Here is a 57671-nt window from a genome sequence, read left to right as displayed (position 1 = left end):
ATGCGTGGATTGCCAGCACACCAATTTATGATGTTGCCGAACTGTTTAGAAAAGAGTTTGGATCCAGTTTAAAAACTCCTAGTTGGTTGATGAATTCTATTTTAAAACTGGTCGGAAACTTAAATGAGTCTGCTGATTTAAATCTTCAAAAATATGCATGGCAATTTGGAACTACTGATTTTAAAAAGGCTATTGATGAAGTTTTTAAACGGGCAAGAGGTGTAAACTATCAAAAAATTCAGTGTCCCTGTTTATTTATCATGGGAGAGGGAGAAGGTGCAGAATTGCAACGTCAAGCAAAGGTGGTTTACGAAGCCGTTAAGTCCAAAAATTCCCATACTAAACTTCAAGTATTTGAAGCAGAAAGTGGAGCGGATGCCCACTGTCAAGTCAACAATTTAAGACTTGTCAATAATGTAGTCTTTGACTGGCTGGATACTTTGTTTGAGTAAAATATAATATAATCCCACAGAGGTTATTCCGCAAATCTTGTCGAAGCTGTGGATGAAAAAAGCTCCGTAGTAGTTGATTATCAATACGATGTTAACACCACAAGTGATGCTTCATTCGTCAAGGAATATATTCAAAAATCCGAGGCTTTGAAAGATACCGAAATTCTTACAGCAGACAGTGCATATGCAAGTGAAGAGGCTTCCGGACTTGCTGCAGAAAAAAATATAACTTTGTTAACTACCGGACTTCTAGGACGTAAGCCAAAGGAGATTTTCGGGAAGTTCACTCTTGATAAAACAGGCTCTGCCATAAGCAGTTGTCCTGCCGGTAACAGTCCAAAGAGAAGTTCCTACATAAAGCAGTCATATTCAATAAGGTTTTCCTTTAACAGAAACCAATGTGAAGTATGCTCGTACCGTGAACAGTGCAATCCTAAATTGAATCTCAGAACATCAGTTATGCTCATTCCTTTAAAATCTAGGAGACGTGTTCTTGAATCAGCGTATGGATTGGATGAAGAGGCAAGGACATTCATAACCCGGATTAGGAATGGGATTGAGACTGTTCCGTCAATTATCAGAAATAAATATAGGGCAGATAAAATGCCGGTCAGAGGCAAGCTAAAGACAAAACTGTTCTTTGGCTTTAAGGTTGTTGCCCTGAATTTCAGTAAACTGATACGCTTCACTAAAAAAAAGCTTAAATGCATAACCTTTGAAACGGTATAGGGAATAAAATACCCTTGAATTTCTGATTTTTAATTAAAAGCACAGCTTTATTCAGTTGTCAAAGACCAAACGTAACTTTTAGCATAGCTGGGAGTTATTTTAAAACCAACTTTTGACACCCACATCATATAATGGTACAAGTGTCAAAAGCATTAAAATTCGAGAGGGGCTTGCTTGCAAAAGAATTTTACATCTTTTGACGCGCAAACAATATGAATAAGCAGCCATTTTTCGAAGAAAAATGAGTGGATTATGAATATTGTTGCAAGGACCCCTGAGGCATAAGCCGTAGCAATCCTGTATCACTTTGTATTGTCTTTGTTTGCAAAAGGCGATACTATGTATGTAAAAACAGGAGGAGAATGCTATGTCTAAAACAGCAAATATCAATGTCCGTATTGATCCGGAAACAAAGGCAAGTGCCGAGCAGTTATTTTCAAGTTTCGGAATTACCGTGACTGATGCTATAAATATTTTTCTTCATAAATCCTTAATGGTGGGAGGGCTTCCTTTTGAAATGAAGCAGCCCCGTTTTAACACGGAAACAGAAAATGCCATCAATGAAGCAAGGCTTATTATGTCCGGAGAAATTCCGGCCAAGTGTTATACTTCGGCAAAAGAATTATTTGATGAACCCTCTGCTCATTTATGCAATAAATAAATCTCAGTTGATCCTTACAGCCTCCCGAACAGGAAAGCATTCTGATTTGTTTTGAAAATGGGAAGTCTCCATACAGATAATTTGTTTATATTTGTAATGTTGACTTTAATGGCCATATCTGGCAGTATTGACAGTATTCTCAGAATTAAAAGCAAAAATAAGCCCGGATTATTTACCTCAAAAGTTACAATATCCGGTGAACATTCAAACAATTAAATTTTGTCTGTGCTATGGAAGATTTTCATTAAAATACCTCCTGTTGCAATAATATCATAAGACAAAATTTTAATCAATATTATTAGTAAAATATTACTTTAACCCATCTTTTGACAAAAAGTATACCTTATCACATACCTCATCAATAAACTTCCTGTCATGAGAAATGCTGATAATTGCTCCGGGGAACTCTCTTAGAATTTTCCTGATAACAGGGCCGGAGAGAGGAGAGAAATTCCTTGTCGGTTCATCTAAGATAAGTACATTTGCACCTGATAAACTCATTTTTAAGAGGAAAATCTTTGCCTTCTGTCCACCGGAAAGTTCGGAAATTGAATGTTCCATTTCATCGGTGGTATAGTTTAGGGAACCTAAATAAGTACGGATTTTGGTACTTTCTTCCTTATCTCCGCTTGGACATAGATATTCTACAGGTGTTATATTTAATTGCAATAATTCTTCATAATTCTGTGGCATATACTCAGCCTTAATGTCTGTTCTGGCAAGCAGGTTTTCAGCAATTTTATGAAGCAGAGTTGTTTTGCCCGCTCCGTTTTTACCTGTGATACAGACTTTTTCAGAACCGCGAATTTTTAGAAAAATATTTTCAGAGAGAATCCTCTTTCCGTCAGGAGTGAAAAGCTTAGACAATTCATAGTCAATCACTGTTTTACCTGCCGGAATAGCAGAATTTTTACTTCCTAGCTTAAAAAAGATGGCATCTTCCTGCCCGGGTTTATTTGTCATATTTTCATCTTCACGTTCAAAACGATGTGCCATAGACTTTACACTATGCATTTTCTTCTTTAGAAGCCTTCCGCCGGCCGGATCACTCCTAGATATAGTTTCTTGTGCATGGTCTACACTCTGATAAATGCGCTTTAATTTTTCATCACGGATTTTTTTGGCACGTTTATCATTTTTATACTGTCTCTCCTGATTTTCAAAGTTTGTCAGACGTTCTTCTTTATATCTGAGATAAGGAAGCCTTGCTATCGTATACTTGCTTACTGTTTTTCTCTGAATCTGTTCAAGATGGATTATCATATTGGCTGTGTTTTCAATCAGTACCTCATCATGAGAGATAAATAAAACAATATGTTTCCAGTCTTTTATTATATGCTCGAGGAGTTCCAAAGTTTCTATATCGAGGTCATTGGAAGGTTCGTCAAGCAGAAGTACAGTCGGCTCTGAAAATAAAAGTTTCATTAGTCCTGCCTTTACTTTTTCACCCCCGGAAAGAGTTCCCATTAGCTGTTCGCTATAAAAAAAGTCTGTAGGAAGATTAAAATCTTTTGCCATTTTGCTGAGAGCCTTGGGAGCCTGTGAGAGAAAACTATCTTCTTGCATAAAAAACTCATATATGCTTAATTTGAGATACTCTGCCGGAAGTTCCTGTGGGAGATAAGCAACACGCTCTTTAGCTTTTATTATTTCCCCTTTGGTTTCACAGTAATCATCAACAAGTTTATCGTCATAAATCCATTTTAAAAGTGTTGATTTTCCGTTTCCTTCCTCGCCTATAATGACAGCCTTATCTCCGTCATTTAGGGTACAGGAAAAATCATTCAGTATAATACGCAAATCTTTTTTATGTGTAATGGTTGAATTTTTTATCTGTAACATATATCCTCCTAATATAAAGTGTGTTCTTGCACATACTTCGCGCGCGAGCGGTGCCGTGAGGCAAACTTCCCTGCCACGAGCTGTGCATCCCTCGGGGAAATTTTTGTTTAATAGGAAATTTCAAAGAAAAATCCTATTAAGCAAAAAAGCCTGCTTCAGATTTCCTGAAACAGACTATGTTACAATCTTTACACTACCGGATAAATATACACCATATAAATTTGTGCTTGGCTAAAAATTCATAAAGATACATTGCCAAATACAAAAAATACACAGGTAATCAGGTAATCAAGATTTATAAGTAATCTAATTCAGGAAAATTGACAGACCTGTCTCTAAAAACTTTTGGTCTGCTATCACTCTGTTAAATTACTTATTATTAATCATTCTGTCACCTGTCACTGTGTGCCTTTCATTTTTATCTTCTTTATAATACCAAAAAAAGAAATTTTGTCAAGGGAAATGCTAAGAAATTCTAAATTTTTAAGTAGAATAGTTTTGAAAACACAAATTATTTGATATAATGATACAAGTGTCAAAAGTATAAAAATTCGATGCAAGCTTGCTTGCAAGAGAATTTATTATCTTTTGACACGCAAAAAATATGAGTAAGTAGCCGTTTTTTGCAAAAAAATGAGCGGATTACGAATATTTTTACAAGGATTGCGGGAGGTGAAGCCGAAGCAATCCTGTATAATTGGGTGTCAAATACTTTTGACACCCACATCATATAATATAATGCAGATAAACATACTATTTTTAAAGGGGATAAAAAATGTTACTTGATAATAAACTGGGTATAAGTGATTCTTTTAAACTTGCTGATGAAGAAGAAAAAATCAGTAAGAAAAAAGCGTTGGAAATGTTTCAGACAGGATTTTTAAATAGTTTACAGGCAGGTTCACTAGAAGCACTTATTCAAATTCATAAATATTTATTTGAAGATATATACGAATTTGCAGGTCAGCTAAGAACAGTTAATATAGCAAAGGGAAACTTTAGATTTGCTCCTGCAATCTATCTTAATGAAGCTCTTAAGAGTATAGAAAAAATGCCACAATCAACCTTTGATGAAATCATAGAAAAGTATGTTGAAATGAATATTGCCCACCCTTTCAGAGAAGGAAACGGAAGAAGTACGAGAATATGGCTGGACTTAATCTTAAAATCAACACTTAATAAGGTGGTAGACTGGAGCAAGGTAGACAAAGATGATTATTTATTGGCGATGGAGAGGAGTCCGATAAAAGACATGGAGATAAAACACCTTCTTTACGTGGCCTTGACCGACAAAACAGATGACAGAGAAGTATATATGAAGGGTATTGATTACAGCTATTATTATGAAGGATATGCTACCTATAAAACAGAAGAACTGTAAAATAAAATGACTATCTCGTTAAAACTATGAGATAGCCACTTTTTATGTATCAGCTGTAATATCAATCTAATTTTACTTGTAAAGGCATTATTCTGAAGCCTTGGTGTTCTCTAGGTCTAAAACAAAGGTATGCTCTTTTTCACCATAATGCTCGTTATCCACCCAAAGAGCGGTCTTGTCAGTAAGGTTGTAGACTACACTATGAATGGTGAGAGAGTTGCTGTCCTCATTTTTCATTCCCCTGCGTCCCACTATGGCAAGAGTTTTCATTCCTTCTTCTTCATCAGCTATCACACCGTTTTTAGGAGCAAGAGCACTACTAAGCATCTGAAAACGATCAACACCATGTGCTTCCTTCTCAGGCACATCTTTATAATAACCATCTGAAAGTATGTAGTTGGTAATTATCTGGTAATTACTATCCTTTGCAGGATCATTATAAATTACATTAAGCTTTCTTTTAGAAGCATCGTTATCAGTAGAGTCTGTGCCGTTTACCCATTCCAAAACAGCACTTTTACCGGTCGCATCTGCAATCATATAATGATAAGAAGTCTTGGCTGAGTCATGCAAATCATACTTTTTAATCATTTCAACAGCTTCTTCAACATTATCGGCATAATCAAGCACCATTCTCAGCATAGTCGTACTTGTGAGGTCAGGCTTATCAGTATTTATATCGGTAGGTACAGTTTTTTCTCCCTGATAGGACATAAATATACCACAGCTTACTCCCGCATCATTTACTCCGTCAAGAGGAGCATAAGGGGCAGCAAGACAAAGTATCTTATCTTTTACTCCGGTTATTCCCGTATCAATATTAACACTTACAAATTGAAGGTCAACAGTGGAAACAGAAGCATGTCTGCCGTTTCCCGGTTTGGTATGAACTATCATTGTATTTGTCTTTTTAAAATCATAGTTACGTCCGAAAATGCGTTTTCCGTCATTGGCTGAAGCTGTAAATGCAGAGCAGGCAATCTCGGAGTTCTTAATATTCATAGGGATGATACCCTTGGTAATCTTACCGGTAATGAAACTTATAAGCTCACTGTCATTTTTTGCACCGTTCTGCTTTAAGAAATCATCAAAATAATAATCTCCCGATACCTTCATAGTATACACGGCACCATCACTGTGTTCCGGATTGGCATCACTGATTTTTTTAATTGAGGCTACAGTTGATATTTCGTTGTGCCAGATTACAAAAACCACTGCAATAAGAATGATGACTATACAGGATATGGTAATGAATATACCTGAAATCAGCCTGATCGGCCCTTTTTTTGTGTTCATTTTAACTCCTTTTGTTGATTTAATCTTCATGTAGGTTTACAATAAGTTGGTAAACACCTATTGTTTGACTAGATTATTATAATTTTATGTAAAAAATCTATCAATCATCAATAATATATATAGTGTTGATTAAAACAACAATTATGATGATTGTGTTGATAAACGGAGAAAATATGGATGTCAGAGTTAAGCTAACTAACCTAATGATAAGGGAGGCTTTTTTTAGTATCTTAAAGCAAAAGCCTTTAACTAAGGTAACTGTTAAAGAAATATGTACTGTTGCGGGAGTGAACCGCACAACCTTTTATAAATATTACAAGGATACCTACGATTTATTAGAGCAGATAGAGGATGAGCTTATAGATAACTTACAATTACACTTGGCTCATATTAACAAATCCGGCCTTTCAGACATATTTACAACAATCCTTACCGATATATCTGAGAAAAGGGAGACGTATGTTATGCTTTTTTCTGAAAGTGAAGGCAAGTTGTTTCGTGAGAGACTGTTTTCGCTTTGTTATGAGGATAATAAAAAAGTGATTCTGGAATTTTTCCCTAAGCTTCCTGAGGAAAAGCAGGAATGGCTGTATTATTTTATAGCAGATGGGTGTAACAGTGTTTTAAGACAATGGATTCATGGAGGATTTAAGCAATCAATAGAAGAAATGGTTGAATTTTTACAGGAAATTATAAACACGATAAATAAATTTGCAGACTTAAATTGATATAATAATCGGAGAAATTTCCTGTTAAAAAAACTTTTAGTTGTAACATTTATGTGTTATACTGTAAAAGATGATTATTCAATTTTGGAGGACAAGATAGTGGCAGATTTTCAGGATAAAGGTATATATTTGGGACATAGCGGGTTTTTGCTTGAACTTGAGAGCGCAACTTTGATTTTTGACTGGTATCAGGGAGAAATTCCGCCTCTAAGGGGAGAAAAACCGGTTTATATATTTGCAAGCAATATCAATCAGGGACATTTCAGACCGGAAATATTCGGAGCGGTTGAACAGCTTCCGCATGCGGAGATTTTCATAGGATATGACCATTCGATTTCCGAGGTGGATACATTTTTAGACAGCCTGCCTGAAAAAATTCAGGATCATGTAAGCTGCTTTGCCGGAGAGGCACGTCTTTATTCTGAAAATGAAGAAATGCTTGTAAGCTCTGTTACCGCAACAGAAAACGGGGTGGCTTTTATAGTTGAAATCGGAGGAAAAACTATTTTCCATGGCGGAACTCTTTATCTTAATCAGACAGCTTCGGAAGAAGACTATAACAAATGGTATGAAAAAATGAAATTAGAGCATCCTGAACTGAATATAGCTGATTATGATAATTATCTTGAGCATTGTGAGGATGAGTTTGAAAAGTACACCGAGAAGCTTAAGGGAAGGAACTTTGATTATGCTATGCTGCCTCTTGAGCCAAAGTATGGCGATATAGGTGTGCGTACAATTAAAAGATACATGGAAGTAGCTGATTATAAGACCTGGTCACCGATGCAGTTACATGGAATGTATGAGGTGGTGGATGAGTTTGTAAACGATTACCCTCAGTTTGCTAAAAATATGATAGGAGTAACTACTAAATCAGGTGTTAAAAAGGCGATAAAGTCAGGAGAGAAGTATAACTTATACTAAATTATTAGCGAAACATCTTGTGAAGTATCGTAATCAAGGCACAGGCATAGAACTACGATATTTTGCAGACGTTTGATAATACACCACACAGGTATAGACCTAAAACTGCTTCTTCTACTGTAATATACAGAACAAGAGGTCTGTAATCTATGGTGTGATTAATTTAGACTTATTATAAATATATATAGTCACGGAAAGGCTGGGTAAAAAATGATTACAATTTATGGAAGTGCAATGTGCCCTGATTGTCAGAATTGTAAGTATAATTTTGACAAATATGGTGTGGAGTACAAATTTTTAGATGTACATACAAATTTGCAGTATTTAAAAGAATTTCTTTATCATAGAGATACCAATCCGGTATTTGACAGGCTTAAAAAGGTATATGATATCTGTTATCCTGCCTGCATAGATGAGGACGGAACTGTATTTACTGATTGGGAGACGTATCTCAGAAATAAAGGACTGGAACCCGTTTATCTGGCATAATTTTTATTTAGAATATTAAAAGCACATAAACTAAGTGTATAATCCTTAAACGGAAAGCTTAGAATATGTGCTTTTAATTTATATTTAGACTACGCAACTAACAACATTAACATTAAACTTATGCATTTGCAACTTCATTTAATTTTTCTAAAAGCTCATCGGAATCAAGACCGTGTACAAGGCATGCATCATCAAGTGATTCCATAAGTGAAGATGGGCAGCCTATACAATGCATTCCTGCATCCATAAGTACCTCTGCAGCATCCGGATATACCTGTAATATATCACCCATAAGCATATCACCTGTAATCTTATCACTGCTGTTTGAAGACTTTCCAAAGAAAAGCTCTATATCGTCTTCTACAGTTCCGATTCCTGCTATACCGAAGTTCTCTACAAGAACTTTCGCTACATTTGGGCTGAGAAAGGCAGGAAGTGTAGGTCCTAAGTGAATATCCTTAACTCCGAGGTAGAGGAGGGCAAGAAGAACTATAACTGCTTTCTGCTCATACCAGGCTATATTATATGTAATAGGAAGGTCATTTATACTCTCTACTCCGAATACTTCCTTAAGCTTAAGTGCGATAACTGCAAGTGAGTATGAATCATTACACTGACCTGCATCAAGTACTCTAGGTATGCCGTTGATATCACCTAAATCAAGCTTATTGTACTTATACTTGGCACAGCCTGCTGTAAGTATAACCGCACTCTTTGGTAGAGCCTTGGCAAAATCGGTGTAATAGTTACGGCTCTTAGCTCTGCCGTCACAGCCTGCCATAACTACAAAACGGCTGATAGCACCGGATTTAACTGCTGAAACAACCTCTCCTGCAAGAGAAAATACCTGGCTGTGTGCAAAACCGCCGATAATCTCTCCTGTCTCAATTTCTGTAGGAGGAGGACATTTCTTAGCCTGCTCGATAATTGCTGAAAAATCTTTAGTTTCACCATATTTTCCGGGGATATGCTTGCAGCCCGGGAAACCTGCAGAGCCTGTAGTATAAAGTCTGTCTTTATAGCTGTCTTTAGGAGGAACTATACAGTTTGTAGTCATAAGGATAGGTCCGTTAAAGCTCTCAAACTCCTCTTTCTGTTTCCACCAGGCATTACCGTAGTTACCTACAAGATTTGTATATTTCTTAAGTTCAGGATAGTAGTGTGCAGGAAGCATTTCTGAGTGTGTATACACATCAACACCGGTACCCTGTGTCTGTTCAAGCAGCATTTCTATATCTCTAAGGTCATGTCCGGATACGAGGATGCCGGGATTTTTGCCAACACCGATATTTACCTTGGTAATCTCAGGATCACCGTAAGCAGTGGTGTTTGCAGTATCAAGAAGAGCCATACCCGACACGCCGTATTTACCTGTTTCAAGGGTAAGTGCTATAAGTTCATCTACAGTAAGACTGTCATCAAGGGTTGCAGCAAGTGCTCTCTGTAAAAAGATATCTACTTCCTCATCATCCTTAAGAAGGGCATTAGCATGCTTTGAATAAGCTGAAAGCCCCTTAAGACCATAGATTATAAGCTCACGAAGAGAACGGATATCTTCATCTTCGGTAGAAAGTACACCTACGGTTTTAGCCTTCTCAGGGAAGGTTGCCTCATCACCGTTCCAAAGAGCGGCAGCAGGAAGACAGACTGTATCCTTCACACCCTTTAAAAGCTCTTCTTTAACAGTAAGAGTTTCTATTATCTTAGCTTCAATAGCCTCCTTATCAAAGTTTGCATTTGTGATTGTAATAAACAGATTGAGTGTGATAAGGTGGTTTACTTCCGCACTGACAGGAGTACCTTCTTTTCTGAGGGCAGTAGTTACAGCTGAAATTCCCTTGGTTACATAAATTAAAAGATCCTGAATATTAGCTACTTCAGGAGTCTTACCACAGACACCGCTTACTGAACAGCCTTTTCCGCCTGCAGTTTCCTGACACTGATAACAAAACATTTTACTTTCCATGTTTACCTCCGTATTATTTATATATTTTCATTTATTTACTAGCATAGTCACATTATAATGTTATTGTGAGAATAAATATGTTGTTAAAACAACAAAAATAAAAATATTGACAAATTTCTTAAGATTGTTATAAGGTAGTATTAAGAAAATGGAAGAAAATGACGATATAATATCTTGTGGAGGTTTAGATGATCAAAATCGACTTAATAACAGGTTTTTTAGGCTCAGGAAAAACAACCTTTATAAAAAAATATGCAAAATATCTCATTGATAGAGGCCTTAAAATAGGCATACTTGAAAATGACTATGGTGCAATAAATATAGATTTGATGTTGCTTGGAGATCTTATAGGGGACAACTGCGAGCTTGAAATGATAATTGGCGGAGGAGATCTTGAGACTCACAAAAGACGATTCAGAACCAAACTGATTGCAATGGCAATGAGTGGCTATGACAGAGTTTTAGTAGAGCCTTCCGGCATATTTGAACCTGAAGAGTTTTTTGATTTACTCCATGAAGAACCTCTCGATAATTGGTATGAGATAGGAAGTGTGATAAATATTGTGGATATTAGCTTTGAAAGCGAAATATCAGAAGCCTCAGAGTATCTGCTCGGAACCCAGCTTTCAAGTGCGGGAGCCATAATATTCAGTAAGCAGGAAAAGCCTAAGTACAAAGACGAAGCATGTTCTATAGCTTACTTAAACAGTATTCTTGAGCGGATAAGGTGCAAAAGAATAATAAAAGAGGATGATATAATATCATCAGTAGGAAAGTTTGATAATTGTGATTTTTCAAGAGTTACGGAAGCAGGTTATGTGCTTTCTGATTATGAAAAAAAGTTTTTTGAAATAAAAGACTATTCTTCTGTGTTTATTATGAATTCAGCCATTACAAGGGAAGAATTAGAAAATAAGGCGAAGGATATATTCAGAAATTCTGACAGGTTTGGGAAGGTAATCAGAATTAAAGGTTTTATAAAAGAAGATGAAAAGTATTATTTTATAAATATGACAAAAAACACAATGGATACGGATGGTATAGAAAGAGGACAGGATATACTGACAGTGATAGGCGAAGAACTTAATGAAACTGAAATAAAAAAGATGTTAAATGAATAAAAATGAATTTCTCGAATAATTAAAGTATAATATTACAACTTGATAAAACGCTTAAAATAAGGCTATAATCCGGATAAATAATTAACGGATATTTGTATTAAATTGCATAATTTATCATCAATTAGTGCTGATTATAATTTAGAAATTTGCAGAGAGGAGGGTATATGGCAGACATTTACAGGGAAGATCCCATAGACAGGGAAGAAGTCGGAAAATATTTCCCGCAAATTTTTGATGTTTTTTCTAATACTGCCGGCGGAAAGTATACTTTCTTTATTAATATAAAAAACGATTATGCTTACTGGTCCGATGATACGGTTGAATATTTTGGACTTTCAGGGAACAGAGTTTTTAACCCGGTAAAAGTTTGGGCAAATAAAATTCATCCTCTTGACAGAAAGATGTTTCTTGATAATATTGAAGAGGTTTTTTCAGGAAGACTGGAAGAACATGATCTTACATACAGAATAACAAATAGAAATGATGAGTATATTACCTGTTCTTGCAGAGGAAGGGTAATATATAACGATTTGGGAGAGAGGCTGTACTTTGCCGGAACTTTGATAAATCATCAAAATAATGTGTTTATTGATCCGGTTACAGGACTTTATAATAGAACAAGTCTGTTTTCACGTCTGGAGGAATTGCATAGAAATAAAAAGAAGTATTATTTTTTGATGACAGGGTTAAAGCATTTTTTTAAAGTAAATTATTCTTACGGATATGACTTTGGAAATAAGATATTAAATACCCTCGCTGATATATGGCGCGATATAAGTGATAATAATATGGTATTTAGAACCGAAGGCACTAAAGCGGTTATGATTTTTGAAATGAGTAAGTATACCAAAGAAGAGGTTGAAGAGATATACAGGGAAGTTTTAGATAAATTCAAAAAAGGTGTAATAGTTGAAAATCATACTGTGTTTTTAAGCTTTTATGCCTGCCTTTATCAATCAGACAACCTTGACCTTGATATAAATACTATATATAATTGCTCTATTTTTGCGGCTAATAAAGCAAAAAGGGAAGAAATAAACGAAATTTTCCAGGTTACTGATGAGTTGTTTTCTGGGAACAAGTTTTTAATGGAAAAGCTGGAACATATACGTAATTGTATACCGGATAATTTTAAGGGATTCTATTTGGTTTATCAGCCCATTGTTTCTGCTCAAAGCGGAGAATTGATAGGAGTAGAAACACTTATCAGGTGGAAAGATGAGGCATACGGATTTGTTCCGCCAAGTGAGTTTATTGAGTGGCTTGAAGGTGATGCAGTCTTTTATGATCTCGGAAATTGGATAATAAGACAGGCAATCAGAGATACACGTAAGATTGTGGAAAAATATCCTGACATGCTGATTAATATCAATTTGGCTTATCCGCAGTTGCAAAATTCCAACTTCAATGCTGATCTTTGTAAAATTATGGAAGCTGAAGGTTTTAATCCTAAGAATTTTAATTTGGAGCTTACAGAACGTTGTAAGTTTAGTAATCTGGAAACTTTAAAAAGCAGTATTGCCTTTTTCAAATCAATGGGAATCAGCAGCGCTTTGGATGACTTTGGGACAGGCTATTCCGCACTTGACCTTATGATGGAACTCCAGGTAGATGAAATTAAAATAGATAAGAGTTTTATAAAGGATATTGACGAAGACTGTTCAAGACAGAGTCTGCTTAAGGCGATTACTGTCTGTGCAGATGAGCTTGGAAAGAAAATTTGTGTAGAAGGCATAGAAACTGACATAATGGCAGATTATTTGTATAATCATTTTAAGGTTACTAAGTATCAGGGATATTATTTCTCAAAGCCGCTTGAAAAAGATAACCTTATTGAGTGGGCAGTGAAAAATAAGGAAGATTTTGCAAAATAACAAATGTATGGTTGAATGAAAATTTATCAAACAACCATACATTTTTTTATGTAATAGGAAATTTCTCCGAAATTCCCTATTACATAAAAAGCTCTCCGAGGGATGCGCAGCTCGCGACAAGGAAGTTTGCCTTACGGCATCGCTCGCACGCGAAGTGTGTGCGAGAACACACTAACCTATTCCTGCCCGTCAAAACAGTAGGTGCAGAGATTTTCTTTCCCTATTCCTATGGCTTCGACCATATCATCAAGACGGTTGAAGCTAAGAGAAGTAAAGCCAAGCTGCTCACGGATTTTATCGACCATGAATTTATATTTTTCTGAATCGGGATTAGCATATTCTTCTAAAATATCGCTTGTAACTTCTTCTCCTTCCTCATCTCTTATAATTCTTCTTGTTATTAAATCCATATCTGATGTAGAACGTGAAAAATTAATATATTTACAGCCGTACATAATAGGAGGGCAGGCAGGCCTTACATGAACCTCTTTTGCACCGCTCTTATACAGAAATTCAGTAGTTTCTCTAAGCTGGGTGCCCCTTACTATGGAATCATCTATCAATAGTATTCTTTGTCCGTCTATAAGCTCATGTACAGGTATAATCTTCATCTTTGCTATAAGATCACGTTTTTCCTGAATTGTGGGCATAAATGAGCGGGGCCAGGTAGGAGTGTACTTTATAAACGGTCTTGAAAAAGGAACTCCTGATTTATTTGCATATCCTACAGCATGTGCAATTCCGGAATCAGGTACTCCGGCAACAATATCTACGGTTTCGGTTGAAATATTGTCTCTTTTGGCCATAAGACTACCGCATTTATTACGCATTGCTTCAACGGAAACACCTTCATAACCGGAAGAAGGATAACCAAAATACACCCACAGAAAAGAACAGATTTTTTTGTTTTTATTAGGACTGACAAGAACTTTAACTCCCTCGGGGGTTATTACATCTATTTCTCCGGGACCAAGCTCTTTATAATGTTCATAACCAAGATTAAGATAAGCAAAACTTTCAAAAGAAGCACAGTAGCCTTCTTCTTTTTTACCGATTGCAATGGGAGTTCTTCCAAGCAAATCTCTGGCACAATATATTCCTATAGGCGTAAGTATGAGCATTGTCATTGAACCGTCAATTTTTTCCCAAACATATTTTATGCCGTCAATCAGATTATCTTTCTGATTAATTAAGGACGCAACCAGTTCAGTTTGATTTACTACACCTCCGCTCATTTCTAAAAAGTGTGTCCCTCCGCCGGATACTATTTCGCTGACTATTTTCTCGGCATTATTTATTCTTCCGACAGTAACTAAGGAAAAAGTACCATGATGAGATCTTACTATAAGAGGCTGCGGTTCATAATCAGAGATACAGCCTATTCCGTAATTTCCCTTCATTTCCTGTACGTCTCTGTCAAACTTACTTCTGAAAGGAGAATTTTCAATATTATGAATTGCTCTTTCAAAGCCATATTCGCCTAAAACAGTCATTCCTGCTCTGCGGGTACCAAGATGCGAATGATAGTCTGTTCCGAAAAATAAATCAAAGACACAATCATTCTTAAGTGTTGCTGCAAAAAAACCGCCCATATATCTATCCTCCTTATAAGTACAAAATAATGATAGTACAACCAGGCTCAATAGTCAACTATTAGAAATATATAACAATATTTAAAAATATATAACCCCTGCTAATGACAGGGGCATAATATCATACTTCAGCAGGCTGATTGAGCCTGATAATCTTAACAAAATCTTCCCTTGCAAGAGGTTTGCTGAAATAATAGCCTTGTATGTACTTACAGCCAAGTTTAATTATTTCTCTTGCCATTTCTTTAGTTTCAACCCCTTCGGCAACGATTTCAGCACCGGTAGAAATTGCCGTTTTTATAAAGCTTTCAAGAAGAATCATAGACTTCTTCTCACTGGAATTAAAAGGAGCATGTATCAATGATTTGTCTATTTTTATCAACTTCAAAGGAAGTGACAGGATTCTTGAGAGAGAAGAGTATCCTGTACCAAAATCATCTAGTGAAAAACTGATATTCTTGTCAAATAAAGTTTTAATATTCGTATCCACTATATTCGTAAATTCACTGGAAGAAGTTTCAGTAATCTCAAGATTGATCTGATTTGGGAATACACGATGTTTTTTTAATACGGATATCACATTTGAAGCCAAATTACTTTGGAGACACTCAACCATTGAAATATTGACCTCAATATACTCAAGCCCGTAGTCACTTAAATGTTCTTCCGAAATTACCTTACATACTTCTTCAAGTACAAAGTTGCCGATATCGATGATGAGGGAGCTTTTTTCTGCTATAGGGATAAAAATGTCGGGAGATAAAAAATTACCGTTATTATCCCTCATTCTGATTAAAGCTTCAGCAGAGGTAAATTTTTTCTCAATGGCATTGTAAATAGGCTGAAAATAAACTTCAAGTCTTTTTTCGTTTAAAGCATTCTGAACCAGTTCTTCTATTTGTATGATTTCAGCATCACTCTTAAGCTTCAATTCACTTGGCTCTACAGTAAGCAGATTATCCATGTTCTCATATAACTTCAGAGCATTGAAAAGATCTTCAACCATTCTGATACTTGAAACATCGTTAGGAGAGCTGAAAGCACAGCTGGTTGAGTATATAGGTATACTGAGCCTGTTTGAACTTGATAAGAGCCCCATTATATTACAGGTTTCTTCAAAAACAATCTTGGCTTCATTTGGATTGTTTTCATCCATTACTATTATATACTGCCCGTTAGCGAACTTAAATATAAGCAGTTTTCTAGAAAATTGCTTCATGCTTTTTAAGAAAATTCCCTCGGCATGTAAAATTCGGCTTTTCTCCATAGTATTTGTAATAAATCCGATATTATGAATATTAACGGCAATACACTGTGTATGAGAGTTAGGAGAGAATCTTGAGTCACACATTTTTATAAATGCTTCCCTGTTTAACATTAGGGAATCATCCGAATAGTATTCATTAGGGCTTTGCATACAGCAAAATACCATGGTGATGAACATGGTTAAAGTAAATTGTACTGAAGAAGCCTGAGGAAAAAAGTAATCAAAGACAGTGCCGAAAAAAATGATGAGGATTACAGCCGGCAGTATTATTTTATGATTTCTGGACAAGGACTTTCGTCCTTTTATCAGGAGGAAAGAAGTTACCGATATATAATAGGTATCAAGCAGATAAAATAATGCAAAATAAGACCCGTATTCAAATCTTCCTCCGGCAGATACGGTAAAAATCAGCCCTGTATTATAGTTCACTATAAGCAGTGATATAATGAAGATTATAGGTATAATAAGGAGCCTCAATATATTGCGGCCATGTATACGCTGATTTACTGCGATAGAGGCATAAATAAGCATTAAACTAAGAGATGTGTAAATAATAATATATTTAAGAGAATGTAAAAGGTAAAGTAACAGTGGTTCGACTGTTCCGTCAAAGCTTAAAGCCAAAATGTCAATAAAAGCACTTAACATCAAGCATAATACGGTATATATCAATAAGTTGTTATAGTAGATAGAAATAGTCCTTTTAAGCTTGTAAGCTAAAAAAAGGGAGAGTAATATAAATATTGAGCAGACATCCAGCCATATACTATATTCCATTGACGCTTACCTCCTTTCTCAAAAATTCAGTCAGTTCGTTGGCATTTAGCGGATTGGAAAAGAAATATCCCTGTAAATAATCACAGCCTATTCTTTGGGCATAATCCTTAACTTCTTCGACTTCGAGATGGTCAGCTTTAACAAGCAGGCCAAATTCTTTCAGAAACTCAACAGTGCAGCTCATAAGGTTATGTGCCAGTTTAGAGTTAAGAGCTGACCCGGTCAGTACTTTGTCTATAGTAACCGCATTTATAGGCATTTCAACAAGGGCAGAGGCATTGGTGTATCCGTTGCCGTAATTTTCAAGTATGAAACGAAATCCTGCATTAGAGATAGCTTTCATATTCTCTACGATTATACCGTCATAATCCAGCATAGAGTTTTTAGAAAGTTCAAAGCAGATAAGTTTTGGCGGGATATCATACTTGGCGGCAAGATTAACCAGTTTTTCCACTTCATTTTTCTTAAGCAATATTGATATAGGCATTATTATCTCAACGGAACGAATTCCGAGTGTCATAAAATCATTGTCTTTTACTATTTTAAACAGTGATTCAAGCAGATAATTATACAGCCCTGTAATTAAACCGTACTTTTCGGCAACAGTTATAAAATTGCGTGAAGTTACATAACCGATCTCGGAAGTATGCATAGTAAGCTCGGTTTTTATAGAATCAAAGATGCCGGAAGAGGTATTGTACTCAGGCAAAAATGAGAGATATATAATGTTTTTTTCATATAAGTTAAGAATTTTAGAGGAAATAAGCCATTCTTTATCAGCAACAGTTATATCTATATCATTTACTGTAATATAAGGCCTGTCTTTAGGCATTACAGCGGTAGATTCCGCCTGCATTATTTCCTGAAGCAGATTAGAATTATCCGCATTCTTAGGGCAGTCATATATACAAATACGTTTTAACAATGATACTTTATTTGTACTTGAGATATCAAAAGGGGATTTAAAACGTTCATTTATTTTATCTGCGAGTATTTCAGCCATATGTATATTTGCCCAAGAATTTTCCAGAGAAATATACAGTGCAAACTGGCCGCGCCCGATGGAATATATACCGACATTCTTTAATAAATGGGACAAAAAAGCGGAAACATCCAAGATAAGTGAATTGGTATGTTCAGTGCCCAGCTCCTTATCCCAGGCTTTAATTTTTTCGATTGTAACAGTCAGTATTGCAATAGGCTTTTTCATTGACATGGCTACGCTGAAATTGGTAAACAGGGCATCTCTGTTTTGCAAGCCTGTCACAAAATCAATATAATCAGACGGACTTTCCACAATTATGTAAGCCAGCAGAAGTGATAATGCCATAAAAAAACTTTCAATTGCCAACTGTGGATAAAAAAACTGTATAACAGTACCAACCAAAGGAATGAAAGGTAACAATGAGAATGCAAGCCTTTTATCGTTTCTTGCATTTTGACCATAAATTCTTATGATTAAAATGATAAATATAAGATAATAAAATGCGATAGCATAGAGAAGAAAAAGTAAAGGTCTTCTCTGATATCCCGAGTCGGGACTTATGTAAAATATAGTATGGAAAAACGGATTAAGTGTAATTGCTGTAATTGCAATAGAGGCAGGGATATAAAGTAAAATTTTTGTTAATTTTTCGTTTATTCTTATACTCAGCACCGAATATTCATAAAATGCAAAAAAAGTACAGCACAAAATATGTCCGTAGAAGAACATCATTGATAATACATTTAATATTGTTGTAAAACCGACATAGGTTATATTGTTATAATATACGTGATTTTCTATCAAAACCTGCATTAAAGCAGCAAAAGAAGCCAACAGAGAGCAGATATAAAGTTTTTTAAAAATTTTGCTGTATGGCAAAGTTATCGAATCCCTAAATATCAGCAAATAGCCGAGAACAAGCCCCAATACAAAGGCTGCTGTTTCAAACCAATAATTATTTACCATTCTATTCTCCAAAGTTAATATACAAGATACAAGCGACAAGAATATAAAATCCGATCAAGTCAATTTACAAAATGATTATTATATTTTGACGTATTAATCTATGCAACAAAATTAGTTAATATTTAAATAATTCATTTGAATACCGCGATTACATTATATTATACATTATAGTACAAACCGGTTACAAAAAAAAGGAAAATTAATATTTTTTTTGAATAATAATAGTATGGGCTTTGTTACAGGAGGTAATAATGGGAAATAATAAATGTATAAGGGAACTAAGAGAAGAACTTGAACATAAAATGCTCTGTGAATTTGCTTCTTTTTCGGATTCGGGGGCGAGCAGAGATGTAGAAGAAGAGCCTGATGATATAAGAACGGCATATCAAAGAGACAGAGACAGAATACTTCATTGTAAGGCGTTTAGAAGGCTTAAGCACAAAACTCAGGTATTTCTTGATCCTGAAGGAGACCATTACAGAACAAGGCTTACCCATACTCTTGAGGTCTCACAGATAGCAAGAACCATAGCCAGAGCGCTTATGTTAAACGAAGATTTGACAGAGGCTATAGCATTGGGACATGACCTGGGGCATACTCCGTTTGGGCATGCAGGAGAGAGAGCATTAAATAAAATTTCTCCCTATGGATTTCATCATAACGAACAAAGTGTAAGAGTTGTGGAATTACTTGAAAAGCATGGGCAGGGACTCAATCTCACAAAAGAAGTAAGAGACGGAATAAAAAATCATAGAAGTGCCTGCAAACCGTCAACTTTAGAGGGAAAAGTGGTAAGGATTTCAGATAAGATAGCTTATGTGAATCATGATATAGATGATGCCCTTAGAGGGGGAATACTGACAGAGGAAGATTTGCCGGCAGAATTTACTTCTGTTGTGGGACATGATGTAGCCAAAAGAATTGATACTATGGTAAAAGATGTTATATTTACAAGTATGGGCAAAGATGAGGTTAAGATGTCTGAGCCGGTGGAAAAGGCAATGAGGGGGCTGAGAGCCTTTCTGATGAAGGAAGTCTACAGCAATCCCGAAGCAAAGAGTGAGGAAGTCCAGGCTCAGAGGCTGGTTGAGTATTTGTACAAGTATTATCTTGAAAACTATGAAATTCTGCCGATAGAATATAAAAGACTGAATGAAGAGAAAGGCGAGCCTATAGAAAAGGTAGTTTGTGATTATATAGCGGGTATGTCGGATGATTATGCAATTAAAACCATTAAAGAAATATTTGTACCGGTTCGCTGGGGAAAATACTAAGGAGATTCATGTTTTATTCAGAAGAAATTATTGATGAAGTTAGGGAGAAAAATGATATTGTAGATACGATTTCTCCCTATGTAAGGCTTACAAAAAGAGGGGCAAATTATGTGGGCTTATGTCCGTTTCATAACGAAAAGACTCCCTCATTCTCAGTAAATACGGACAAGCAGATTTTTCATTGTTTCGGATGTGGAGTTGGCGGAAATTCTATCAGCTTTGTGATGAAGTATGAGAATCTTACCTTTACAGAAGCAATCAAGCAGATGGCTGACAAAGCCGGAATAAATCTGCCTGAGGAGTATGATAATCCTGAGTCCGTGAAAAGAGCCGATTTAAGAACAAGATTATTTGAAATATATAAGGAAGCGGCAAAATTTTATTATTTTCAGCTAAGAGGAGATTATGGGGATTATCCGATGACTTATCTGAAAGACAGAGGGCTTACGGATAAGACTATAAATGACTTTGGGCTGGGTTACTCGGTAAAATCTTCAAATGCATTATACAACTACCTCAAATCCAAAGGCTATAGCGATGAACTTATGATTAAGGCCGAACTTGTAGTATTTAAAGAAGGCAAGGGTGTTTTTGATATGTTTTGGAACAGGGTGATTTTCCCTATAATGGATCAAAACAGTAAAGTAATAGCCTTCGGCGGCAGGGTAATGGGAGAAGGAGAACCCAAATACCTGAACTCAAAGGAAACAGATATATTTAATAAACGCAGAAATCTATACGGATTAAATTTTGCAAAGCATAGCAGGTCGCCGTTTATGTTGCTTTGTGAAGGATATATGGATGTTATTGCACTTCATCAGGCAGGTTTTACCAATGCGGTGGCCTCGCTTGGAACCGCACTTACTGAAGAACAGGCGAGGCTGATTGCCAGATATGTGAAAGAAGTTATAATCACATACGATAGTGACGGGGCAGGAGTAAAAGCAGCTTTGAGGGCTCTTCCTATCCTTAAATCAGCAGGTATCAGAACCAAAATACTGAAACTTGCTCCTTACAAGGATCCGGATGAATTGATAAAAGCGGCGGGGCATGAGGAATTTGAAGAAAGAATTAAAAATGCCGAGAACAGCTTTAATTTTGAACTGTCAAACATAGAAAAAGGCTTTAATCTGTCTGAACCTGAGGGGAAAACAGAGTTTTTGAACAAGGTTGCCGAGAGGCTGACAGATTTTGAAGAAGAGCTGGAAAGGGAAAATTACATAGCTGCTGTTGCGGAGAAGTACTTTGTTTCTAAGGAAACACTTACCAAGCTTGTCAATAAGATAGGCGGGGCTAAGGAAATCAGGGAGACTTACAGGGAAGCAGGAGAAAGAATCAAAAAGAATGACAGGACTAATACTGCTGATGAAGGCTTATTAAAGACTAACAGATTTTTATTAAGCATAATCGCAGATAAACCTGAATATTATCATAGGATTAAAAATATAGTTTCTGCACGGGATTTTGCAACTCCTCTGTATAAGGATGTTGCGGGAAGGATATTTGGACAAATAGGGGAAGGAAGAAAGCCGAATGTGGCTGAGATTATCAGCAGATATGAGTCCGGTGAAGATCAGGCTTTGGTTGCGGCTGTGTTTGAGGAGAAATTTGATGCCGAAGTTGATGAAAAGGAGAGGGAAAAGGCGTTTAAGGAAATAGTTATCAAAGTAAGAAGGGCAGGGCTGGCTGAAGAAATGAAAGCAGCAGACAGTAATGATGCTAAACTTTTTACAGAGATTACTAAAAAGCAAAGAGAGCTTAATAAACTGGATTTTTAAGATTGGCGTTAATAAACTTGATGAATTAAGACTTACGGGAGGATGAACTTATGGATGAAAAAGTGCTTAAGAGTAAGTTAAAAGAACTGGTAAAGGACGCGAAAGAAAAAAAAGGTGTATTGGAGGCGGAAGATGTCAAAGCGGTTTTTGCCGGTCGGGAGATTAGTGAAGATGAGCTTGAAAAATGTTACAGATATCTTGAAAGACAGGGAATTGATGTTCTCATCATAGATGAGTTGGATGATGTAGATGAGGATAAAATACTAATAAGTACGGAAGATAATGATGAAATAGAAAGAGAAAAAATAGAGGAAACCGAAATCACAGTTCCTGAAGGTATAAGTACGGAAGATCCGGTAAGAATGTATCTTAAGGAGATTGGGAAAGTTCCTCTGTTGGATATGGATGAGGAAATAAAACTTGCCAAAAGCATGGCAGAAGGTGATGATGAAGCCAGAAAAAAACTTACAGAAGCCAATCTGAGACTGGTGGTAAGTATAGCGAAACGATATTTGGGAAGAGGGATGCAGTTTTTAGACTTGATTCAGGAAGGCAATATGGGACTGATAAAGGCTGTAGAGAAGTTTGACTATACAAAAGGTTATAAGTTCAGTACCTATGCAACCTGGTGGATAAAACAGTCCATAACAAGGGCAATAGCAGACCAGGCAAGAACTATAAGAATCCCTGTTCATATGGTGGAAACCATAAATAAACTGATAAGAGCCCAGAGACAGTTGACTCAAACTTTGGGTAGAGAACCTCAACCGGAAGAAATAGGAAAAGAATTAAATATGGAGCCGGAAAAGGTTAGAAGTATAATGAAGATTGCACAGGAACCTGTTTCCTTTGAAACTCCGATAGGTGAGGAAGAGGACAGTCATATAGGAGATTTCATACCGGATGACAGCAATATGGCGCCGGTTGAGGCTGCTACACATGCGATTTTAAAAGAACAGCTTGAAGAAGTATTAGACAGCCTGACAGAAAGGGAAGCGAGAGTTATAAAGCTGAGGTTTGGACTTGAAGACGGGCGTACCAGGACTCTCGAAGAAGTAGGAAAAGAATTTAATGTGACAAGAGAGAGAATAAGGCAGATTGAGTCAAAGGCGTTAAGAAAGCTTAGACAGCCAAGCAGAAGCAGAAAATTAAAGGATTATTTGGAATAATGAAAAAAAGAAAAAAAATACCGAAAAGAATGCTTGCGATTGCAGCCTTGGTGGATCATTCCAAGGTACTTGCAGATGTGGGCTGCGACCATGCATATATTTCGATAAATCTTCTTGAAAATGGAAAAGCAGACAGAATTATTGCATCTGATTTAAGAGAGGGACCGTTAAAAACAGCTAAAGATAATATAAATCTTACAGATTTTAAGGACAGAATAGATACCAGGCTTTGCCCGGGGCTTGAAGGATTTGAGGCAGGTGAGGTTGATACTGTCCTTATCTCGGGAATGGGAGGAATGCTTGTAAAAGAAATTCTTTCAGAGGGAATAAGGGTAGTAGAAGCCGCAGATACACTTATACTTGAGCCACAATCCGATTTGCGGGTAGTAAGAGCATATCTAAGGGAAATTGGCTTTGAAATTGTAGATGAGGATATGCTAAAAGAATCAGGAAAATATTATCAGATTATGAAGGCTGTCAGGTCAGAAACCGGACAAGTTTCAGAAAATGACATAGGGCTTATAACTGAAGATGAGTTTGGACCTGTTCTTATCAGAAAAAAGCATCCGGTGCTAAAAGAGTTTCTGTTAAACAGAAAAGCACATTTTGAGGCTTTATTACATAATAAAGAATTTATAGAGTCTCAAAAAGATTCTGAAAATGACAGGATTACGGTTATTGATAAAGAACTTAAGATGGTGACTGCTGCACTAAGCAGGTTTTGATGACGGAGGATAAAGGTATGAGAATAGAAGTTGAGGAAAAAGTACTTGAATATGACAGCGGAATTAAATTGTCGGAAATAGCAAAAAATGTATACGGAGAAAATCATGGGAAACTGCTTGCCAAGGTAAACGGCAAGCTCAAAGAATTGTGGAAAAAAGTATCTGAGGATGCCAAGGTAAGCTTTTACGATATAACTTCTACAGACGGAATTAGAACTTATGAAAGAGGAGTGTTATTTCTTTTTATAAAGTCTGTACATGATGTATTTGGTAAATCTGAAGTTACAGGTGTGAACTGTGAATATTCTTTAGGGAACGGAATATTTTGTGAAATCAGAGGAAATGCTAAAATCAATGATGAATTTGTAATCAAAGTAAGAAACCGAATGGATGAGCTTGTAAGGGAAAATATTCTGTTTGAAAAAAGCTTGGTTTCTACCAAAGAGGCTGTTGAGAAATTTTTGGACAGTGATTTATCCGACAAGGAACATTTGTTTAGATACAGAAGAGGATCAACTACCAATATATATAGACTTGGCGAGTATTATGATTATTTTTACGGCTATATGCCGCCTTCAACCGGTGCTCTTAAATCATTTGACATTAAAGCATATGATGGCGGGATAGTTATAACACTTCCTAATGCAAAAGAGGGTTTTGAGGTTAAAAGGCCTGACTGGAAGCCTCTTGAACTTCTCTACAAGACAATGAAGGAGGCAAATTCCTGGGAAAAACGCCTCGGAATAGATAATGTGGGAGACTTAAACGATGCGATTTCAGAAGGTCGTATCAATGATGTAATGCTTGTAAATGAAGCTTTACAGGAGGGAAAGATAGGAAAAATTGCAGAGAATATAGCAAAACTGGGTAAGAAGATAGTAATGATAGCAGGACCTTCTTCATCAGGTAAGACTACATTTTCGCATAGATTGTCAATCGAGCTTATGGTACAGGGGCTTAGGCCATATCCGATTGCGGCTGATGATTATTTTAAGAACAGGACTGAAACCCCAAAAGATGAGCATGGAGAATATGATTTTGAGTGCCTCGAGGCCATAGATGTAGCTCAATTTAATAAGGATATGACTGCCTTGCTTGCCGGCGAAGAAGTAAGTCTGCCTTCTTATAATTTTAAGACAGGAAAAAGAGAATATAAGGGAAGACTTCTTAAATTGGGTAAGGACGATATTCTTGTTATAGAGGGTATTCATGGACTTAACGATAAGTTTTCGGAGGCTCTTCCAAAGGAAAGTAAGTTTAAGATTTATATTAGCGCGCTTACTCAGCTCAATATTGATGACCATAACAGGATACATACCACAGACTTAAGGTTGCTTAGAAGGATGGTTAGAGATGCAAGAACAAGGGGTAACAGTGCGGAGGATACTCTTGCAAGGTGGGCTTCTGTAAGACGTGGTGAGGAAAAGAATATTTTTCCTTTCCAGGAGGAAGCTGATGAAATGTTTAATTCTTCACTGGTTTATGAACTTGCGGTACTTAAGCAGTATGCAGAACCGTTGCTTTTCGGAATTCCTCAAACTTCCCCTTATTTTTCGGAAGCAAACAGGCTGCTTAAGTTTTTGAACTATTTTCTTCCTATGCCTTCGGATGATGTGCCAAAGAATTCATTGGTTAGGGAATTTATAGGAGGGAATTGTTTTCCGGTTTAAATCATATAATTTGATGTAAGGAAAAGTATGTATTTAGTATAGTATAACTTGACACAAGGGAAAGTATATATTTCAGACTCGCTCCGGTTTTTCTGCGAAAAACCTAATGCGCTCGCTTAGAAATTATACTTTCCCTTGCTGTATGTAGCAAAATTATATTAAACCGGAAAATGAGAAACACTGTAAGCCGGGTTATGTATCTGATGATCATCTATCTCGAACTGCCGTTGCCGGCAATCTCTATCGACCTACCTAAAAGCACGACGGGCAGCCGTATAGCTTTATATTTGGTCTTTCTTCGGATGGGGTTTACACTGCCCCTATCGTTACCGATAGGGCGGTGGTCTCTTACACTCACCTTTTCACCCTTATCTGACCAGGTCAGACGGTAATTTTCTGTTGCACTGTCCTTGGAGTTGCCTCCACCAGACGTTATCTGGCATCCTGCCCTATGAAGCCCGGACTTTCCTCACCTGCCTAAGCAGGCGCGACCATCTGTGTTTCTCAAGTTGTTAGTTTAGCATATAACGGGTAGATTGACAAGTAGGGATGAATCTATGCTTCCAGTGCCTGCTTAATATCATTCACAAGATCTTCTGCATCTTCGATACCGCAGGAAACTCTGATAAGCCCTGCAGGGATGCCCGCAGTAGCAAGCTGTTCATCGGTAAGCTGGCGGTGCGTGGTGATAGAAGGGCAGAGGCAACAGCTTTTCGCATCTGCTACATGAGTTTCTATAGCTATAAGTTTAAGCTTGGTCATAAATTTCTCGGCAGCGTCCCTGCCACCCTTTATCTCAAAGGAAACTACACCTGAACAGCCGTCAGGAAGATATTTTTCAGCTAAAGCATGATATTTATCTGTTTTAAGCCCCGGATAACTTACACTGAGAACCTTTTCATGGTTTGCGAGGAATTCTGCAACAGTCTGACCGTTTTTAGAATGTTCTCTCATGCGCACATGGAGAGATTCTAAGCCGAGGTTAACCAAGTATGAGTTCTGTGGGGACTGGATAGAACCAAGGTCTCTCATAAGTTGTGCTGTTGCCTTTGTAATAAAGGCACCGGCTTTGCCAAACTGCTTGGCATAAACTAAACCGTGGTAAGATTCATCAGGAGTACAAAGTCCCGGGAATTTGTCGGCATGAGCCATCCAGTCAAAGTTTCCTGAATCTACTATAGCTCCGCCTACACCACTTCCATGTCCATCCATATATTTGGTGGTGGAGTGTGTAACTATGTCTGCACCCCATTTAATAGGCTGACAGTTGACAGGTGTAGGGAAGGTATTGTCAACAATGAGAGGAACTCCGTTGGCATGTGCTACTTTGGCAAATTTTTCGATATCAAGCACAGAGAGTGCGGGGTTTGCAAGAGTCTCTCCAAAGACAGCCTTGGTATTAGGTTTGAAAGCTGCATTTAACTCTTCCTCAGTAGCGTCAGGAGAAATAAAGGTTACTTCTATACCCATCTTTGGAAGGGTTACTCCTATAAGGTTAAAGGTTCCGCCATAGATTGAAGATGAACAGATAAGGTGGTCGCCACACTCGCAAATATTGAAAATAGCAAAGAAATTGGCTGCCTGACCGGAGGAAGTAAGCATAGCTGCCGTGCCCCCTTCAAGAGCTGCTATCTTTGCTGCAGCAGAGTCATTGGTAGGATTCTGAAGTCTGCTATAAAAATATCCGCTTGCTTCAAGATTGAAGAGTTTACCCATTCCTTCACAGGAATCATATTTAAACGTTGTAGACTGTATTATAGGTACCTGTCTCGGCTCACCGTTTTTAGGTGTATAGCCTGCCTGTACGCATTTTGTTCCTAATTTTAATTCACTCATAAAAATCTCCTTTAAAATCAAAAAATAATTCGGATGTTGCAGGTTTTATAAAAACTGCTTATTAGTATAAGCAAAATTTGTTATAAAATCCAGCCTTTTTTATCAGTTTGTAATATATAAAACTTATTAGTTGTTATAAAAAAGTGTGTGCTTGCACACACTTCGCGCGCGAGCGGTGCCGCAAGGCAAACTTCCCAACCGCGAGTCCAGCATCCATCGGAGAGATTTTTGTTTAATAGGAAATTTCTTCGAAATTTCCTATTAAACAAAAAATAACCCCGTTTGAATGAACCGGAGTTAGATTAAATTTATGTGGCAAGGAAACCGCCGCGCATTGTTTTTTTGACTGAATATAGTGCTTTATCGGCTTTTTCTAAGGCAGATTCAATTGACATACAAGGAGTAACTTTGGCAGCACCGATTGATACTGTTGTCCAACAAGGCTTAGATTTGCCGGCACTTTTTATGTTGCTTATAAGTCTTTGAGCGAAATCCGTTGCATCGGTTTTGTCTTTCATTTCACTGCAAAAAATCAGGAATTCATCACCGCCCATTCTGCAAAGTAAGTCATTTTCACGTACTGTGGAAAAGAATACCTTACCCATACTGATAAGAACTTCATTTCCTGCCAGATGTCCGTAAGTATCATTGACCTCTTTAAAATAATCCAAATCCAACACAAAGAACCAGCCATATTCACTCCTCTGTTCCCAGTTGTTACAGAATGCCCTAAAATTATCGAGTCCGGTTAAACCGTCTTTTTGCGCCAATTCCGTCATTTCCTCGTTTACACTTTGTAATTCCTGAACCTGTTTCATAAGAGTTTTAGGGTAGTATTCTCCGTCACCCTGCTCCTGATTAGGAACAGATTGGTGTATGTGAACGATTTTCCACTTTTCTTCAATTCGGTGGAAAATGAAAGTGAAGCGACTATCCATATTAATTAAAACAGTTTTATCACTGCTTTCTCCTGAAACATAAAATTTTCCGTATACAAGATAGGTGTTTGTGTCAACCTGCATTTGATTGCAGCTTATTCTTTCAAAATGAAATTCTACATCATTTCTATCTGCCATTTCATCAGCAAAAGAGTGTAAAAAGCAATCCAATCCTGTATAAAATTCATGGGAACCGGTTCCTATAATAACACATTCAGGGGCAACCCATTCGATTATCTTTTCTTTGGTTCCATTTAAATCTTTAGCAAAAAAGCCTCTCCAAAGTTCCTCTGTCAGTCCGGAAAAATTCACTTAATACCTCCTAACAATGCCTTAATATTAAACCCAAATTTGGATTAACTTATTGTTTATAAAGTGGTACTGTACAAGCTTATTGGCACTATTAAATTTTTCTGTATAAAGTGAGTTTACCACAGCAAATCAAATGTTGCAATATAGACTTTATTTGACTTTCCTATTGAAATAACTCCCTTCACATATTATAATTAAATCCGTATGTTTTACAGAATAATTTGAAAGGAAATTTTATGTATCGTCTTTTGTGTAAAGATGGTTCAGCCAAGAGAGGTGAGTTTACCACCGTACATGGTGTTATACAGACTCCGGTTTTTATGAATGTGGGAACTGCGGCTGCTATTAAGGGTGCGGTATCTACAGAAGATTTAGGAAATCTGAAAACACAGGTTGAACTTTCAAATACTTATCATTTACATTTGAGACCGGGTGATGAGGTTATTAAAAAGCTTGGAGGCATCCATAAGTTTATGGTGTGGGACAAGCCGGTTGTTACCGATTCGGGCGGGTTTCAGGTTTTTTCCTTAGCTAAGCTTCGCAAGATTAAGGAAGAAGGGGTAAAGTTCAGTTCCCATATAGACGGAAGAAAGATTTTTATGGGACCTGAGGAAAGTATGCAGATTCAGTCTAATATTGCCTCTACAATAGCAATGGCCTTTGACGAATGTCCGGGACTTCCCTGTGAGAGAAAGTATATGGAACAGTCGGTAGCAAGGACTGAGAGATGGCTGCTCAGGTGTAAAAATGAGCTTAACAGGCTAAACAGTCTGCCTGATACTATTAATAAGCACCAGTTGCTTTTTGGTATAAATCAGGGCGGTGTCTACAGTGATATTCGCATAGAGAATGCAAAGAGGATTTCGGATATGGATCTTGCAGGCTATGCCATAGGCGGACTTGCGGTAGGAGAAACTCACGAAGAAATGTATCAGACCCTGGAAACGGTAGTGCCTTACCTTCCTGAGAATAAGCCGACTTATCTTATGGGAGTGGGTACTCCTGAGAATATCCTTGAAAGTGTTGAACGTGGTGTGGATTTCTTTGATTGTGTATATCCGTCGAGAAACGGCAGACATGGTAATGCTTATACAAATCATGGTAAAATGAACCTGAATAATGCCAAGTACGAGTTGGATGACAGACCGCTCGATTCTGCCTGTGACTGCCCTGTATGTAAAAGATACTCAAGAGCCTATATAAGACATCTTCTTAAGGCGGGTGAAATGCTTGGAATGAGATTTTTGGTTATGCATAACCTGTATTTCTATAACAATATGATGGAAGAAATAAGGTCTGCAATAGAGAAAGGTGAATTTCAGGTATACAAGAAAGCTAAGTTAGATGGATTTAAAGCCGGTGAATAAAAAGTACATAGTCTTGAGGAGAATGATTATGCTGTTTTTATTGTAGCTGATTAAGTTAGTGTAAAAAAATAAAATATAAATTAAATTTTTAGGAGGAATAAAGAAATGATCGGAGTTTTAAATGCGGCTGCTACAGGAGGAGAGTCACTTGCATCTATGTTACCTATGATAGTAATCTGGGTAGTTGTAGTGGGAGGTATGATGTACTTTATGAGCATTAAGCCTCAGAAAAAGGAAAGACAGAGAATGCAGGAGCTTATGGCAAGCCTTGAGCTTGGTGATTCGGTGCTTACTACAGGAGGATTCTATGGTGTTATAATTGATATTATGGATGAAATAGTAGTAGTAGAGTTCGGAAGCAATAAGAACTGCCGTATTCCTATGAAAAAGGCTGCCATTGTAGAGGTTGAGAAGCCGGGACAGTCAAAGACAGATACAACAGAGAAAAAGTAATAATAATGGGTTGCGCATTGAGAGTAATGTGCAACCCGTTTTTGTTTAATAGGAAATTTCGAAGAAATTTCCTATTAAACAAAAATCTCTCCGAGGGATGCGCAGCTCGCGGTAGGGAAGTTTGCCTTGCGGCACCGCTCGCGCGCGAAGTGTGTGTGGGCACACACTTTTTACTATTGTGCGCCTAGCGGCGCACGTTTCTAACGGGTTTAAGTCCCGAATCCGCCCGGTAGTGGGAAGGATATAGCCGAAGGCAAGGGTGTCGAGGGTGACCTCGAATCTGAAGGAAGCTGGATGTGAGGAAGATACTAACTCATGGGCAAATCTCTGGTCTGACGAACAGAAATCTCATATGAGGTTATGCATGAGGATAAGGCTGCAATGCAAGTCGAAGTCCAATAACTACACGGAATCATGCATGATAAATGAGGCAGATGGATGGAGAGGAAGAAACGTGTGGTACCTGGGGAGGTCTGTGTGGTATGCCTTGAGAGAGGTAACCATTGCACAAAGCAATGCTGAACACACAGAAGTCAGCAGAGGTCATAGTAGTCGAGAGACAAAGGACCGAATCAGTAGGAGTCCCAAGTATGACTGAGAAAGGAGGAATGACTGGTTATGGCAGAAAACATTGAAAACAATGGCTGTTCGCAAAGAGATAGTGCGGAACATGAAGGGTATGTGAAAGCGCGTAGGTCATTCAATCTGATATGGAAAGAAAGAGACAGTGCACAGCCGAAGCTCTTGGAAACGATACTGCATAAAGATAACTTTAACAGAGCGTATAAGAGAGTTAAGGCAAACAAGGGAGCACCTGGTGTGGATGGAATGACCATCGAAGAGGCACTTCCTTACCTTCGGGAACATCAACAAGAGTTAACGTCCCGTATCTATCGTGGAAAGTATACTCCGTCTCCGGTAAGACGAGTTGAGAATCCCAAACCGGATGGTGGTGTGCGAAAGTTTGGCATACCAACAGTGATAGACCGTATACTTCAACAGGCAATAACACAACAGTTAGTGCCAATCTATGAGCCACTGTTTGCAGAGGGCAGTTATGGCTACCGTCCAAACAGAGATGCAAAAGGAGCAATACTAAAGATTAAGGAGTACGCTGAACAGAGCTACACATATGCGGTAGTTCTAGACTTATCGAAATATTTCGATACAATCAACCACGAGATTCTTATCAACCTTCTGAGGAAAAACGTAAAAGATGAACGTGTAGTGCAACTTATCAAGAGGTATCTGAAAAGTGGCGTAATGGAAAATGGAGTAGTTACCGAAGCAGAGGAGGGGTCGCCACAAGGAGGGAATCTATCCCCTTTGCTTGCGAATGTCTACCTCAATGAGTTCGACTGGGAGTTCTTGAAGCGAGGTGTCCCATGCATAAGATATGCAGATGACATAGTGCTTCTCGCTAAAAGTAAAAGAGCGTCAGAGCGACTTTTGGAGAGCAGTACGAGATATCTCGAGGAGAAACTGAAACTTACAGTGAATCGAGAGAAAAGCCGTACTGTCAGTGTATTTGCAATCCGAAATTTTAAATTCCTTGGCTTTGCATTGGGAAGGAACGGAAGTGGCATATATGTACGAGTTCATTCAAAGCCATGGGAGAGGTTTAAGTCGAGACTGAAAGAGCTTTCTTCCCGTAAGCGCTGTCAGTCAATAAAGCCAAGCCTTGAAAGGATCAAGGTATATGCAAGAGGTTGGCTTAGCTACTATGGAATTGCAAGTATGAAGAATAACCTGGATAACGTTAACGGATGGCTCTATCACAGAATACGTATGTGTATATGGAAACAATGGAAACGTGTGAGAACAAGATACCGAAACCTGAGGGCTATGGGAGTTCCCAAAGACTTGGCATGGAAAGCGGCAAACAGCAGACGTGGCTATTGGTTTACAACACACACAGTTGCCATAAACATGGCAATGACAAAAGAAAGACTGATAAACAGTGGCTTTTATGATTTAGCCACTGCATATCAGTCTGTGCACGTCAACTATTGAAAGCGCTGTATACGAGAACCGTACGTACAGTGCTGTGAGAGGACGGCGGTTAGTCACCGCCTCCTACTCGATTTTTCTTTTTAATTATATATATAATATTAGATATGGCAGGTACAAGTACAGCTATAAATATTACTTCAATAAGAAAGTTGATTCCGATAAAAGTTGTAAAGAAAAATACTATTGTATTATTTGCTTTTGCGGAAGCGGCTGTATCACTTATAAGCTTGTAAAATACAGTAAGCATTCCTAATGCAAAGATTCCGGTATTTACAATAGGTGTGATTACTGATGAGATAATTAAGGCGGGTAAATTATTTCGCTCCGAAAGCAACCTGTAAACAAGTCCCGACAAATATCCGGCGGCCACACCCTTAAACAAACAAATGATAACCGTCATTATAGGATTAAAATTCAGCATAAGCGTACTAAAAGGCTCGGCTCCCGAGATTACAGCCAGCACGACCACTATTCCGAAAATAAGCCCCAATATGGCTCCTGCGAATTCTCCGAAAAGAATTGCACCTACTATTATCGGAATTAGTGAAAGCGGTGGTGAAAAGTTCGCAATTTTAAAACCGCTTGCAAAGGTCTGCAATACGATAATCAGGGCAGTAAGTATGCCAATTCCTACCAAACGTTCAGTTTTTGTGTTCATTGTATTCATTTTTCCTCCTGCTGATATTCCCGTAAATTTAGGACTGTGCCCGATGGGATACATCGCATTAGGAAGAATAGCATAAAAAGTCCTTGAAGTAAAGACAAAAAATATTTATAATGGTAGCAGGAGTATTTTACCCTAAAAGCGACCGAGCTAAAAAATGAGTATTTTAGGGAAAATGACAGAACAAAATATACATTTACTATATATCGGGAGATTATTATGAACAGGAACAAATGGGATGAATTTGGCGGAGGAATAGATGATATTATTCAAAAGGCGATAAATTCCGGAAACTATAATTCGCTTGGAAGAGATGTAAACGACCTTATAAAAAAGGCAACTTATACTTTTGAAGATGCTCTGAACAAGGGATTGAATGAAGCACGAAACAGGACTGTAAAAACTAACCTAGGCGGAAATACGGTTGAGATAAATAAAAGCTATCAGGATAGGATAAGGCGGCCTGATACTAAGAATAATGAAATAATTACTTCTAAGGATAAATTATATATATCAGACAATATGATTTTGGGACAGGGATTGGCAAATGCTATATTAGGCGGCTTCTTTACTTTTGGGCTTGCACTTGGCAGTTTCATAACTTTCATATTGGGAGCTGCAATTCCTTCTGCAATAGCCTTTGTACTATTTATCCCATCGCTCGCTTGGTTTTTGAGTGGAACCAATACCTTAAAAGAGAGGCTTATTTTCAGAAATTACCGGAAGGTGCTTAATCTTTCAGATAGCAAATCATTTGCAAAAATAGAAGACCTTATGCTGGAAACCGGAGAATCTAAGAAGAAAACCCTTAAACGTCTTAGGAAAATGATCAGTAAGATGTGGTTTAAGGAAGGTCATATAGATAAAAATGAGACTACCTTCATTTCTACCAATGAAACCTATGCTCTTTACCAGAAAGCACAGCTTGGTTTTGAAGAAAGGCAGAGGATAGAAGACGAACTTGGAAAATTTAAGGAAGAAAATACTAAATCGGTCGCCAATAATACAGAAGTTCAGGAAACTCTTAATCAGGGAAGAAAATATCTTGCACAGATCAGTCATTTGAATGATAGAATCCCCGGAGTTGAGGTTTCAAATAAGATATTTAAGATAGAAGACCTTACGGGGAGGATACTTAAAAGGGTTGAAGAACATCCAAGCAGCGCAGAGGATATAAAGCAGCTTATGAAATACTATCTTCCTATGACTATTAAGTTGCTGACCGCTTATGCGGAGATGGATGAACAGCAGGTTAAGGTAGAAAATATAGATAAGTCTAAGCATGAAATTGAAAATGTGCTTGACAGCTTAAATGATGCTTTCAGCAAGTTGCTTGATGATTTGTATAAGGATACGGCCTGGGATATATCAAGTGATGTGTCTGTATTAAATGCTATGCTTAAGAGAGAAGGACTTAAAGGAAATGACTTTGATACGGCTGTTAAACAGGATGCAGAACAGGTTAGCAAAACGAAGGATGAAGTAAATAAGGAAGAAGAAGGTATCAAATTAACACTGTAGTTTTAAAAATATTTATATAAATTTTAGAATATGTTATCAGTAAAGGAGAAGATTATGAACGAGAACGAAAATGTAATGCCGGAGCTCACACTCGATCCGAAAGAGGTTGCTGCACCTACACTTACTTTAGAAGAAGAGGCAGTTCCGAGTCTTAGTCTGGAACCGACAGCGGTTAAAAATGGAATGGTGGTGGAAAAGACTGAAAATCCTATTGGGGTGGATGACAGTATGCTTTCAGAAGCAGAAAAAAAACAGGTAGATGCCTTCGTAAAGCAGATCGATATAAAAGATTCGAATATAGTTCTCCAATACGGCTCGGGAGCCCAAAAGAAAATGGCTGCATTTTCGGAAAAAGCCATTGAAAATGTAAGGACTAAAGACATGGGAGAGGTTGGAAAGCTTCTGTCAGATGTCGTTATAGAGCTTAAGGGCTTTAATGATGAAGAAGATAAGGGAATTTTCGGTTTCTTTAAGAAACAGGGAAATAAGCTTCAGATGCTGAAGACCAAATATGACAAGGCTGATGTAAATATCGGGAAAATTACCGATGCACTTGAAACTCATCAGATAACTCTTATGAAGGATACAGCAATGCTTGATAAGATGTATGAGCTTAATCTTGCACATTTTAAAGAGCTGACTATGTATATAATTGCAGGTAAGAAGAGACTGTATGAGGTAAGAAATGTAGAGCTTAAAGAACTCCTTGCAAAGGCTGAGGCAAGCGGTAAGCCTGAGGATGCCCAGGCTGCAAGAGATCTTGATGCACAGTGCACCAGATTTGAAAAGAAACTGTATGACCTTGAACTTACAAGAACGGTGGCTATGCAGACAGCACCTCAGATAAGAATAGTTCAGGAAAACGATATAGTAATGAGTGAGAAGATTCAGTCTACTCTTGTAAATACTATTCCTCTTTGGAAGACACAGATGGCACTTGCACTCGGCATTGAACACGCGGGACAGGCTGCAAAGGCAGAAAGGGCGGTAAATGATATGACAAACCAACTTCTTGCTAAGAATGCAGAAATGCTTCATCAGGCATCTGTAGAAGTAGCTAAAGAATCTGAAAGAGGTATAGTTGATATCGAAACCCTTACCAAGACAAATGAAACTCTTATAAAGACCTTTGATGAAGTTATGCAGATTCAGAAAGAGGGCAGAGAAAAGAGGGCTGCGGCAGAAGTTGAGATGGCAAGAATAGAGGCTGAGCTTAAAAACAAAGTATTGTCATTGTCTCAGAGCAACTAAAAAATATAAGAATATAAAAATTTTATAACCTTATTGACAGTAGTTTTTTCTGATATTATACTATTCGGAAATACTTTTTCATAAAGGTATGTAGATATATAGAAAAAACTGATAAATAAATGAAAGTGAGGAAAAAATGGGACAAATTATTGGCGATGGAATTACTTTTGATGATGTGCTCTTAGTACCTGCTTATTCAGAGGTTATTCCAAATCAGGTTAACCTTGAAACTATGCTTACAAAGAAAATAAAGTTGAAAATTCCTATGATGAGTGCCGGAATGGATACTGTTACGGAAAGCAGGATGGCTATTGCTATGGCCAGACATGGAGGTATCGGAGTTATTCATAAGAATATGTCCATAGAACGTCAGGCAGAAGAGGTCGATAAGGTTAAAAGGTCAGAAAACGGTGTTATAACAGATCCGTTTTTCTTATCCCCTGAGCACACTTTAGCAGACGCCAATAATGTGATGGCAAAATACAGAATTTCAGGTGTACCTATTACAGAGGGCAGGAAACTCGTAGGTATAATTACCAACAGAGATCTTAAATTTGAAACAGACTTTTCAAAGAAAATTAAAGAGTCTATGACAAGTGAAGGACTCGTTACCGCAAGGGAAGGGATTACCTTAGAAGAGGCTAAGAAGGTACTTGCTTCGGCAAGAAAGGAAAAGCTTCCTATAGTAGATGCTGAGGGTAATCTTAAGGGACTTATTACAATAAAGGACATTGAAAAGCAGATTAAATATCCTGATTCAGCAAAAGATTCACATGACAGACTTGTATGTGCTGCGGCAGTTGGTGTTACTGCCAATATCTTAGACAGGGTTGAAGCTCTTGTAAAAGCTAAGGTAGATGCAATTACTATTGATTCGGCACATGGACATTCAGCAAATGTTATTAAATGTGTGAAAATGATTAAAGATGCATATCCTGAACTTGATGTAATTGCAGGAAATATAGCTACGGGTGAGGCTGCAAAGGAACTTATCGAAGCCGGTGCGGATTCTCTTAAGGTAGGTATAGGTCCGGGTTCAATATGTACTACAAGAGTAGTTGCCGGTATAGGTGTTCCTCAGGTTACCGCTATTATGAATGTATATGAGGTAGCGAAGAAGTACGGTATACCTGTAATTGCTGATGGTGGTATCCAGTATTCCGGTGATATGGTTAAGGCTCTGGCAGCGGGCGGAGATGTGTGTATGATGGGTTCCATCTTTGCGGGCTGTGATGAGAGTCCGGGAGAATTTGAACTTTATCAGGGTAGAAAGTATAAGGTATATCGTGGTATGGGCTCTATTGCAGCTATGGAAAACGGCAGCAAGGACAGATATTTCCAGTCTGATGCAAAGAAGCTGGTTCCGGAAGGTGTAGAAGGAAGAGTTGCTTATAAGGGAATGGTAGAAGATACTATCTTCCAGCTTGTAGGCGGTATCCGTTCAGGTATGGGATATTGCGGAGCTAAAGATATAAAAACACTTCAGGAGACAGGAAAGTTTGTGAAGATTTCAGCAGCTTCCCTTAAGGAGAGCCATCCACATGATATTCATATAACAAAGGAAGCTCCAAACTATTCATCTGACTTCTAAAAATTTGTTTTGTTAACTAAAAAATAATGATTATGTATAATAAAGTCCTACAGTGAGGTTTTTGTTTTGCTGTAGGACTTTTTTGAGGAAAATATATGAAAATTATTAGCGGCAAAGAGGTAGCGGAGCATATCACCGCTGAACTTAAAAATAAAGCAGAAAGTCTGAAAAAAGGTAACAGAAGACTTCCAAAGCTTGTTATAATCAGGGTTGGTGAAAAACCTGATGATCTTTCATATCAAAAAGGTGCTGTTAAACGCATGGATATGATTGGAGTAATACACGAAGAAGTACATTTTGAGGAAAATGTACCAAAAGAAGAATTTTATAAAGAATTTGATGAAATAAATAATGATGAAAGCGTAGATGGAATTCTTGTTTTGAGACCGATTCCGAAACATCTTGATGAGGATAGGCTGATGAATACAATAAATCCTAAAAAAGATATAGATGCAATCAGTCCTGTAAGCCTGGGTAAGTTAATGACAGGAGATAAGAACGGTTTTGCCCCTTGTACTGCAGCCGGAGTAATCGAGATACTTAAATATGCGGGAGTGAAAATAAGAGGAAAGAAAGTAACGATAATAGGCCGCAGCAACGTGGTAGGAAGGCCTCTTGCCCTACTTTTTGTAAGTGAAGATGCTACCGTTACAGTCTGCCATAGTTTTACTGCAGATGTAAAGCAGGCAGGTAAAAATGCTGAAATTCTTGTAGCTTCCTGCGGAAAGGCAAAGCTCATAAACAGTGAGTATGTAGCTGAGAATGCGGTAGTTATTGACGTAGGTATTAATTTTGATGAAAACGGCAAGCTTTGCGGAGATGTGGATATAAATGATATAGAAGCTGTAGCGGCTGCCTGCACACCGGTTCCGGGCGGAGTAGGAGCTGTTACAACTTCTATGCTTGCGAAACAGTTACTTTTAGCTTATGAGGCTAAAGAAGCGTAGCAAGTTTCCTTTGTTCTTCTCTTAAATTTTCAAGTATTGAATAAGGGATTCTGAGATTTCCTCTGCCTGTACCTATACTTATAGCCGGCTTTGGTTTTCCATGAAAATCAGAGCCGCCTGTAATTATAAGTCCTTTTCTTTTTGCAAGCCCTCTCACATAATTTTCATCCTGTTTGGTGTGGCTTGAATATATGGTTTCAATTCCTCTTAGGCCATAGCCTATAAGTGTATCCACGAGAGCTTCAAGCTCAGGTGTGGGGAGCCTGTAAATTATAGGATGGGCAAGTACAGGTACACCGCCTGCCTTTATTATACCTTCAATAGCGTCTTTTGGACCGGTGAACTTTCTGGCTACGTAGTAAGGCGTATCATCTCCTAAGTATTTTTCAAAAGCAGAAGTGTAGTCAGGAACTATTCCTTTTTCTACAAGGTATTTTCCAAAATGAGCCCTTGTTATTATGGAATCGGGGGAGGCGGCAACTATTTCCTCATAAGAAATAGGCAGTCCGGCTGATTTCAGATTGTCTATCATTTTAATATTTCTGCCTATTCTTTCCTTTTCTGCCGATTTAAGTAAGGCATTGAAGTCGCCGTCATCAGGGTCTACTAAAAGCCCAAGAATATGAATATCTCCCTGCTTATAGGCTGCTGATATTTCAACCCCCGGAAGTACTTCCAGCTGTTCTTCTTTAGGGAGTCCTGTATTATGTCTGCTTGCAGCTTGGTAAAGAGATTTATATCCGTCTGTAGTGTCGTGATCGGTAAGTGCAAAAGCGGCCAGTTTGGCCTCTGCTGCCAGTTCAACAAGCTTTTCCGTGGTTTCGGAGCCATCAGAAAAGATCGAATGTACATGTAAGTCTATGGTTTTCATTTTTTCCTTCTTTATCATATTTTTTATCTTTTAGAACAATTATATTAAATATAAAAAAATAAGGCAAGTGATAATTAATTTCATTTTAAAATCATCTTGAATTTTAAATAACGTTGTGATATGTTATAGATAACAACATATAACGATATATAAAGTTAAGGAGGATTAGAATGTTTAATTTTGATGAAGCAAAAATTATGCAAGAGCACAAAAATGGGCTTGGTATTGTAAAACTAACAGAACAAGCGGTTGATGATGTAGTTAAAAACGGTTACAAAAATATATTTTATATCGGAATTGGAGGAACTGTACTTTATGCCAATCAGATGGCTCATATTGTAAGGGAAGAGGGTTCTACCATTCCGCTATTTGTTGAGAATGCAGCGGATTTTTGTGTGGTGGATAATCCTCATTTTTCGAAAGATTCGGTGGTGGTTATTGAGAGTATTTCCGGAGATACCAAGGAAGTGGTTGCTGCTGTAGATAAAGCTCATGAAATTGGTGCTAAGGTTATTGGTTATGTGGAGAAAGAGGGAAGTCCTCTTTATAAAAAATCAGATTATCTCATAACCGCTATAGGTGGCGGATACTATTTTTGGTACACGGTTACTCTGCGTTTTATGTATCACGCAGGTCAGTTTCCGCAATATGAGAAATTTTTTGAAGAGCTTAAGAATATGCCTGAAAACGTAGTGGAGATTTATAAGAAAGCAGATGCCAAAGCTGCAGAATATGCAGAAGCATATCAGGATGAGCCTATTCAGTATCTTGTTGGTTCCGGTAACTTGGAAGACTGGGCAGTATGCTATGGTATGTGTATTATGGAAGAAATGCAGTGGATGAGGACAAGACCGATATCAGCTTCGAATTTCTTTCATGGAACATTGGAAGTTATTGACAAGGACACTTCAGTTATTTTGATTAAAGGTGAGGATAAAACGCGCCCGCTTATGGACAGAGTAGAGAATTTTGTACATAAAGTCAGTGCTAAGGTAACTGTATTTGACAGTAAGGATTTTGAACTTAAGGGAATCAGTGATGAATTTAGAGGAATACTTTGCCCAATTATTATGCGCTCTGCTTTTCAGAGGGTATCGGTTCATTTGGAACATAACAGGCGTCATCCTTTGGAGATTAGAAGGTATTATAGAAGAATGGATTATTAAAAGAACAGAAATTAGCCCAAAGCTGTTAAAACAGATAATTTTATTAAAGTAAGTCATCTGAAATTTCATAGACATTTAATGAATAATTTCGGATAAATTATGATATTTGAAGTGGTTGCTTGAAAAGGCTCCGGATGATATACTTAAATTATATATGGTTTTGTATATTATATAATCCCAATTATTTATTATATGATACAGACATAAAATATAACTAATGGAGGAAGGAGCCATGTCAAAACTAAACAAGGAATCATGCGTTCCTTTGTATCAGCAGCTGATGGAGGCGATTCAGAATCAGATACTAAAGGGAGAATTAAAAGAAAACGACAGAATACCCACTGAAATAGAACTTAGCAAGCAGTATGATGTCAGCAGGATAACAGTGCGCAAAGCTGTGGAATTGCTGGTAGATGAAGAAATTCTTATAAAACGCCAAGGTATAGGAACCTTTGTTTCGCAAAAAAAGCTTTTCCGTAATATAGATGGATTCATGGGATTTACTCAGAGCTGTCTAGCGGTGGGGAAGGTAGCAGGGGCAGAATTAATATCAGCAGAACTGGCTACAGCCAGCATAGTTGACATAGAAGAACTGAAGATTCAGGAACATGAGAAGATTATTAGAATTGTACGGGTACGAACCTGCGATGGTATACCGGTTATGCTTGAAGAAAATCATTTTGCTGTTCGTTTTGCATATCTATTCAGCCATGATCTTACCGGTTCTCTATATCAAATTTTAGCAGAAAATGGAACAATTATGAATAATGGTATTAAAAGGATCGGAATATGCAGTGCCAATGAAATCGAAGCCAAGCATCTGGGGGTTGCACTTGATAAGCCTATGCTTTATGTAAAGGATATAAGCTTTGACCGACAGGGCAATCCTGTGCATAATTCTAAATGTGTGATTAATCCGGAACGCTATAAGATGACAATTAGAGTTAATGCATAAAGCTTAAATAATTAAGGGGTTGAATAATTAGCGAAAAATGTGGAGTTGAATGAGGCAACTCTGCATTTTTATTTGGTGAATATCTGATTCTTATGTATTTTATTGATATACTTCAGTTATCATTTGCATCTGTGGGTTACTGGAATTGTTTCTTTGTGAAAATATAATAAAATAATGATAAAATAAATGTTTATATTGTACAAAAAAATAAATATAGGCTCTTTAATATTTACAAAATGAACATAACGTTATATAATGATTGCATAATAATTAAAACACATAGTCAAAGGAGTAGAAATATGTTAAGAGTACTGGGTTTGGGCGATAATGTGGTGGATAAGTATATGCACATTCGAACCATGTATCCGGGCGGTAACGCATTAAATTTTGCAGTTTATGCAAAAATGTTCGGAATTGAAGCCGGTTATCTGGGCATATTCGGAGATGACGAGGCGGCCGCTCACGTCTGCGATACTGTCCGGAATATTGGAGTTGATCTTTCCCACTGCAGGTTTTATCGTGGAGAAAACGGGTATGCCGAAGTACGTTTAGACAATGGAGATCGTGTTTTCATAGGTTCCAACAAAGGGGGTGTATCAAAGGAACACTCACTGCAGTTAACCGAACTGGACAAGGATTATATATCAAAATTTGACATTGTCCATACAAGTATTTTCAGTTATGTTGAAAATGAGCTTCCTTTAATCCGTGCTGTGTCTCCTTTTGTGTCAATGGATTTTTCGGATAGGGCAGATGAAGAGTATTTAAAACAATGTTCACCCTATATTGACTGTGCAAGTATTTCCTGCGGTGACATGGAGGAAAATGAAATCAGGAGGCAGATGATTCGAATTAAGGAATTCGGATGCAAACACATTGTTATTGCTACCAGAGGAGCAGCGGGAGCACTGGTAATGGTGGATGGACATTTTTACGAACAGTCACCTTGTCTGGTAGAGGCTGTGGATACAATGGGAGCGGGGGATTCTTTTATTACCTGTTTCCTGATAAACTATGTGGATGCTATGAAAGATGCCAGAGACTTTCCTTTGGCATCAGGAACAAAAGGAATCACGACAGTGACAGGTTATCAGGAACTGGCTGTCAAATCAGGTTTATATCGTGCGGCTGTATATTCTGCGGGAAACTGCCAAAAAGATGGATCATTTGGCTTTGGAAAAGTGTTTTAATTAAAAAAGAGTGTTATAAAAGGAGAAAGGAGATTACTATGAAAAAATTTACAAAGAGATCAATAGCTGCTCTGCTGGCAGGAATTATGGCAATATCACTTTCAGCTTGTAGTGCTGCAAGTAATGATGGCAGTAATAAAGATGCGTCGAATACTTCGAAACAGGAGACAAAATCAGGCTCTGCGCAGGCAAGCCAAACAACAGGTGATAAAAAAGTTATAAAATTTTTCCACAGATTTCCGGATGAACCGTTCAATGGCTTTATAGAAAGCAAAATTACCGAGTATGAGGAGGCACATCCCGATATAGATATCGTAGTTGAAAGTGCCCAGAATGATGCGTATAAAGAAAAAATTAAAGTAGTTGTAGGCGGCAAAGATGCTCCGGATATTTTCTTCAGTTGGTGCGGAGAGTTTTCCGAACGCTTTTTAAGAGAAGATTTGATTATGAATCTTACTCCGTATTTGGAGAAAGACAAAGAATGGAAGGATTCCCTTATAGAGTCTCAGTTGGTAAATTACACAAAAGACGGAGTTACATACGGTATTCCGTTCAGACTTGACTGCAAGCTTTTCTTCTATAATACCAAAATATTTGAGGAAAATGGTTTGAAAGTACCGACTAAATGGAATGAGTTTATTGAAGTTTGCGATAAGTTAAAAGCAGCCGGAGTTACACCTATATCTTACGGTAATCAGGATAAATGGCCATCGGCACACTATATAGGCAGTTTGAATCAAATGCTGGTAAGTGATGAGGTAAGAGAAAAAGACTTTGATCCTTCACAGGGAGAGTTTACAGATCCGGGTTATGAAGAAGCGTTAAAGTTATATCAACAGCTACTTCCTTATTGTAACGATGCAGTTAACGGAACAGCAGCAGATATGGCCAGAACCAATTTTGCAATGGGTAAGGCGGCTATGTATTATGCGGAAATCATTGAAATTCCTTATATTACTGATCTGAATGCCGGTTTGGACTATGGTATGTTTAAATTTCCTGTAGTGGAAGGACCGGGCAATCCGGATATCCTGACCGGTGTTCCGGAAGGATTTGTGGTTTCATCCAAGACAAAGTATCCGGATGAATGCATAGCATTCTTGAAATGGTTCTTGGGACCTGAAGTGGGTAAGGCACAGGCACAGACTATAGGCTGGTTCAATGCATCCAAGAATGTAACAGATGGTGTAAATGATAAGAAGCTATTGGATGGATATAAGGTTATAACTGAAGCCAAAATCATGGGGCCTTGGTTTGATAGTGCACTTTATTCAACAACCTGTGATGAATATCTTACAGCTGCTTCAGATCTTACAAACGGAGATATAACACCTGCGGAAGCAATGGCAAGAATACAGAAAGTTGCCAAGGAAGCGCAGAGTCTTGTATCCGGAAAGGCAAAGTAGGAATAATCTATAGGGGGTGTACAGCACCCCCTGCAATATAAGAAAGCGGGTAAAGACCATGAGAGCAAAGAAATCTACTCCGTATCTGTATATGATTCCCGGTCTTATTATGGTACTTATATTTGTATACATACCGGTTATAACAAATGTTGTATACAGTTTTTTCAGCTTATCATCCTATTCGTCATCAGCGAAATTTGTAGGTATCAGTAATTATATTCGTTTCTTTACCAAGGACACTCTGCCCATTATGCTGAAAAATAACGGACTTTACTGCATTATATCACTTATTGTTCAGGTGGGACTTGGAACAGTAATTGCATTTCTTTTGGAGAGTAAAGTAGCAGGGCGGTTCCGTAATGTATATAGGAATATATATTATATACCCGCATTAATCTCGCTGACAGCAGTAGGTATTTTGTTTACATTTATCTACCAGCCTGATTTGGGTATGTTGAATTCATTTCTGAGGGCTATAGGTCAGGGAGATTTGGCTCGCTCTTGGTTGGGAGATTCCAAAACTGCGATATACTGTATCATAGCGATGAGCCAGTGGCAGTTTACCGGTTATATTACACTCCTCATGGTAGTAGCTATTCAAAATGTACCGAATCATTATATTGAAGCGGCATCTATAGATGGTGCAAATGCTGTAAAACGTGCATTTCACATAGTTTTGCCTTTGGTAAAAGAACAGCTTTTGGTATGTTCTATTATTACCGTAATCGGTGCATTTAAACTATTCACTGAAGTATACTCCACTACAGGCGGAACTCCGGGAAACAGTACACAGGTATTGGGAGTATTCCTTTACCAGAATGCATTCTTGCACGATGACTTGGGAATGGCAGCTGTAACGGGTGTATTTATATTTATAATAACAATGGCATTATCGTTGATTCAAATGAAGATAACCCGGTCGGGTAAAGTATAAGAAAGGGAGTGGCATATGAAGAAACGAACAGTAGAAACAGTATCTTTGAATGTACTCTTCATATTCTTGTCATTAGTGATTATACTACCGGCTGTCTGGCTTATTATGAATTCACTGAAGACAAATGTGGAGCTTTTCACTGATTCTTTGGCATTGCCTGTAAAATTACAGTTTGGTAACTTTATATCGGCATGGGATAAAGGACTCTATAAGTATTTCGGAAATTCAGTTATCATAAGCTCTGTTTCACTTATTTCTATTTTATTTCTGAGTTCTTTATTAGCTTATGGAATAACCAGGTTTAGTAGCAGATTTGGGAATCTGATATTTTTAATTATATTGGGGGGAATGGCTCTCTCAGAGCAGGTGGCACTGGTTCCTTTATATAAGATACTTCAGGCAGTACATTTATATAATACGTATTGGGCGGTTATCTTGCCGTATATTGCATTCAGAATACCATTTACTACATTTTTGATGCGGGCGTATTTTCTGGGGATACCGAAAGAATTGGAGGAAGCTGCAGTTATTGACGGATATAACAGTCTTCAGATATTCAGAAAGATTATAGTTCCTATAAGCAAGCCTATTTTTGCATCCTGTGCAATTGTAAATCTGAATTTTGTATGGAATGAATTTCTGTTTGCCAATGTATTCTTGGAGAGCAAGAGTATTATGACTATTCCTATCGGTCTGATGACATTTAAAGGGGATATGAGATCGGATTATGTAGTAATGTTAGCAGGTATAACTATTGCATCTCTGCCGATGATAATATTATATCTGTGTATGCAGAAACAGTTCGTAAGAGGTCTTACTGCAGGTGCAGTTAAAGGATAGATATGCAGCCCGTTTACCTGTGTGCAGAAAGACTCAAGTTACTAATCTGTGAAAGCTGCTAAATATATCGAGTCTTCTTCATTAAAACCTTTTTTCAAAATTACCTATAACATCTATGTTGCTTTGGATTGCAATAAAGGCATTAGGATCAGCTGTCAGAACCAGCTGTTTTAATGCTTCTGTTTCATTTTTTGAAATTACAGTCATGTAAACATAAGAAGAGTGCCCGGTATAACCGCCTGAAGCATTCCAAATCGTTACTCCGCGGTGAAGGTTATTGAGTATCAGGTTCTGAATACCTGAATGTCTGGAAATAATTGTGACACAGGTCTTAATGTTTTGATAATGAATTTTATCGGTAGATATTCCGGCTGCAATGGCAAAAAGAACAGAATATGCAGCTATACTCAGATCATAGCGGACAGCGCAAAACAGATAAATAAGGAGATTAACTAAAATACATACCTGCCCTACACTGAATTTTGGAAATTTCTTAGCACAGCATATTCCTACGATATCCAGACCTCCGCCGGAGCTGCCGCAAGTTAAAGTCAGGCCAACACCAAATCCTGAGAGAACCCCGCCCACAAGAACCGAAGCGAGTGGCTCTGAAAAGATAGGAACTTCCGGTGATGGAATAAAAGCAATAAATAAGGACTGCAGGCATACACATATTATTGTCTTATAGAAGAAGCTATGACTGATAATCACATATGACAAGAAGAACAGGGGAATGTTAATAATCCAGAATATGATTCCTGTCCAATCAATTGCTCCGGGTAGCGGGCCTCCCAAAAGGTCTTGAAAGATGAGATGGATGATTTGGGCAATCCCCGTAAAACCGCCACTATACAGATTCAGAGGGCGCAGAAACACACAAAATGAAAGGGCAAATAGGAATACTCCGGTAATTGCACCAATCATAGACAAAAGAATGTTTTTTTCTGATAGTTTAGACATGAGCCTTACCTCCATAAAACGGGCTTCCGGCAATGTAATTAGTAGCCGGAAGCCTGTTTGTTTCCAAAGAAATAATTAGTATTCCAGTTTCCACATATATCTTCTTTGGCTTAATGGGTGATTTCTGCATATTGCCAATTGCTCTGCATATACACGTAACACTGCTGTAATCAGCATTGGATTGAAATAATCTTTAACTGTAGCAGGTATGGCGGAACCTAATCCATAATCCTTTGCATCAATTAAAGTAGTTTTGGCCTGAAAACGGTTTAAGAAGTCAAGAGCCCTGGAATCCAACGCTCTGGTATTGCCATCATTCATAAGTAAAATAAAAGGTACATCTTTTTCTACAATTTCAAACGGACCGTGGAAGAATTCACCATCATGGAAAGAACCTGAATTAATCCACTGCATCTCCATCAGAAGACAAATAGAGAAAGCATAAGCAACCATATGGGTAGCACCAGAACTCATTACATAAATAACAGGGGCATCCTTGTAATCTTCGGCAAATTTTCTTGCTGAAGGAGTTACAAAAGAAACTGCATTTTCTATTAAATCAAAGATTTTGCCAAAGCCAGTCTGCATATCGTCATAATGTGCATAACCTTCATATTGATTAAGAATTTCTACCGCCAGTTCCAGGCAGAAAGTCATTTTTTCCAGCTTAGCCGCGTAGTTTTTCTCAAATCCATGGATTATTGCATAGTGTGCATTTTTTTCCAGCGGAGAACCGGGAGTATGTGTGATGGCGATTACTTTAGCACCAAGATTCATGGCTTTTTTGGAGGCTTCTACTGTTTCAGGAGTATTACCGCCAAGTGAACAGGTAATTACAATGCAATCTTCACCAACACAGGCAGGAGTGGCATATACAAATTCATTGGCTGTGGATAGAATAGTTCTAAGTTTTTTTGCGTTTCCATCTAAGAAATACTTAGCAGGATAAAGTTCTGCCTGTGATGCACCGCATCCTATAAAGATAACGGAGGTAATATTAGGACGTTCGGATTTAATTGTTTCAATAATTTTTTTTGGTTCCATAAAATAGGACCTCCTTTTAATAATATAATGTTTGAATTGTATTACAAATACATTATATAACGTTATATAAAAATAGTCAATAAAAACATGATTGATATATAATAAATAGTAGCTACGTGTAAAAAAATAGAAGAAATAGAAATAGAAAAATAATTTTACAGTCTTTAAATATAATCAAGTATGTGGTATAATAATTAAATCTTATGCAAGAAAGAAATAACAAAGGTAAGGAGAACAGGATATGAAGCACATTAAAAGCTTAACTACAAGAAACCTCAAGGAGTCAATGAAAAAGGGTGGCTGCGGAGAGTGCAAGACATCATGTCAGTCAGCTTGTAAGACTTCTTGTACAGTAGGAAACCAAAGCTGTGAGGCTAGGTAAGACTAATTCCTGCCTTTACTAAAGAGTCAGAGTTTAAGCAGCGGCTAAAGTCGCTGCTTATATTGTGTAGAAAGGGACTAAAAATTTGATTCATCAGTTTCAAAGTAACGGATATAGCATAGTACTTGACGTGAACAGCGGTTCAGTACATGTAGTGGACGAGGCCGCATATGATTGTATAGCCTTATATAATGAGAAAGTTATTGAGGGAAAAGAAAGCGAAGAAGCTGTACTTGCTGAAATTAAAGATACAGTACTCAGAAAATATAAAGATGTATCGGTAACGGAAGAGGATTTTAATGATATAATTTCGGAAATCAAAGAGTTACAGGAGGACGGACAACTATTTACAGAGGATATTTACGAAAAATATGTCAAAGATTTTAAACATAGAAACACAGTAGTCAAGGCTCTTTGCCTTAATATTGCCCATGATTGTAACCTGGCTTGTCGTTATTGCTTTGCGGGAGAGGGCGAATATCAGGGCGACAGAGGTATGATGAGTTATGAGGTTGGTAAGGCAGCCTTTGATTTTCTGATAAAAAACTCAGGTCACAGAAAAAATCTTGAAGTGGACTTTTTCGGCGGTGAGCCTCTTATGAACTGGAATACGGTTAAAATGCTGGTTGCTTACGGAAGAGAACTTGAGAAAATCCATGACAAAAACTTCCGTTTTACGCTTACTACAAACGGAATGCTCTTAAATGATGAAATTATTGATTTCTGTAACAAAGAAATGACAAATGTTGTGCTTAGTATAGATGGTCGTAAGTGCGTACATGATTATATGCGCCCTACCAGAGGCGGAAATAAGAGCAGCTACGATATAATTATTCCAAAGCTCAAAGACTTTGCGGCTAAGCGTGACAAAAAGGAATATTATGTAAGAGGTACTTACACAAGCAAAAATCTTGACTTTGCGGCAGATGTACTGCATCTTGCTGATGAAGGATTTACTGAAATATCACTTGAGCCTGTGGTTTCTCTTCCTTCTGAACCTTATGCGATAAAAGAAGAGGATATTCCTGTACTTAAGGAACAGTACGATATACTTGCTAAAGAGTATATTAAGCGTAGAAGAGAGGGAAAGGGATTTACCTTCTTCCACTTTATGATAGACCTCTCAGGAGGACCTTGTGTGGCTAAGCGTCTTTCCGGCTGTGGTTCCGGTACGGAATATGTGGCTGTTACACCTTGGGGAGATATTTATCCTTGCCACCAGTTTGTAGGTGAGGAAGGCTTTGTTATAGGAAATGTGTATGACGGAATTACGCAGACTGAATTACAGGAAGGCTTCAAGCATCAGAATGTATATGAAAAGCCAAAATGCAGAGACTGTTTTGCAAGATACTACTGCAGCGGTGGATGTGCGGCCAATTCATTTAAGTTTAGCGGAAATATAGATGATGTATATGAAATAGGCTGTGAACTTCAGAGAAAGCGTATTGAATGTGCAATTATGATTAAGGTTGCGGAAGAAACATACGAAGAAGCAGTTAATGAAGCGGTCTGTCCGAATCAGTGACAGTAAAAACTAAGATTTCGAGGAGGAATTCTCCTGAAAATAAAGAACTAAAGAAAGGTGGATTTTGCAATGAATAGCAAGAAACGCGGCGTAGCTAAGATACTTAGTTATGTCATAGTTATAGCACTTTTAGCAGCCGTTGCTTTGGGAGCATTTGGCAATAAGGCAGGCAGTGCTAGAGGCATTAAGAGGGGACTTGACCTTGCAGGCGGTGTAAGTATTACTTATGAAACCGTAAAGGCTAAACCGACAGCAACGGAAATGGCGGATACCATTGAAAAGATGAGACTTCGTGCAGAGATTTTCAGTACAGAGTCAGAAGTATATCAGGAAGGCTTAAACAGAGTAGTTGTAGATATTCCTGATGTTAAGGATGCTGATGCGGTTCTCAAGCAGCTTGGTTCAACAGGTTCACTTCAGTTTATTCCTGTAGAAGGAAATATAAGCTTTGTAGATGGAAAGTATAAGCTGAATAAGTCTATCGAAGAGCTGGTTCAGGAAAAGAAAGTATCTGTGGATGGTGCAGATATTGCTACAGCAAAGGCTCAGTCCAGAAAACAGGAATCCGGAGTCGGAATTGAGTACATAGTTGAGCTTGAACTGAATGCTAAGGGTGCAAATAAGTTTGCTAAGGCTACTAAGGAAAATCTTGGAAAACAGATAGCTATAGTGTATGACGGAAATGTAATTTCTGCTCCGACTGTGCAGACTGTAATTACAGAAGGTAAAGCTCAGATTTCGGGACAAAGTTCCATGGAAGAAGCTGAAAGACTTGCTTCTATAATCAGGGTTGGAGCTCTTCCTCTAGAACTTAAAGAAGTTCGTTCAAGTGTAGTGGGAGCAAAGCTCGGAGATACAGCACTTGAAACTTCACTTTTGGCCGGTCTTATCGGTTTCGCCATTGTATTTTTATTTATGATATTTGTGTATAAGATACCGGGACTTGCTTCAAGCTTGGCTCTTATTGCATATGTAGTTATTGAGCTTGTACTTTTACAGCTTTTACAGATTACACTTACCCTTCCGGGTATTGCGGGTATCGTGCTTTCTATCGGTATGGCGGTAGATGCAAATGTAATTATATTTACCCGTATTAAGGAAGAAATCGGTCTTGGCAAATCTGTACGCTCTGCTATCGGAAATGGTTTCAAGAAGGCACTTTCAGCTATTATAGACGGTAATATAACCACTATTATTGCAGCTATTGTGCTCGGTATCTTTGGTACAGGTACTATCAAGGGCTTTGCTTATACACTTGCCCTCGGTATTATTATTTCAATGTTTACAGCGCTTTTCATAACCAAGTTCTTACTTTTCTCATTCTATGATTTGGGATTTGATACAGAGAAGTATTATGGAACCAAGGTTGATAAAGAGAATAAGCCGTTCCTTAAGTTTGCACCAAAGGCTTATATACTTTCACTTATAGTTATAGGTGTAGGTATTGCGACTATGATATTTAATGCAGCTGGTGGAAAAGGTGCCTTTGATTATGCTCTTGAGTTCTCAGGCGGTACTTCTACAGAAGTAGTGTTTGAAGGTGGAAAGGTTCCGGGTAATGATGAAATCAGAAATTTTGTTAATGGAATAATTCCGTCATCTAATGCGGATGTAACTCAGATAGTTGGCGAAGATGCGGTTGTAATCAAGACAAAATCACTTAATGAAGAAGAAAGAACCAAGCTTCGTGAAAGCTTCGTAGAGAAGTATAAGGTATCTAAGGACAATATAACCAATGAAAATATTTCGGGTGCTGTTAGCGGTGAAATGAAGCGTTCTGCACTTATGTCAGTTATTGCTGCTACAATCTGTATGCTTATTTACATCATAATCAGATTCAGAAATGTTGCTTTCGGTACAAGTGCGGTTCTGGCACTTATCCACGATGTGCTTGTGGTAGCTACTCTGTATGCACTTATCAGAATGAATGTAGGTAATACCTTCATTGCATGTATGCTTACCATAGTAGGTTATTCAATTAATGCAACCATCATTATCTTTGACCGTATCAGAGAGAATATGGCTGAGAAAAAACGTGGTGAAACCGTAGCTGAGATAGTTGATAAATCAATTACCCAGACATTTTCAAGAAGTATCAACACTACAGTTACAACTCTTATAATGGTAGCTGTTCTCTTCATTATGGGTGTTAGTTCGGTAAGAGAGTTCTCGCTTCCTATTATAGTGGGACTTATCTGCGGTGCATATTCTTCAATCTGCATAACAGGTACTCTGTGGTATTCCTTTGTAAGGAAAAAGATCGAAAAATAAGTTGATGTAAATTTGTTGTTATGGTGGTGCAGGTTTTAACTTGCACCACTTTTTAAAATTCGGAGGTAACTATGTCATCAGGTTTTGCCTGTGAGGATTGTAATAACTATGTTTACGATGAAGATGAAGAAGCATATATCTGTGTACAGGACATGGATGAGGACGATTTTTACAGAGTGATGTCAGGTAAATTCAGAGATTGTCCTTATTATAGGTCGGGAGATGAGTATAAGGTGGTCAGACATCAGATGTAATAAGGCTTTTCAATTGTAAATCTAACACTTTTGTGATAGACTAAAACTGATTTTGAAGATTTTTAATAATCTCTTGGGGGATGATATGAGACAGAAAAGAGTTTTGCTGGCAGAAGATATTTCCTGCTACGGAAAGTGTTCTACAACTGTAGCATTTCCGATTCTTTCGGTGGCGGGTTTTGAAGTATCATTTCTGCCGACCGCCATTTTCTCGGCACATACAGGTATAAGTAAAGACATAGCCTTTCTCGATTTTTCGGGAGGAATGAAAGGGATATTGAAATCCTGGGAATCCATGGAACTTAGCTATGATGCTGTACTTATAGGCTATGCTTTCGGAAAGAAACAGCTTGAAATTATGGCTGATTTTTTGGAGAAGACTGAACAAAAGCTTGTCATCTTAGACCCGGCTATGGCAGAAAACGGAAGACTTTACAGTAAGCTTCCCGAGGACTATCCGGATGCTATGAAAGAGCTGATAAAACATTGTGACTATCTTACTCCCAATATTACAGAAGCCTTTATGTTAGCTGAAAAACCATATCATAAAGCGCCTTATGTAAGAACTGAAATTATGGAACTGCTTATTATTTTATATGGAAAATACCGAAAAAATGTTATAATTACGGGGATTGAAACTGTAGATAATAAGCTTACGGTCATGGCGATAGATGATAGCGGAGACATATATACATGTGAAACCCAAAAAATAAGCCGGAACTATAGCGGTACAGGTGATGTATATGCTGCTCTTTTATTAGACGGACTTTTGAAAGGGAGAGATTTTAAGACTTCTGTCAAGGAAGCTATGGAGCTTACCACCAGGGCCGTAATGCTAAGTGTGGCAGGAGATTATGAAAATCTGTATTTTGAAGGCATACTGAAAGAATTATAGAAGGGGGTTGAATATGGAAAACTTGAAAAGAATAGTTATGCTGATTGATGCTGATAATACCCAGATAGGTAAGCTTGAGGATGTTATCGGAGAGATTTCCACACATGGAAGAATAGTGGTTAAAAGAGCCTATGGTAACTGGCGTAAAGACGTACTTAAAAATTGGGAAAAAGAGCTTAAGAGGCTTGCTATAAAAGCGGAACAGCAGTTTGATTATGTTAACGGTAAAAATGCTACAGATATGGCACTTGTAATTGACACAATGAATCTGTTACATAAGGGGATATATGACTGCTTTGTAATAGTTGCCAGTGACAGCGATTATACCCCTCTTGCAATCAATTTACACGAATCCGGTGTATATGTAATAGGGGTGGGAGAGAAAAAGACTCCCGAGGCTTTTAGAAACAGTTGTGATGAATTTATTTTCCTTGAGAACCTTGGCAGGGCTAATGAATTAAAGCTGTCTATTCCTAAGGCAGGTGATGATGAATACGAAGAAGATGAACCTGAAGAAGACTATGATATAGAAAAAATACATAATCTTTTAAAGATTGCTTCGGACAAGTATCAGGATGATGAAGGTTTTGTAAATGTAAGTTCAGCAGGGCAGTTTATCAAACGTGTACGCCCTGACTTTGATGTGCGTACTTTTGGATATTTGAAGCTACCTAAGCTTATAGAGGCCTTCCCTGACAGGTATGAGATTAAGAAATATAAGGGTAAGGGTACGGTACTCATTATTGCATACAGATGTAAATAGTCTGAATTCAATAAAAAATACTAAAATAAACGGGAGGTAAGCAGCATGTACAGGAATTTCATAAAGCGACTGTTGGATTTTTTATTATCCCTGACAGCCATACTACTGTTGTCTCCCATACTTCTCATACTTACTATAGCCGGTGCGGTTAAAATGGGTGGAAACCCGTTTTTCACTCAGGAAAGACCGGGTAAGGATGGTAAGGTGTTTAAGCTTGTAAAATTTAAGAGCATGAATAACAAAAAGGATGAAAACGGTAAATTACTTCCGGACGAAGTCAGGCTTACTTCTTATGGGAAATTTATCAGAAATACCTCTCTTGATGAACTTCCTGAGTTAATTAATATACTTAAAGGGGATATGGCGATAGTCGGACCGAGACCGTTGCTTGTGAAGTATCTGACAAGATATAATGAAACTCAGGCAAGGAGACATGAAGTACGTCCGGGGCTTACAGGGCTTGCTCAGGTAAATGGCAGAAATGCGATAAGCTGGGAAGAAAAATTTAATTATGATGTGGAATATGTAGATAATGTAAGCTTTTTGCTTGATTTTAAAATAATATGTAAGACAGCACTAAAAGTCATAAAAAGGGACGGAATCAGCAGCGAAACTTCTGCGACAATGGAAGAATTTATGGGACAGGCTAAGGAGAACAATGAAATTCGGTAATCTTAAAAGAAAATTTATAGGCAAACGCAGTTTTTATGCAATGATACTGGCTATAGCCGTACCTATCATGGTACAAAACGGTATAACAAACTTTGTCAACATGATAGACAATATAATGGTGGGCAGAGTCGGTACCAATGAAATGAGCGGTGTTGCCATAGTAAACCAGCTGATTATGGTATTTAACCTTTGTATATTTGGCGGAGTGGCGGGAGCAGGTATATTTACCGCTCAGTTTCATGGAGCAAGAAATACAGAGGGAATACGCCATACTTTTCGTTACAAACTTATAGTTATTGCTATTATTGCGACAGCAAGCATAGCTGTTTTTCTGTGTTTTGGGGATGAACTCATCAAATTATATTTAAATGGAGAAACCGGAGACGTAGCTGATATAGAGGAGACTTTTAGACAGGCTGAAATATATCTCTCCTATATGCTTATCGGACTGCCGCCTTTTGCTATAGCGCAGGCTTACGGGGATACGCTCAGATGTTCAGAGGAAACCATAGTTCCTATGAAAGCAGGTATTGTGTCGGTTCTTGTCAACCTTTCACTAAACTATGTGCTTATTTACGGAAAGCTCGGAGCCCCGGCACTCGGAGTAGCGGGTGCTGCCATAGCTACAATTATAGCAAGATATGTGGAAATGGCGGTTGTAGTTATATGGACACATACTCATAGCAGGAGCCAGCCGTTTATAAAAGGTGCATTTAAGAATTTTAAAATACCCCTTCCACTGGCTAAAGATATGATTGCAAAGGGCACGCCTCTAATACTTAATGAAACGCTGTGGTCAATGGGAGTAGCAGCCCTGCTTCAAAATTATTCTGTAAGAGGTCTTGCCGTGGTAGGAGCTTTGAACATATCCCAAATTATTTCTAATCTTTTTAATGTGGGAATAATAGCGATGGGAAGTGCAATTTCCATAATTTTAGGCAGAAGGCTCGGTGCCGGTAAGATGAAAGAAGCAAAAGAATATTCTGTAAAATTAATCTTTTTTACGGAAATTATCTGTTTTGCCACAGCTTTAATACTTATGTTACTTGCACCTTTCTTCCCAATGATATACAATACTACTGATGAGATAAAAGCTCTTGCAACATCATTTATAAGGGTAGCGGCAGCCTGTATGCCTATATATGCTTTTGAAACCTGCTGCTATTTCACTATACGCTCCGGCGGCAAGACATTTATTACATTTTTATTTGACAGCGTGTTTATGTGCCTGGTATCTGTGCCGGTTGCTTATATCCTGGTTCATTTTACGGCATTGAACATAGTAACGGTATTTCTCTTTGTCCAACTGGTAAGCCTTTTAAAATGTCTGATAGGCTTTACTATGGTAAAGAAGGGAATTTGGCTTAACAAACTTGCTTATTAAAATAGAAAGGAATGGAAAACAGTATGCAGATTATAATTATAATTGTTATTGTGATAATATTTATCGCTAATCAGGTAGAGAAAAATAAGAAAAATAGTATAGGATTGGGAGCCAAAGGTGCCCGTAATATAGTTCCTCAGCCTAACAATGCTTATCAGGTAAATCAACCAAGAAGAAGCAGCTCAGAGAAGGCTTTTAGGGAAAGCAGTACTTATCAGACAAGTAATATGGTGAATGAACAGATGGCAAACAGAGACGCCGCCATGGATGTATTAAACGAATTTAATGAATCCTTTGACAGAATGAAGACTAGGAAAGAAGCTAATAAGCCTAAAAAGGCTAAGCCGGTTAATAGTGTGGCAACAAATAAGAAAGAAGCTAAGGTAGAAGTTATTAACTTGTCTAAGCCGGAGGAGAAAACTCCTAATAAGGATACCGGCTATACTTGGAGCATCTTTGATGATTTTGCGGCTTCGGATGCACTTTATCTGGCAAGGAAGGATGTTGAAAGCAGGAAGGCACAGAAAATTTCTTATATTTAACCACCAATTATTCATGTCATAGGTCACAGACATCTTATTTTGCGTAGTATATTTGGATAAACAGCTTTAGGTCTGTGACTATGGGTGTATATTACCAAACATCTGCAAAATATCGTAACTTAGGTTAGATTTTAATCTTGTTACGGTATTTTTTTATTTAATAGGAAATTTCTTCGAGAGATGCGCAGCTTTCGGCAGGGAAGTTTGCCCTACAGTACAGCCCGTGTGCAAAGTGTGTGCAAGTCCTCACTTTTTAAATAGAACAGAACTTGTTGCATTAATTTTATCAATAAGTAAGAAAATGCATAAGATGTAACCAATAAGTAACTATAATAGGTTAGTCTATTCTCGCTGTGATTTTAATGTATTTTGTAAATTAAGTACAGAATTTTTTATGATATTAGAATTTTTGTGCATATAATTGTGTAGTTTATTAAAATACAAGTAATCAAGCTATTAACTAAGAAAGGAAGAGCTATGAGAAGTAGAAGTCAAAGAAAAAACAGTATGGGAGTACATTCCGTATTAGCTAAATTTATGATCTTATTGATGATTATAAATGTTTTAAATGTTATTCATCCCGCAGCTGTAAGAGCAGATGATACAAAACATTTTGGAAACAATACCACTATATTACCGGAAGGCGGAATTACTGCGAAGAATTATAATAATGGTAAATTTGATGTTGAGATGGTTGTTAAAGGTGATGGAAGTACTACCATAGAACAGAAAAATTTAGATGTTGTTTTAGTAGTTGATCGCTCCTATGATAACATGCGTAAAAACGGCAGAATGGCAGCAGCTAAAGCTGAGGCTGCCAAATTAGTTGATTATTTTTTACAATCCGGAAATAATAAGATAAGAGTTGGCTTGGTAAGCTTTGCAGGAAATAATGGCGGCAGTCCTTCTCCTGTATTGGGAGTTACTCAGTTAACACAGGATGCAGATGAATTAAAAAATGCAATAAGAGGGTATAATACAGCAGGATGGAATAATAGTCCGGTACTAAGAGAAGCATTTACTCAAGCAGGATTAATTAAAGCAAATGAGATGTTTGG

At 37.7% G+C, this 57671-nt stretch carries 49 protein-coding genes and 1 other RNA gene (2 of these 50 running past the window's edge); 37 read left to right on the top strand and 13 right to left on the bottom strand.

The window, feature by feature from the left end; genetic code table 11:
- The 3 genes from GCWU000282_RS02670 to GCWU000282_RS02660 all read left to right on the top strand — a co-directional run.
- Positions 1-452, top strand: the 3' portion of a protein-coding gene (locus tag GCWU000282_RS02670; RefSeq protein WP_023353452.1) for an alpha/beta hydrolase family protein. 751 nt of this gene lie to the left of the window's left edge; only the last 452 of its 1203 coding nucleotides appear in the window; its start codon lies beyond the left edge, outside the window; its stop codon occupies positions 450-452.
- Between the two features lie 48 nt (positions 453-500).
- Complete coding sequence (locus GCWU000282_RS02665; RefSeq protein WP_023353451.1) at positions 501-1181, top strand: transposase; 681 nt, start codon at positions 501-503, stop codon at positions 1179-1181.
- A 367-nt stretch (positions 1182-1548) separates the two neighbouring features.
- Positions 1549-1842, top strand: coding sequence for a type II toxin-antitoxin system RelB/DinJ family antitoxin (locus GCWU000282_RS02660; protein WP_023353450.1), 294 nt, complete (start codon positions 1549-1551; stop codon positions 1840-1842).
- Positions 1843-2151: 309 nt separating this feature from the next.
- Here GCWU000282_RS02660 and GCWU000282_RS02655 read toward each other — a convergent pair whose 3' ends face one another.
- Positions 2152-3684 carry an ATP-binding cassette domain-containing protein gene (locus GCWU000282_RS02655; protein WP_023353449.1) on the bottom strand — a complete coding sequence of 511 codons (1533 nt, stop codon included), beginning with the start codon at positions 3682-3684 and terminating at the stop codon, positions 2152-2154.
- Between the two features lie 775 nt (positions 3685-4459).
- On the opposite strand from GCWU000282_RS02655, the gene fic reads away from it, so the two are divergent.
- The gene (gene fic, locus GCWU000282_RS02650) at positions 4460-5065 is read left to right on the top strand and encodes a protein adenylyltransferase Fic (protein WP_023353445.1); all 606 of its coding nucleotides are present in this window, start codon (positions 4460-4462) and stop codon (positions 5063-5065) included.
- An 87-nt stretch (positions 5066-5152) separates the two neighbouring features.
- Here the strand turns inward: fic and GCWU000282_RS02645 are convergent, their stop codons facing one another.
- Positions 5153-6361, bottom strand: coding sequence for a linear amide C-N hydrolase (locus GCWU000282_RS02645; protein WP_051384108.1), 1209 nt, complete (start codon positions 6359-6361; stop codon positions 5153-5155).
- A 173-nt stretch (positions 6362-6534) separates the two neighbouring features.
- On the opposite strand from GCWU000282_RS02645, the gene GCWU000282_RS02640 reads away from it, so the two are divergent.
- The 3 genes from GCWU000282_RS02640 (at position 6535) to GCWU000282_RS02630 (ending at position 8502) form a co-directional block, all read left to right on the top strand.
- Complete coding sequence (locus GCWU000282_RS02640; protein ID WP_035039095.1) at positions 6535-7089, top strand: TetR/AcrR family transcriptional regulator; 555 nt, start codon at positions 6535-6537, stop codon at positions 7087-7089.
- Positions 7090-7188: 99 nt separating this feature from the next.
- The gene (locus GCWU000282_RS02635; protein ID WP_035039093.1) at positions 7189-8013 is read left to right on the top strand and encodes an MBL fold metallo-hydrolase; all 825 of its coding nucleotides are present in this window, start codon (positions 7189-7191) and stop codon (positions 8011-8013) included.
- Between the two features lie 210 nt (positions 8014-8223).
- Positions 8224-8502 carry a glutaredoxin domain-containing protein gene (locus tag GCWU000282_RS02630; RefSeq protein ID WP_023353441.1) on the top strand — a complete coding sequence of 93 codons (279 nt, stop codon included), beginning with the start codon at positions 8224-8226 and terminating at the stop codon, positions 8500-8502.
- Between the two features lie 118 nt (positions 8503-8620).
- On the opposite strand, the gene hcp is transcribed toward GCWU000282_RS02630, so the two are convergent.
- Entirely contained in the window at positions 8621-10468 is a 1848-nt protein-coding gene (hcp, locus tag GCWU000282_RS02625; RefSeq protein WP_023353440.1) for a hydroxylamine reductase, read from the bottom strand.
- 188 nt (positions 10469-10656) lie between these two features.
- On the opposite strand from hcp, the gene GCWU000282_RS02620 reads away from it, so the two are divergent.
- A complete protein-coding gene (locus GCWU000282_RS02620) occupies positions 10657-11589 on the top strand; it encodes a GTP-binding protein (RefSeq protein ID WP_023353439.1) in 933 nt (310 codons plus the stop codon).
- A 164-nt stretch (positions 11590-11753) separates the two neighbouring features.
- Positions 11754-13463, top strand: coding sequence for an EAL domain-containing protein (locus GCWU000282_RS02615; protein WP_023353438.1), 1710 nt, complete (start codon positions 11754-11756; stop codon positions 13461-13463).
- Positions 13464-13639: 176 nt separating this feature from the next.
- On the opposite strand, the gene GCWU000282_RS02610 is transcribed toward GCWU000282_RS02615, so the two are convergent.
- From GCWU000282_RS02610 to GCWU000282_RS02600, 3 genes are all read right to left on the bottom strand, one after another.
- Positions 13640-15055: an amidophosphoribosyltransferase gene (locus GCWU000282_RS02610; protein WP_023353437.1), complete on the bottom strand. Its 1416-nt coding sequence runs from the start codon at positions 15053-15055 to the stop codon at positions 13640-13642.
- 121 nt (positions 15056-15176) lie between these two features.
- The gene (locus GCWU000282_RS15720; RefSeq protein ID WP_051384107.1) at positions 15177-17099 is read right to left on the bottom strand and encodes an EAL domain-containing protein; all 1923 of its coding nucleotides are present in this window, start codon (positions 17097-17099) and stop codon (positions 15177-15179) included.
- Positions 17089-19050, bottom strand: a complete 1962-nt coding sequence (locus tag GCWU000282_RS02600) for an EAL domain-containing protein (RefSeq protein WP_023353435.1) — start codon at positions 19048-19050, stop codon at positions 17089-17091. The genes GCWU000282_RS15720 and GCWU000282_RS02600 overlap by 11 nt, the downstream gene beginning before the upstream one ends.
- Positions 19051-19301: 251 nt before the next feature.
- Between GCWU000282_RS02600 and GCWU000282_RS02595 the strand changes: the two genes are divergently transcribed.
- The 5 genes from GCWU000282_RS02595 to GCWU000282_RS02575 are packed head-to-tail and all read left to right on the top strand — an operon-like array spanning position 19302 to position 25666.
- Entirely contained in the window at positions 19302-20324 is a 1023-nt protein-coding gene (locus GCWU000282_RS02595) for a deoxyguanosinetriphosphate triphosphohydrolase (protein WP_023353434.1), read from the top strand.
- Between the two features lie 8 nt (positions 20325-20332).
- Complete coding sequence (gene dnaG, locus GCWU000282_RS02590; RefSeq protein WP_023353433.1) at positions 20333-22102, top strand: DNA primase; 1770 nt, start codon at positions 20333-20335, stop codon at positions 22100-22102.
- 50 nt (positions 22103-22152) lie between these two features.
- A complete protein-coding gene (gene rpoD / locus GCWU000282_RS02585; RefSeq protein ID WP_023353432.1) occupies positions 22153-23271 on the top strand; it encodes an RNA polymerase sigma factor RpoD in 1119 nt (372 codons plus the stop codon).
- Positions 23271-23996: a tRNA (adenine(22)-N(1))-methyltransferase gene (locus tag GCWU000282_RS02580; RefSeq protein WP_023353431.1), complete on the top strand. Its 726-nt coding sequence runs from the start codon at positions 23271-23273 to the stop codon at positions 23994-23996. The genes rpoD and GCWU000282_RS02580 overlap by 1 nt, the downstream gene beginning before the upstream one ends.
- 17 nt (positions 23997-24013) lie before the next feature.
- Positions 24014-25666, top strand: coding sequence for a nucleoside kinase (locus GCWU000282_RS02575; RefSeq protein WP_035039398.1), 1653 nt, complete (start codon positions 24014-24016; stop codon positions 25664-25666).
- Between the two features lie 167 nt (positions 25667-25833).
- On the opposite strand, the gene rnpB is transcribed toward GCWU000282_RS02575, so the two are convergent.
- From rnpB to GCWU000282_RS02565, 3 genes are all read right to left on the bottom strand, one after another.
- An RNA gene (gene rnpB, locus GCWU000282_RS15745) (RNase P RNA component class A) lies at positions 25834-26173 on the bottom strand.
- A 48-nt stretch (positions 26174-26221) separates the two neighbouring features.
- On the bottom strand, positions 26222-27502 hold the full coding sequence (locus tag GCWU000282_RS02570) for an O-acetylhomoserine aminocarboxypropyltransferase/cysteine synthase family protein (RefSeq protein WP_023353429.1): 1281 nt from the start codon (positions 27500-27502) through the stop codon (positions 26222-26224).
- Between the two features lie 308 nt (positions 27503-27810).
- Positions 27811-28752, bottom strand: a complete 942-nt coding sequence (locus tag GCWU000282_RS02565; RefSeq protein ID WP_023353427.1) for a diguanylate cyclase domain-containing protein — start codon at positions 28750-28752, stop codon at positions 27811-27813.
- Between the two features lie 236 nt (positions 28753-28988).
- Here GCWU000282_RS02565 and tgt point away from each other — a divergent pair, with 236 nt between their 5' ends.
- From tgt to ltrA, 3 genes are all read left to right on the top strand, one after another.
- Positions 28989-30119 carry a tRNA guanosine(34) transglycosylase Tgt gene (tgt, locus tag GCWU000282_RS02560; RefSeq protein ID WP_023353426.1) on the top strand — a complete coding sequence of 377 codons (1131 nt, stop codon included), beginning with the start codon at positions 28989-28991 and terminating at the stop codon, positions 30117-30119.
- A gap of 156 nt (positions 30120-30275) precedes the next feature.
- Positions 30276-30572 carry a preprotein translocase subunit YajC gene (gene yajC, locus GCWU000282_RS02555; RefSeq protein ID WP_035039396.1) on the top strand — a complete coding sequence of 99 codons (297 nt, stop codon included), beginning with the start codon at positions 30276-30278 and terminating at the stop codon, positions 30570-30572.
- 618 nt (positions 30573-31190) lie between these two features.
- A complete protein-coding gene (gene ltrA, locus GCWU000282_RS02550; protein ID WP_023353423.1) occupies positions 31191-32585 on the top strand; it encodes a group II intron reverse transcriptase/maturase in 1395 nt (464 codons plus the stop codon).
- 49 nt (positions 32586-32634) lie between these two features.
- On the opposite strand, the gene GCWU000282_RS02545 is transcribed toward ltrA, so the two are convergent.
- Entirely contained in the window at positions 32635-33252 is a 618-nt protein-coding gene (locus GCWU000282_RS02545) for an ECF transporter S component (protein WP_035039087.1), read from the bottom strand.
- A gap of 216 nt (positions 33253-33468) precedes the next feature.
- Between GCWU000282_RS02545 and GCWU000282_RS15715 the strand changes: the two genes are divergently transcribed.
- The 4 genes from GCWU000282_RS15715 (at position 33469) to GCWU000282_RS02525 (ending at position 38559) form a co-directional block, all read left to right on the top strand.
- Positions 33469-34770 carry a 5-bromo-4-chloroindolyl phosphate hydrolysis family protein gene (locus GCWU000282_RS15715; RefSeq protein ID WP_023353421.1) on the top strand — a complete coding sequence of 434 codons (1302 nt, stop codon included), beginning with the start codon at positions 33469-33471 and terminating at the stop codon, positions 34768-34770.
- A gap of 54 nt (positions 34771-34824) precedes the next feature.
- Positions 34825-36021: a toxic anion resistance protein gene (locus GCWU000282_RS02535; protein ID WP_084295320.1), complete on the top strand. Its 1197-nt coding sequence runs from the start codon at positions 34825-34827 to the stop codon at positions 36019-36021.
- A 136-nt stretch (positions 36022-36157) separates the two neighbouring features.
- A complete protein-coding gene (gene guaB / locus GCWU000282_RS02530; protein ID WP_023353419.1) occupies positions 36158-37612 on the top strand; it encodes an IMP dehydrogenase in 1455 nt (484 codons plus the stop codon).
- 95 nt (positions 37613-37707) lie between these two features.
- Positions 37708-38559 carry a bifunctional 5,10-methylenetetrahydrofolate dehydrogenase/5,10-methenyltetrahydrofolate cyclohydrolase gene (locus tag GCWU000282_RS02525; RefSeq protein ID WP_023353418.1) on the top strand — a complete coding sequence of 284 codons (852 nt, stop codon included), beginning with the start codon at positions 37708-37710 and terminating at the stop codon, positions 38557-38559.
- Here the strand turns inward: GCWU000282_RS02525 and GCWU000282_RS02520 are convergent.
- Entirely contained in the window at positions 38546-39430 is an 885-nt protein-coding gene (locus GCWU000282_RS02520) for a PHP domain-containing protein (RefSeq protein WP_035039084.1), read from the bottom strand. The two genes, GCWU000282_RS02525 and GCWU000282_RS02520, sit on opposite strands and share 14 nt — an antisense overlap.
- Positions 39431-39600: 170 nt before the next feature.
- Between GCWU000282_RS02520 and GCWU000282_RS02515 the strand changes: the two genes are divergently transcribed.
- From GCWU000282_RS02515 to GCWU000282_RS02490, 6 genes are all read left to right on the top strand, one after another.
- Positions 39601-40596, top strand: coding sequence for an SIS domain-containing protein (locus tag GCWU000282_RS02515; RefSeq protein WP_023353416.1), 996 nt, complete (start codon positions 39601-39603; stop codon positions 40594-40596).
- 232 nt (positions 40597-40828) lie between these two features.
- Positions 40829-41551 (top strand): GntR family transcriptional regulator, encoded by a 723-nt coding sequence (locus GCWU000282_RS02510; RefSeq protein WP_035039079.1) that lies wholly within the window; start codon positions 40829-40831, stop codon positions 41549-41551.
- A 299-nt stretch (positions 41552-41850) separates the two neighbouring features.
- A complete protein-coding gene (locus GCWU000282_RS02505) occupies positions 41851-42741 on the top strand; it encodes a PfkB family carbohydrate kinase (RefSeq protein ID WP_023353414.1) in 891 nt (296 codons plus the stop codon).
- A gap of 38 nt (positions 42742-42779) precedes the next feature.
- Positions 42780-44147 carry an ABC transporter substrate-binding protein gene (locus GCWU000282_RS02500; protein WP_023353413.1) on the top strand — a complete coding sequence of 456 codons (1368 nt, stop codon included), beginning with the start codon at positions 42780-42782 and terminating at the stop codon, positions 44145-44147.
- A gap of 58 nt (positions 44148-44205) precedes the next feature.
- Positions 44206-45081, top strand: a complete 876-nt coding sequence (locus GCWU000282_RS02495) for a carbohydrate ABC transporter permease (protein WP_023353412.1) — start codon at positions 44206-44208, stop codon at positions 45079-45081.
- A gap of 15 nt (positions 45082-45096) precedes the next feature.
- Positions 45097-45921: a carbohydrate ABC transporter permease gene (locus tag GCWU000282_RS02490; RefSeq protein WP_023353411.1), complete on the top strand. Its 825-nt coding sequence runs from the start codon at positions 45097-45099 to the stop codon at positions 45919-45921.
- An 81-nt stretch (positions 45922-46002) separates the two neighbouring features.
- Here GCWU000282_RS02490 and GCWU000282_RS02485 read toward each other — a convergent pair whose 3' ends face one another.
- Positions 46003-46881, bottom strand: a complete 879-nt coding sequence (locus GCWU000282_RS02485; protein WP_035039076.1) for a YitT family protein — start codon at positions 46879-46881, stop codon at positions 46003-46005.
- A gap of 75 nt (positions 46882-46956) precedes the next feature.
- On the bottom strand, positions 46957-47925 hold the full coding sequence (locus GCWU000282_RS02480) for an SIS domain-containing protein (RefSeq protein WP_023353409.1): 969 nt from the start codon (positions 47923-47925) through the stop codon (positions 46957-46959).
- Positions 47926-48166: 241 nt separating this feature from the next.
- On the opposite strand from GCWU000282_RS02480, the gene scfA reads away from it, so the two are divergent.
- The 10 genes from scfA to GCWU000282_RS02430 form a co-directional block, all read left to right on the top strand.
- Positions 48167-48307 (top strand): six-cysteine ranthipeptide SCIFF, encoded by a 141-nt coding sequence (gene scfA / locus GCWU000282_RS02475; protein ID WP_023353408.1) that lies wholly within the window; start codon positions 48167-48169, stop codon positions 48305-48307.
- A gap of 85 nt (positions 48308-48392) precedes the next feature.
- The gene (scfB, locus tag GCWU000282_RS02470) at positions 48393-49832 is read left to right on the top strand and encodes a thioether cross-link-forming SCIFF peptide maturase (protein ID WP_023353407.1); all 1440 of its coding nucleotides are present in this window, start codon (positions 48393-48395) and stop codon (positions 49830-49832) included.
- 69 nt (positions 49833-49901) lie between these two features.
- Positions 49902-52103 carry a protein translocase subunit SecDF gene (locus GCWU000282_RS02465; protein WP_035039390.1) on the top strand — a complete coding sequence of 734 codons (2202 nt, stop codon included), beginning with the start codon at positions 49902-49904 and terminating at the stop codon, positions 52101-52103.
- Between the two features lie 71 nt (positions 52104-52174).
- Positions 52175-52357 (top strand): DUF6472 family protein, encoded by a 183-nt coding sequence (locus GCWU000282_RS02460; protein WP_023353405.1) that lies wholly within the window; start codon positions 52175-52177, stop codon positions 52355-52357.
- 85 nt (positions 52358-52442) lie between these two features.
- Entirely contained in the window at positions 52443-53252 is an 810-nt protein-coding gene (locus GCWU000282_RS02455) for a PfkB family carbohydrate kinase (protein ID WP_023353404.1), read from the top strand.
- Positions 53253-53265: 13 nt separating this feature from the next.
- Positions 53266-54015, top strand: a complete 750-nt coding sequence (locus tag GCWU000282_RS02450; RefSeq protein WP_023353403.1) for an NYN domain-containing protein — start codon at positions 53266-53268, stop codon at positions 54013-54015.
- Positions 54016-54060: 45 nt separating this feature from the next.
- Positions 54061-54687, top strand: a complete 627-nt coding sequence (locus tag GCWU000282_RS02445; protein ID WP_023353402.1) for a sugar transferase — start codon at positions 54061-54063, stop codon at positions 54685-54687.
- Positions 54674-56071, top strand: coding sequence for an MATE family efflux transporter (locus tag GCWU000282_RS02440; RefSeq protein ID WP_023353401.1), 1398 nt, complete (start codon positions 54674-54676; stop codon positions 56069-56071). Before GCWU000282_RS02445 ends, GCWU000282_RS02440 begins: the two co-directional genes overlap by 14 nt.
- A 23-nt stretch (positions 56072-56094) precedes the next feature.
- Positions 56095-56613, top strand: a complete 519-nt coding sequence (locus GCWU000282_RS02435; RefSeq protein ID WP_035039073.1) for a hypothetical protein — start codon at positions 56095-56097, stop codon at positions 56611-56613.
- A gap of 477 nt (positions 56614-57090) precedes the next feature.
- Positions 57091-57671: the beginning of a Cna B-type domain-containing protein gene (locus GCWU000282_RS02430; protein WP_023353399.1), read on the top strand. Its footprint extends 2749 nt past the window's final position; the window shows 581 of its 3330 coding nt (coding positions 1-581); it begins with the start codon at positions 57091-57093; the stop codon falls past the right edge of the window.

The organism is Catonella morbi ATCC 51271, assembly GCF_000160035.2.
Lineage (GTDB): Bacteria > Bacillota > Clostridia > Lachnospirales > Lachnospiraceae > Catonella > Catonella morbi.
Note: the sequence above shows the minus strand (reverse complement) of the source record. Positions and strands in the feature narration are given on the sequence as shown.

Bases quoted from the DNA above. Each gene is read 5' to 3' on its own strand.
- GCWU000282_RS02570 (WP_023353429.1), bottom strand. From the start codon at position 27,502: ATGAGTGAATTAAAATTAGGAACAAAATGCGTACAGGCAGGCTATACA.
- GCWU000282_RS02480 (WP_023353409.1), bottom strand. From the start codon at position 47,925: ATGGAACCAAAAAAAATTATTGAAACAATTAAATCCGAACGTCCTAAT.
- GCWU000282_RS02450 (WP_023353403.1), top strand. From the start codon at position 53,266: ATGGAAAACTTGAAAAGAATAGTTATGCTGATTGATGCTGATAATACC.
- fic (WP_023353445.1), top strand. From the start codon at position 4,460: ATGTTACTTGATAATAAACTGGGTATAAGTGATTCTTTTAAACTTGCT.
- tgt (WP_023353426.1), top strand. From the start codon at position 28,989: ATGTATCGTCTTTTGTGTAAAGATGGTTCAGCCAAGAGAGGTGAGTTT.
- hcp (WP_023353440.1), bottom strand. From the start codon at position 10,468: ATGGAAAGTAAAATGTTTTGTTATCAGTGTCAGGAAACTGCAGGCGGA.
- GCWU000282_RS02630 (WP_023353441.1), top strand. From the start codon at position 8,224: ATGATTACAATTTATGGAAGTGCAATGTGCCCTGATTGTCAGAATTGT.
- GCWU000282_RS02490 (WP_023353411.1), top strand. From the start codon at position 45,097: ATGAAGAAACGAACAGTAGAAACAGTATCTTTGAATGTACTCTTCATA.
- GCWU000282_RS02520 (WP_035039084.1), bottom strand. From the start codon at position 39,430: ATGAAAACCATAGACTTACATGTACATTCGATCTTTTCTGATGGCTCC.
- GCWU000282_RS02580 (WP_023353431.1), top strand. From the start codon at position 23,271: ATGAAAAAAAGAAAAAAAATACCGAAAAGAATGCTTGCGATTGCAGCC.
- GCWU000282_RS02435 (WP_035039073.1), top strand. From the start codon at position 56,095: ATGCAGATTATAATTATAATTGTTATTGTGATAATATTTATCGCTAAT.
- GCWU000282_RS02620 (WP_023353439.1), top strand. From the start codon at position 10,657: ATGATCAAAATCGACTTAATAACAGGTTTTTTAGGCTCAGGAAAAACA.
- GCWU000282_RS02455 (WP_023353404.1), top strand. From the start codon at position 52,443: ATGAGACAGAAAAGAGTTTTGCTGGCAGAAGATATTTCCTGCTACGGA.
- GCWU000282_RS02460 (WP_023353405.1), top strand. From the start codon at position 52,175: ATGTCATCAGGTTTTGCCTGTGAGGATTGTAATAACTATGTTTACGAT.
- GCWU000282_RS02510 (WP_035039079.1), top strand. From the start codon at position 40,829: ATGTCAAAACTAAACAAGGAATCATGCGTTCCTTTGTATCAGCAGCTG.
- GCWU000282_RS02600 (WP_023353435.1), bottom strand. From the start codon at position 19,050: ATGGTAAATAATTATTGGTTTGAAACAGCAGCCTTTGTATTGGGGCTT.
- GCWU000282_RS02445 (WP_023353402.1), top strand. From the start codon at position 54,061: ATGTACAGGAATTTCATAAAGCGACTGTTGGATTTTTTATTATCCCTG.
- GCWU000282_RS02465 (WP_035039390.1), top strand. From the start codon at position 49,902: ATGAATAGCAAGAAACGCGGCGTAGCTAAGATACTTAGTTATGTCATA.
- GCWU000282_RS02645 (WP_051384108.1), bottom strand. From the start codon at position 6,361: ATGAACACAAAAAAAGGGCCGATCAGGCTGATTTCAGGTATATTCATT.
- rpoD (WP_023353432.1), top strand. From the start codon at position 22,153: ATGGATGAAAAAGTGCTTAAGAGTAAGTTAAAAGAACTGGTAAAGGAC.
- GCWU000282_RS02440 (WP_023353401.1), top strand. From the start codon at position 54,674: ATGAAATTCGGTAATCTTAAAAGAAAATTTATAGGCAAACGCAGTTTT.
- GCWU000282_RS02610 (WP_023353437.1), bottom strand. From the start codon at position 15,055: ATGGGCGGTTTTTTTGCAGCAACACTTAAGAATGATTGTGTCTTTGAT.
- GCWU000282_RS02495 (WP_023353412.1), top strand. From the start codon at position 44,206: ATGAGAGCAAAGAAATCTACTCCGTATCTGTATATGATTCCCGGTCTT.
- GCWU000282_RS15720 (WP_051384107.1), bottom strand. From the start codon at position 17,099: ATGGAATATAGTATATGGCTGGATGTCTGCTCAATATTTATATTACTC.
- GCWU000282_RS02505 (WP_023353414.1), top strand. From the start codon at position 41,851: ATGTTAAGAGTACTGGGTTTGGGCGATAATGTGGTGGATAAGTATATG.
- GCWU000282_RS02525 (WP_023353418.1), top strand. From the start codon at position 37,708: ATGAAAATTATTAGCGGCAAAGAGGTAGCGGAGCATATCACCGCTGAA.
- GCWU000282_RS02655 (WP_023353449.1), bottom strand. From the start codon at position 3,684: ATGTTACAGATAAAAAATTCAACCATTACACATAAAAAAGATTTGCGT.
- GCWU000282_RS02640 (WP_035039095.1), top strand. From the start codon at position 6,535: ATGGATGTCAGAGTTAAGCTAACTAACCTAATGATAAGGGAGGCTTTT.
- GCWU000282_RS02615 (WP_023353438.1), top strand. From the start codon at position 11,754: ATGGCAGACATTTACAGGGAAGATCCCATAGACAGGGAAGAAGTCGGA.
- scfA (WP_023353408.1), top strand. From the start codon at position 48,167: ATGAAGCACATTAAAAGCTTAACTACAAGAAACCTCAAGGAGTCAATG.
- GCWU000282_RS02595 (WP_023353434.1), top strand. From the start codon at position 19,302: ATGGGAAATAATAAATGTATAAGGGAACTAAGAGAAGAACTTGAACAT.
- GCWU000282_RS15715 (WP_023353421.1), top strand. From the start codon at position 33,469: ATGAACAGGAACAAATGGGATGAATTTGGCGGAGGAATAGATGATATT.
- GCWU000282_RS02660 (WP_023353450.1), top strand. From the start codon at position 1,549: ATGTCTAAAACAGCAAATATCAATGTCCGTATTGATCCGGAAACAAAG.
- guaB (WP_023353419.1), top strand. From the start codon at position 36,158: ATGGGACAAATTATTGGCGATGGAATTACTTTTGATGATGTGCTCTTA.
- ltrA (WP_023353423.1), top strand. From the start codon at position 31,191: ATGGCAGAAAACATTGAAAACAATGGCTGTTCGCAAAGAGATAGTGCG.
- GCWU000282_RS02485 (WP_035039076.1), bottom strand. From the start codon at position 46,881: ATGTCTAAACTATCAGAAAAAAACATTCTTTTGTCTATGATTGGTGCA.
- GCWU000282_RS02500 (WP_023353413.1), top strand. From the start codon at position 42,780: ATGAAAAAATTTACAAAGAGATCAATAGCTGCTCTGCTGGCAGGAATT.
- GCWU000282_RS02535 (WP_084295320.1), top strand. From the start codon at position 34,825: ATGAACGAGAACGAAAATGTAATGCCGGAGCTCACACTCGATCCGAAA.
- GCWU000282_RS02545 (WP_035039087.1), bottom strand. From the start codon at position 33,252: ATGAATACAATGAACACAAAAACTGAACGTTTGGTAGGAATTGGCATA.
- GCWU000282_RS02575 (WP_035039398.1), top strand. From the start codon at position 24,014: ATGAGAATAGAAGTTGAGGAAAAAGTACTTGAATATGACAGCGGAATT.
- dnaG (WP_023353433.1), top strand. From the start codon at position 20,333: ATGTTTTATTCAGAAGAAATTATTGATGAAGTTAGGGAGAAAAATGAT.
- yajC (WP_035039396.1), top strand. From the start codon at position 30,276: ATGTTACCTATGATAGTAATCTGGGTAGTTGTAGTGGGAGGTATGATG.
- GCWU000282_RS02515 (WP_023353416.1), top strand. From the start codon at position 39,601: ATGTTTAATTTTGATGAAGCAAAAATTATGCAAGAGCACAAAAATGGG.